We start from the raw sequence: 57547 nt of genomic DNA on the forward strand, positions 1-57547 counted from the left end.
GGCGTGAGTAAACAGGTGGGTTTGCCGTTCCTTGAATGGGACAGCTCATCGTTCGAGGCCTTCAGCGGGCAGACCTGCCTTGTGCTGAATACCTCGGTGGTCAACGAGAAGACCCTTCAACTGATGCGTGACAGCGCGGGCGACAAGGTGCAGTCGGCCATTGCCAAATACCGGATCTAGGTCACTAGATAACCGCGCACCCCGGTAAAGATAATTTGCGCGGCCAGGGCACACACGAACAACCCCATCAACCGGCTGACAATCTGCAAGCCCTGGTCGCCGAGAATTCGTTCGATCCGATTGGACAGGTACAGCACCACGCCCACGGTAAGGCTGGCCAGGGCGATGCTGAGGATGGCGGTGAGCTTGTCGTCCCAGTGGGGCTGGCTTACCCCCATCACCAGCAGCGCGCCGATGGTGCCGGGGCCGACCGTCAGCGGGATGGTCAGCGGTACGATGGTCACGTCCTGCTGCACGTTATCGGTTTGCACCGCCGACTTGCCCTGGGCCATGCCCAGGGCTGAGATAAACAGCACGCTGCCGGCACCGATGCGGAAGGCATCCACGGTGATACCGAACACACTGAAAATCACCCGGCCGAACAGGTACAGCAGCACGCTCGACACCAGCGTCGCCAACGCGACTTTCCACGCCAGGCGCCGCCGCTCCTTGCTGGAATAACCACGGGTCAGGCTGATAAAGCAGGACAGCACAAAGAACGGGCTATAGAGCACCAGCATCTTCAGGTAAACGCTGAATAACACATGGAGCATGAGGGGCGGCTCGCGGGTGGTGGAAGTGTGGAGGAGTCTATCAGTCGCCAGAGATCAAATGTGGGAGGGGGCTTGCTCCCGATTGCGGTATACCAGCCAGATATTACTCACTTACCCACCGCGACTTAAGCCCAACCTATCAATCGTTCATACTCGGCCGACTTTCAAGAAAAACAGTCACCGCTGTGTAGTCACTGCCATTGGCATGTCGATACAGCGTACGGCTGTGATAGTCCGATACATCTCCCGCCACCGAGACAGTGATTGTTTGGCCTTGCACCTCAACCTTTGCCGACGCGTCACGCGTAATTAGGAATGGACTGGCACCTTCCAAAGCAGACAATATTTCTCGATCAGCCCCCAAGGTGCGGTAGACGTAGTATCGGTAGGTGAACGGAACAGTTGCCCCTCCACGATCATCCTTCACGCCGTAGACCGAAGCATCACTGCTCAGAGGCGTGCGGAGTACAACCTCTGTCAATTTCGGGCGACCTGGCGAAAGAAGCCAGCCGCCGCCGATATACACCAAGCACAGCGCCAGCAGGATCGTGGTAACAATAGAATAAAGCGACTTTTTAGTAGTTCCTGAATCTGGCATATCTGATTCCTTCCTTGATCCAATATTGGTCGACAGGATCGTCGCCGAATGGTGCATTCCCCCACCAACGACCAAATTCGTCTTTGTCCGTACCGGCGCTGTTTTGAGCAAGGCCCGCTGCGCGCAAAAGCACGTTCTCGCTAAAACCGCCAGCGATCCCTACCGCACCATAATGGAAGTTTCCAAAAGCTTCATATTCAATGGATATTTGCTTGTAATCCCAAGGTCCGCGATTACGGACCTGAGTATAAAACCAAGAGTACATAAACGCTGAGCCAGCCTTTAGCACATTCTTTTTGTGGAACGCGGTGGCCATATTTTCATCGAGTGATACGCCGGGTGGCGGCATAGGGTTCGCCATTGCATGCTTCCTCTGCATTAGGGGTTTGCGCAGCGGAACCTAACACCAGAAGGTCAGAATGATGAGCGGAGCAAGGAACAAAAGAGAATTCGTACGAAGGAGTAGGACATGCCTCACGTCACTGCATAGTGATGAGATGTTTCCTACAGTTCTTTCAGGTTGCTGGTCGGAACGGGCATCAATAGTCTTCGCCAGCCGCTGCCAATTCAGCGGCCGGACGTGAGAAATCCGAACTACTCCATTGGCGCAAAAGCGCCCACCATATACAGTGCAGGCGCTTTTCTATGCCCGCTGTTATGGCGGCTGTGCGCGGGCACGCTTCGGCGTGGCCGAGTTCCTGGAGACTTGGTTTTCTCACTCCGCGTACAGTTGCCACCCACAGTTCGTGAGAAAAACTTGGTGGTAGCCCTTAATTCTCCAGGAGCTACATCATGATCAAAGACAGTCCAAACCCTCCTTCAGATTCAAACCTGCTCTTCATCCTCCGTCCTGACCTCGACAACGAAACCCTGCTGGTCAACGCCTCTCAGGATCTAGAATCCATCAATGCCATCGCGACCCACCTAGCCTTTGAAGTCGATGGTCCACAGCGCAGTGTGGTGTTAGGGCTTTGTCGAATGGTCGAGGGAGTGCAGTTACTGATAGATCGAATGGTTGATGGATGCGGCGAGGCTCGAGCACAGTAGTAGCGGCGTGCTTTAGGGCCTCATCGCGGCATAGGTATCTACACAACCAGCCAACGGTAACCACGATGCGAAGCGAGCCGCTCTTGATCTTGCTTTTGATCTAGGCGCCCCGTTAAACCACGCTGGCCGGAATTCGATAGTGATTTGGGGGGTAAACCGGCAGGGATGCCGGTTTAGCCGCCCCGCGCCATGGATGGCGCGTGGCGGCGGCCCCCAAATCACTGTCGGATTACGGGCACACCGAGCCTAGGCGAGGTGCCGAGTGGTGGGGCAAGAGCGTTTTGCTTACTTTTGCGCTTTTCAAAAGTGAGCCGCCGTAAGGGCGGAACCCATAGCAGCCGTTACCGCAGCAACGGATATGTACTCGCCCTGATCCAACATCCTGGTCGGCTGTCAGGCCGCCATCGGGGGCAAGTCGAATCGTCGCACCGCCCCTCCCACATTTGGATCGCGCGGCATCAGTCAGATAGCTATTGGCCGGCAGGCCGCCACGGGAGCACGCGCCCTCGCCACAGGTTCAAGGCCACGCCAAAAGCTGTGTAGATACCTATGGCCATCGGGGGCAAGCCCCCTCCCACATTTGGATCGCGCGGCATCAGTCAGATAGCTATAGGTCGGCAGGCCGCCACGGGAGCAAGCTCCCACGCCACAGGTTCAGGGCCACGCCAAAGTTGTGTAGATACCTATGGCCATCGTGGGCAAGCCCCCCCTCCCACATTTGATTGCGTTTCAAGTCAGGAGGGCGCGTGCTCTGGTCGCTGTTGGCGCTGCGCCACCCAGAATTCCACCAGCTCGCGCAACTGCGACAGCTCCACCGGCTTGGCCATATGCCCATCCATCCCGGCCTGGCGCGCACGTTCCTTGTGTTCCGAAAGAATGTGCGCAGTCAGCGCCACCACCGGCGTGCGTACGCGTTGGTGGCTGACTTCCCACGCGCGCAGTTGCTGGGTGGCGGAGAAACCATCGAGGATCGGCATTTCACAGTCCATCAACACCAGGTCATAACGCTGGGCTTTCATCGCCTCCAGCGCTTCTTCGCCGTTGCTGGCAGTGTCCGGGTTGAGGTTGAGCTTGCCGAGCATGCCGCGGATCACTTTGGTGGAGATGCTGTTGTCTTCGGCCACCAGGATGCGGAAGTCGCTGGGCACCGTAATCACTGCCGGGGCGGCTGGAGCGGGGCGAGGGTGGGTCACGCCTTTGCTGCGTTGGGCCAGTTCGTCGGCCAGGGTGGTCTTGAGCGTATAGCCGGCCACCGGTTTGGCCAGGATGCGTTTGATCCCGCAGTTGCGCGCGATGATCTTGCTCGGCGCGTTGCTGATGCCCGTGAGCATGATCAGCAGGATATCGTGGTTCAGGCTCGGGTCTTCCTTGATCTTCGCCGCCAGTTGCATGCCGGTCATGCCGGGCATGTTCTGGTCCAGGAGCACCACGTCGAAGTAATCGCGCAGGTGCGCCTTGGTACGCAGCAGGGCCAGGGCCTCCTTGCCGGAAGCCACGGCGCTGACGTTCAGGCCCCAGGCCGAGCATTGCTGCAACAGCACCTTGCGGCAGGTGTCGTTGTCGTCCACCACCAGGACGCGTGCGTCCTTGAGCGGGCCATCGAGATCGGAGGTCGGGTGCTCGAGGCGTTCCGGGTCCAGCGGCAGGGTCAGCCACAGCGTGCTGCCTTGGTGACTGCCGCTCTTGATACCGAACTCGCCGTTCATCAACAGGATCAACTGGCGTGCGATAACCAGGCCCAGGTGGCCGCTCAAGCGTGTCGCCGAGAGGAAGTTCTTGCTGTGCAGTTCGCTGTGCAGCAGGGCGTCGCGTTCGGCGGCTTCCATCGGTACGCCGCTGTCTTGTACCGCAATGCGCAGGCGCGGCTTGGTGCTGCGTTCGTCGAGGGCCACGACGATCAGCACTTCGCCCTCGTCGGTTTTGTGCAGGGCGTTTTCCAGCAGGCTCAGCAACGCCTGGCGCAGGCGTGTCGGATCACCGCTGATCACGCGCGGTACCTGGGGCTGGATGAAGCTGATCAGCTCGACATTCTGCTGCTCGGCCTTGGCGCGGAAGATGCTCAGGCAGTCGTCGATCAGCGCGTTGAGGTCGAACTGCACATCATCGAGTTCGATCTGCCCCGACTCAAGCTTGGAGATGTCGAGGATTTCGTTGATCAGCGTGAGTAACTCGTTGCCGGCGCTGTGGATGGTCTGCACATAGTCGCGTTGTTTCACCGACAACGGCGTGCCCAGCAGCAACTCGGTCATACCCAGCACGCCGTTCATGGGCGTGCGGATTTCGTGGCTGATCTTCGCCAGGAATTCGGCCTTGGCGGCAATTTCGGCGTTGCTGGCGGCCAGGTCGCGGCTGAGGCTGAAACGGGTTTCGACAATGGCGCGCTGGCGCTCGCCGAGGGCCAGGCTCATCAACAGGCCGCTGAGGCAGATAAACGTGAGCAGGGTCACGATCAGGCCTTGCGGCGCCACCAGCGTGAGGCCGAGCAGGGCGGGCAGAATGATCAGCGTACCGATGTTGAACACCACCATGCCGGCCACGAACAGGCGCGCCGGGCGATAGCCTCTTTGCCAGTGATAGGCCGAGACAAACAGCATGCTCAGGCCGGCCAGCGCGACCAGGGCGTAGGTGATGATGTTCAGTGGCAGGGTGTTGACGAACAACAGCAGCAGGCCACACAGCACGATCAACAAGATGTCGGCCATCAACAGTTTGTTCAGCGGGTGTGGGCCCAGGGGCATGAAGAAACGATAGGCAAACATCAGCCCGCACGGCGCGGTCAGCAGCAGCGCGAGGTAGGCGCCTGGGGTCTGGATCGCATGCCAGTTCGGCAGCCACGGCCCCACCACGTTGAGCAACAGCGCCAGGCTGAGCATCAACAGCACTTCGCAGGCCGCCAGCCACAGGCTGCTGCGCGAGCGGTGGTAGGCGAAGCGTGTGAGGTTATGCAGGATCAGCATCAGCAGCACGCCGAACAACAGGCCATAGAGCAGCGTCTGGTTCTGGTTGGCGGCGGCCAGTACGGCGGGTTCCAGCGTGATGTAAGGGCGTAGCTCGTGCTCCGACACCAGGCGCAGGTACACCTCGAGCGGGCGCTGGCTCTGCGGCATCGGGAGCATGAAGTCACTGCTCGGCAGCGGGCGCTCGGCCTGGGGCTGGCGCGTGCCGGTGGTCTGTTGTTCCACCATGGTATCGCCATCCAGCACATACAGGCTCAGGTGCGACAGGTCCGGCGCGAACACCCGCAGCACTTGTTCATGCTTGCCGGGTTGCAGCTTGAAGCGTACCCACAACGCACCGTCCGGCTGCGCGGCGGTAATCCGGTCCAGTTCGATGGGGCTGAATTGATTGGTGTAGCGGGCGGAGCGGATATCGCTCAGTTGCAGGTCGGCCTGTTCATCGAGCAATACTGCCCAACCACTGCCTTGCGCAGCGGCTTGAGCCGGGGCCAGGCAGAGCAAGGTCAGCAGGCTGACTGTAAAAGCTAAGGCGATCCTGAGCCAGCGCAAGGCGAAGTCCCTTCGTAGGTGAATGCACGGGTTAACTATGCGCGGGGGGCATGAGTACGGCAAGGGCCAGAGGCCCTTACCTACCCGAACGGATAGCTACTCAGTTGCTCTCGCCACGTTCACGGGCAATGGCGCGGTAACCGATGTCGGTGCGATAGAAGCAGCCTTTCCAGTCGATTTTCGCGGCCAGTTTGTACGCCTGTTGCTGCGCGGTGTCGACACTGGCGCCCATGGCGGTGGCGCACAGCACGCGGCCACCGGCGGTGACGACCTGGCCGTCCTTCAGCGCAGTGCCAGCATGGAACACCTTGCCTTCCAGCGCTGCCGCTGCCTCCAGGCCCTCAATCACATCGCCCTTGGCGTAATCGGCAGGGTAACCGCCGGCCGCCAGCACGATACCGACGCTCGGGCGTGGGTCCCACTGGGCTTCGACCTTGTCCAGGGCCTGGGCCAGCGCGGCTTCCACCAGCAGCACCAGGCTCGACTGCAGGCGCAGCATCACCGGCTGGGTTTCCGGGTCGCCAAAGCGGCAGTTGAACTCGATGACTTTCGGGTTACCGGCTTTGTCGATCATCAGGCCGGCGTAGAGGAAGCCGGTGTAGACGTTGCCTTCGTCGGCCATGCCGCGCACGGTCGGCCAGATCACCAGGTCCATGACGCGCTGGTGCACGTCGGCGGTGACCACCGGCGCCGGGGAGTAAGCCCCCATGCCGCCGGTGTTCGGGCCGCTGTCGCCGTTGCCGACGCGCTTGTGGTCCTGGCTGGTGGCCATTGGCAGTACGTTCTTGCCGTCGACCATCACGATGAAGCTGGCTTCTTCGCCGTCGAGGAATTCTTCGATTACCACGCGCGAACCGGCGTCACCAAAGGCGTTGCCGGCGAGCATGTCGCGCACGGCATCCTCGGCTTCCTGCAGGGTCATGGCGACGATCACGCCTTTACCCGCAGCGAGGCCGTCGGCCTTGATCACGATCGGCGCGCCTTTTTCACGCAGGTAAGCCAGGGCCGGCTCGATCTCGGTGAAGTTCTGGTAGTCGGCAGTCGGGATCTTGTGGCGCGCCAGGAAATCCTTGGTGAACGCTTTCGAACCTTCCAATTGAGCGGCGCCGGCGGTCGGCCCGAAGCAATCCAGGCCACGGCTGCGGAACAGGTCGACGACGCCGGCCACCAGCGGCACTTCCGGGCCGACGATGGTCAGGGAGACATTGTTCTCGGCGAAATCTGCCAGTTGCTCAAGGGCCAGCACGTCGATAGCGACGTTCTCGCACTTGGCTTCAATGGCGGTACCGGCGTTACCCGGTGCAACGAAAACTTTCTGGACGCGTGGGTCCTGGGCAACTTTCCAGGCCAGGGCGTGTTCACGGCCACCGCTGCCAATGATCAAAACATTCATTTCAAAAACCTCGTTAGCATGATCGTTCCCACGCTCTGCGTGGGAATGCAACACGGGACGCTCCGCGTCCCAAAGCGTGACGCAGAGCGCCACAAGAGGCATTCCCACGCGGAGCGTGGGAACGATCGATCAGTGGCGGAAGTGGCGCATGCCGGTGAAGACCATGGCGATGCCAGCTTCGTCGGCAGCAGCGATGACTTCAGCGTCGCGCATCGAACCGCCCGGTTGGATCACGGCGGTCACACCGGCTTTCGCGGCATTGTCCAGACCATCACGGAACGGGAAGAACGCATCGGAAGCCATTACCGAACCGGCTACCTGCAAGCCGGCGTGTTCGGCCTTGATCGCAGCGATACGTGCCGAGTTCACGCGGCTCATCTGGCCGGCGCCGACACCGATGGTCTGGCGGTTCTTGGCGTAGACGATGGCGTTGGACTTAACGTACTTGGCGACTTTCCAGGCGAAGATCAGGTCGTTGATCTCCTGCTCGGTCGGCGCGCGTTTGGTCACGACTTTAAGGTCCTGGCTGCCGATCATGCCGATGTCGCGGCTCTGCACCAGCAAACCGCCATTGACGCGCTTGTAGTCCCAGGCTGCGGCGCGTTCAGCCGACCATTCGCCGCAGGCCAGCAGGCGCACGTTGGCCTTGGCGGCGACGATGGCGCGGGCTTCTTCACTGACGCTTGGCGCAATGATCACTTCGACGAACTGACGCTCGACGATGGCCTTGGCCGTCTCGGCATCCAGTTCACGGTTGAAGGCAATGATGCCGCCGAATGCCGATTCGGTGTCGGTGGTGTAGGCCAGTTCGTACGCCTGGCGGATCCCGCCTTCAGCGTCCGGGCTCACGGCCACGCCGCACGGGTTGGCGTGCTTGACGATCACGCAGGCTGGCTTGACGAAGCTCTTCACGCACTCCAGCGCGGCGTCAGTGTCGGCCACGTTGTTGTAGGACAGTTCCTTGCCTTGCAACTGGGTCGCGGTGGCGATGCCCACTTCGGCCGGCTTGGCTTCCACGTAGAACGCCGCGCTCTGGTGCGGGTTCTCGCCGTAGCGCATTTCCTGGGCCTTGATGAACTGGCTGTTGAAGGTGCGTGGGAACTGGCTGCGGCCTTCGGTGCTCAGGACGTCGGCGGCCTGGTTCACAGTGCCCATGTAGTTGGCGATCATGCCGTCGTAGGCGGCGGTGTGTTCGAACGCCTTGAGCATCAGGTCAAACCGCTGGGCGTAGGTCAGGCCACCGGCTTTGAGGCTGTCGAGCACTTGGGTGTAGTCGCTGGCGTTGACCACGATGGCCACGTCTTTGTGGTTCTTGGCGGCCGAGCGAACCATGGTCGGGCCGCCGATATCGATGTTTTCGATGGCGGTCGGCAGGTCGCAGCCTGGCTTGTTGATGGTGGCTTCGAACGGGTAGAGGTTAACCGCCACCAGGTCGATCGGCTTGATGCCGTGCTCGTTCATGATGGCGTCGTCGATACCGCGACGGCCAAGGATGCCGCCGTGGATTTTCGGGTGCAGGGTCTTGACCCGACCGTCCATCATTTCCGCGAAACCGGTGTAGTCCGCGACTTCTACTGCGGCCACGCCGTTGTCCTGCAGCAGTTTGAAGGTCCCGCCCGTGGAGAGGATTTCCACGCCAAGGGCTTCCAGCTCCCGGGCAAATTCGAGGATCCCGGTCTTGTCGGAAACACTGATCAAGGCGCGGCGGATCGGCAGGCGGGTAGTCTGGTCGGTCATCTCAATTTCCATCAAAAGCAAAGGAGTCAGCAAAAAAGGCGACCGTTTTTACGCGGGCGCCTTTCTGGTTTGATTGAATGCTTACAGCAAATCGTATTGCTTGAGCTTTTTGCGCAACGTGCCCCGGTTGAGGCCCAGCAGCTCACTGGCTTTGGTCTGGTTGCCCTTGACGTAGTTCATCACGCTTTCGAGCAGGGGCGCCTCGACTTCGGAGAGCACCAGGTTGTACACGTCCGTGACGGAAGCGCCCTCGAGGTGGGCGAAATAATTGTGCAGCGCCTTCTCGACACTCCCGCGAAGGGTCTGGCCTTCTTCGCTCGGCGTGTTGAGGTGCTGTTTCAAATTGACGTTGTCGCTCACGGGTGCTGTTCCACTCACTAAAGTCTCGGTCATCATCGTCATGCGGCCACCCCTTCTCCATCCCCTGTTCCCAGGCTCTTGTCACGTTCGGCGAAGAACTCACGAACGGTGGCGACCTGTGCCTGCGTTTCATCCAAACGGTTGAACTGAGCGCGAAATTCCCTGGCGCCCGGCAAGGTGGCGAGGTACCAGCCGACATGCTTGCGAGCAATGCGTACGCCCATCACATCCCCATAGAAGGCGTGCAGGGCGGCCAGATGCTCTAGCAGAATACGTTCCACCTCGGTCAGTCCCGGTGCCGGCAACACGTTGCCGGTACGCAGGAAATGCTCGATCTCACGGAAAATCCATGGCCGCCCCTGGGCGGCCCGGCCGATCAACACGCCGTCGGCACCGGTTGCGTGCAGAACGCGCCGGGCTTTCTCGGCTGAATCGATATCGCCATTGGCAAACACCGGCATCGACACCGCCTGCTTGATCGCGGCAATGGTGTCGTACTCGGCTTCCCCGGTGTAAAGGTCGGCGCGGGTGCGGCCATGCACCGCCAGCGCTGCAATACCTGCCTGTTCGGCGATCTTCGCCACCGTCAGGCCATTCTTGTTGTCCCGGTCCCAGCCGGTCCGAATCTTCAGGGTCACCGGCACATCGACTGCGGCGACAACGGCCTGCAGGATCTCGGCAACCAACTGCTCATCTTTCAACAGGGCGGAACCTGCGGCCTTGTTGCAGACCTTCTTGGCCGGGCAGCCCATGTTGATATCAATGATCTGCGCGCCCAGCTCCACATTGGCCCGGGCCGCCTCCGCCAGCATCTGCGCATCACCCCCGGCGATCTGCACCGAGCGTGGCTCGGGATCACCTTCGTGGATCATGCGCATCCGCGACTTGCGGGTGTTCCACAAACTCATGTCGCTGGTGACCATTTCAGAGACTACTAGACCCGCGCCCAAACGTTTGCAGAGCTGACGAAAGGGCTGGTCCGTGACGCCCGCCATTGGGGCGAGGATCAAGCCGTTGTGCAATGTATATGGGCCGATGCGTACCGCCGACATAGGACTTCCCTGTTGTGGGGCCGGATCATTAGAGTTCGAAAAAGGGTTGGCATGATACCCGCTCTCGATGACTGGATAAAGGCTGAATTGGATAAAATCTGAACAGTTATTTTTTTATCGCCAGCGGTTTGGTTGACGTCGGCGCAGTCAATAAACCGCCGTCAAACCTCGGTTCTGGCGCAGCTTCACTCGGGCGAATGGAAGCTCAGGCTGTAGTTCACCGCTTTGCTGCCGGGGTCAAGGATGTCCAGGGAGATGTGGATCGGTGTCTGCGACGGCATTTCACTGACCCCGGCCAACTCGCCGCTGAGGTACTCGGCGGGCTTGAAGCGCCGACTGGCGATCAGGCCGCCGTTCAAGTCGGCAAAGCGCAGCTCCAGCTGCGGAAAGGGCTGGGAGAAGGTCGCGCGGTTGTAGATGATCGCATCCACCACCAGCGCCCCGGCGAACTCCGGATGGCTGCGCACCACCAGGTTGCTGCTCTTGATGTGGGCGATGTCGACCCGTGATGGCACGGTGCAGCCCAATTTCGGGCACAGTTGCTGGAACCACGGACGGTAGGCGTCCTGGCGGGCCAGTTCGTCGAATTGGTAGGCGATGTACTGGCCCGCCAGGCCCGCGGCGGCGAGCAGTACCAGCACGATCCAGGTCAGGCGGCGGCCCAGGCCTGACGGACGCTTCTGCGCATACAGGTGCAGCGGGTCGTCTTCCAGGTCCTGGAACACCTCGTCGACATTGGCCTCGGCACGCGCGCGCTTGCGCCGGGCGTGGGGGCGGTCGTCGGTGGCTTGCGCCGCTGGCGTCAGGGGCGTGAAGGGTGGGTCGGGATCGTCGTCCGGGGTCGAGCGCAGTGGCGGTTCGTCGTCGTCGAGATCGTCGCGGTGAAACGACAGGGACGGCTCGGTGCGCTCGCTCGGCTCCGGCTCGGCTTCGGCGGGCAGGACGCGCTCTTGCGGCGGCTCGCTGAACAGGCTGGCGGCCCACTTTTCTTCCTCGGCCTTGACTGTATTGCGGCTGGCGCTGAGGGCATCTTCCTTGTGCCGACGCTCGGCACCGGGCTGGCGGCGGTCCGCGCCGACGGGCTGGGTGTGCTGAATTTCACGGCGCTCGAGCTTGGCCAGCTCCTCGTCCAGGTCCAGGTTGTCCAGGTCCAGCTCTTGGGCTGTCCACTGTTTCTGGCTGATTGCGCGCGGCGGCTCAGGCGTGGGTTCATCAGCGCCGGACTGTTCAGGTTGCGCTGCCGGCACCGAGGCTCGCTGCTCCAGCAACTGACGCGCGGCGTTGAACACCTGCAGGCAGGAGCCGCAGCGCACCACGCCACGGGCCACGCTCAATTGAGCGTGGTTGACGCGAAAGCGTGCTTGGCAATGCGGGCACTGGGTGACGAAACTGTCGCTCATGCGGCCATCCGATTCAGACAAGCGCTCATTCTAGCGCCGACGACCGCTGATGCGTACCCAGCCGTCACGGTTGGCGATGGGGTCCAGCTCGAAATCCCTGGCGTAGGCGGCGGCGACCTCTTCACCTTGCTCGGCAAGAATGCCCGACAGTGCCAGGCGCCCGCCAGGCTTGACCAGGCTCGACAACTGCGGCGCCAGCGACACCAACGGCCCGGCGAGGATGTTGGCGACCAGCACATCGGCCTGTTCCTGGGGCAGGTCCTCAGGCAGATAGAGTGGGAATTGGCCTTCAGGAATGTGGTTGCGCCCGGCGTTATCGCGGGAAGCTTCCAGGGCCTGCACGTCGATATCGGTGCCCACGGCCTGCTTGGCGCCCAGCAGCAGCGCGGCAATGGCCAGGATCCCCGAGCCGCAGCCGAAGTCGAGCACGTTGCAGTCGGTCAGGTCCTGGCCGTCCAGCCATTCCAGGCACAGCGCGGTGGTGGGGTGAGTGCCGGTGCCGAACGCCAGGCCCGGGTCCAGCAGCAGGTTGACCGCATCCGGCTCGGGGGCGGCGTGCCAGCTGGGTACGATCCACAGGTGCTGGCCGAAACGCATGGGCTGGAAATTGTCCATCCAGCTGCGTTCCCAATCCTGGTCTTCGATCACTTCGCTGTGATGCTCCGGCAGCGGGGTGCCGGTGAGCAACTCCAGATGGGCCAGCACGCTGGCGGCCTCGGTACCGTCTTCGAACAGGGCCAGCAAGTGGGTGTGGGACCACAGCGGGGTGGTGTTGAGTTCCGGTTCGAAGATCGGTTGGTCTTCAGCGTCCATGAAGGTCACCGACACAGCGCCGACTTCGAGGAAAGCGTCTTCGTAGGTTTCGGCTTGTTCTGGGCTGATGGCGAGACGGACTTGCAGCCAAGGCATGGCGGGCACCTTTGAAAAAATGAGTGTGCAGCGGGATGGGGCTGCGAAAGCGCGCAAGTTTACGCGAGCGGCGTGCAGAAGACGACATTACTGACTGCATGCAGGCCAACTGTGGGAGGGGGCTTGCTCCCGATAGCGGTGTTTCAGTTGGCTTATTCATGACTGACACTCCGCTATCGGGAGCAAGCCCCCTCCCACATTTGAACTGTGTACATGCTGGAAATCGGAGTTCCAGAAACAACAAAGCCGCCCGAAGGCGGCTATGTTGGGTGGAGCACTTACTGGTTGGCCAGCTTGTGTTCCAGGTAGTGAATGTTCACACCACCTTCGCAGAAGCCTTCATCACGCACCAGGTCCCGATGCAGCGGGATGTTGGTCTTGATGCCGTCGACCACGATTTCGTCCAGGGCGTTGCGCATGCGGGCCATGGCCTCATCGCGAGTCGCGCCCCAGGTGATCAGCTTGCCGATCAGCGAGTCGTAGTTGGACGGAACCTTGTAGCCGCTGTACAGGTGCGAATCCACACGTACGCCGTTGCCGCCGGGCGCGTGGAAGTGCTTGACCAGGCCAGGGCTCGGCATAAAGGTTTGCGGGTCTTCGGCGTTGATCCGGCACTCCAGGGAGTGGCCGTGGATTTTCACGTCGTCCTGGGTGAAGGACAGCACGTTGCCGGCGGCGATGCTGAGCATCTCCTTGACGATGTCGATACCGGTGACCATCTCCGACACCGGGTGCTCTACCTGCACGCGAGTGTTCATCTCGATGAAATAGAAACGGCCGTTCTCGTAGAGGAACTCGAAAGTACCGGCGCCACGGTAGTTGATGTCGATGCACGCCTTGACGCAGCGCGCCAAGACTTCCTGGCGGGCTTTCTCGTCCAGGCCCGGTGCCGGGGCTTCTTCCAATACCTTCTGGTGACGACGCTGCAGCGAGCAATCGCGGTCGCCCAGGTGGATGGCGTGGCCCTGGCCGTCGGACAGTACCTGCACTTCCACGTGACGTGGGTTGGTCAGGTACTTCTCCAGGTAGACCATCGGGTTGCCAAACCAGGCAGCCGCTTCGGAGCGGGTCTGCTTGGCAGCTTCGATCAGTTCTTCTTCCTTGTGCACCACGCGCATGCCGCGACCACCACCGCCACCGGCGGCCTTGATGATCACCGGGTAGCCGACTTCGCGACCAATGCGCAGGGCGGTTTCCTCGTCCTCAGGCAGCGGGCCGTCGGAGCCGGGAACGGTAGGCACGCCGGCCGCGATCATGGCGTCCTTGGCCGAGACCTTGTCGCCCATCAGGCGAATGGTTTCGGCTTTCGGGCCGATGAAGGCAAACCCGGATTTTTCCACCTGTTCGGCGAAATCGGCGTTTTCCGCGAGGAAGCCGTAGCCTGGGTGAATGCCATCGGCGCCGGTCACTTCGGCGGCAGCGATGATGTTCGAGACTTTCAGGTACGAGTTGGTCGCCAGGGGCGGGCCGATGCAGATGCTCTCGTCCGCCAGTTTCACGTGCATCAATTCGGTATCGGCCGTCGAGTAAACAGCGACGGTCTTGATGCCCTCTTCCTTACAGGCGCGCAGGATACGCAGCGCGATCTCGCCGCGGTTGGCGATCAGGACTTTTTGCAGTTTCTTCGCAGGTTTCAACATCGAAGGCGCTCCGCGGTTCAAACGATGGTGAACAGCGGCTGGTCGTACTCAACCGGCTGACCGTTTTCTACCAGGATGGATTCGATGGTGCCGGCTTTTTCGGCCGTGATGTGGTTCATCATCTTCATCGCTTCAACGATGCAGATGGTGTCGCCCACTTTCACGGTCTTGCCCACTTCAACGAAGGCTGGCGAGGTCGGTGCCGGGGTGCGGTAGAAAGTACCGACCATTGGCGACTTGACCACGAAACCGTTCAGCTCAGGGGCTGCTGGCGCCGCAGGCGCGGCGGCGGCTGGAGCGGCGGCAGGTGCGGCAGCGGCCGGAGCCGGTGCTTGCATCTGTGGCGCGTAGAACTGTTGAGCCGGGGTCTTGCTGTGACGGCTGATCCGTACGGACTCTTCGCCTTCCTTGATTTCCAGCTCGTCGATACCGGATTCTTCCAGCAGTTCGATCAGTTTCTTAACTTTACGGATATCCATGAATCATCAACTCCCAAGGGGCGGTCAGGGGCGTTTAGCCTGTTCTTCAACGTGTTCCAGGGCGGCCTCCAGGGCCAGTCGGTAACCGCTGGCGCCAAGGCCGCAGATCACTCCTACCGCTACATCGGAGAAGTAAGAGTGATGGCGGAAAGCTTCGCGTTTGTGCACGTTCGATAAATGCACTTCGATGAATGGGATGCTCACCGCCAGCAGCGCGTCACGTAATGCAACGCTTGTGTGCGTAAAAGCGGCGGGATTGATCAGAATGAAATCCACGCCTTCGCCACGCGCGGCATGGATGCGATCAATCAATTCATACTCGGCATTGCTTTGCAGGTAGAGCAAATGGTGGCCGGCGACACGGGCCCGCTGTTCCAGATCGAGGTTGATCTGATCCAGGGTCACTGCCCCGTAGACGCCCGGTTCGCGGGTGCCGAGCAGGTTCAGGTTGGGTCCGTGAAGAACCAGTAAGGTCGCCATCGGCTGTTCCTTGTTATTGGTGGGGTACGGCAGAACCCGGCGACTATGCCGCAAAGCCTTTGTGACTGTCCAGTTCTATGCAGTAGCCAGCACGATTAGCGAGGATTGCGCGAAATTTGTGACTGTGGCTCAGGATCTGGTCATTGGCAATGCAATCGAGAACATGTGGGAGATCAATGTGGGAGGGGGCTTGCCCCCGATAGCAGTGTGTCAGTCTCGACATCTGTAACTGAGCTACCGCAATCGGGAGCAAGCCCCCTCCCACATTTGATCTTCATGGGGCGCAGGATTGGGTCAGACCCGAAAGGCTTTTACAGCCGTATTGAGCTGCCCGCCCAGCACCAGCAGATGCTCGCCCTGGCTGCGTCCCTGGCCGATACGCCGCAGGTTGTCTTCACCCAGTTGGTGAATTCTTTCGCTGTTGTCGCGAATCTCACTCACGGCCCCGCTTTGCTGCGCCGTTACGTCAGCGATGCGCACGGCGGTCGCGGAGATGGTCTGGATCGCCCCGACGATTTCATCCAGCGCGCCATCGGCGGCCTGGGCTTGCTCGGCGGTGGCTTCGGCGTGTTCGACCTGTGCCCGCATGCCTTGTACCGATTGGTGCGCGGCGGTTTGCAGGCCGGCGATCAGGCTCTGGATTTCGGCGGTGGCGCCGGCGGTGCGTTGGGCCAGGGAGCGCACTTCATCGGCGACCACGGCAAAGCCCCGCCCGGCCTCACCGGCGCGCGCCGCTTCGATCGCCGCGTTGAGCGCCAGCAGGTTGGTCTGCTCGGCGATCGAGCGGATCACCGTGAGTACGCCGCCGATGGTCGCGGACTCTGCGGCGAGTTTCTCGATCATTTGCGCATTTTGCTGCACTTCACCCACCAGGGCATGCAACCCGGCCAGGCTCAGGCCGATCACCCGCTGGCCTTGTTCCACGGCGACGCCGGCACTGCGACTCGCGCCCGCAGCCTGGCTGGCATCACCCGCCACTTGCTGGATGGTCGCCTCCAGTTCGCCCAGAGAGTCACGAATCTGCGCGGTGTCACCGGCCTGGCGTTCGGCGCCGTCGTGCAAACCGCTGCTCAGTTCGGCCAGGGTGCGGCTGCTGCCGGCGACTTCTTCGGCATTGCCGCGGATCGTGCCGACGAGGTCCACCAGATAAGCGCGCAGGCGATTCAGCGAGGCTTCGATGTCGCGCAGCTCGCGATTGGTCCTGCCCAAGGCTATCGGCTGGCTGAAGTTGCCTTCGGCCCAGGTGGAAAGCGCTGGGGCGAGGTGGGTCAGCACTCGCGCCAGGCGGCGTTGCAGGGTATCGATCAACAGTGCGATCAGCAGGATCAGGCCAATCATCAGCCCCTGCATCAGGCGCACTTCGCCCTGGATGTTGGCGTGCTGCGCGCGCACCACCGGCTCCAGGCCGGCGATGGCTTGTCGCACGCGGGTGATCTTGATGTGTGTGGCGGCGGCGAGGTCGGTGCGTTGCTGGATCTGTTCGCGGGTGCGCTTGAGTTCGGCGGGGTAGCGGGTCAACAGGCTGTTGAGTTCACGCTTGAGGTCGACGCCGGTGTCCTGGGCTTCGGTTTTTTCAGCGTTTTCCAGGCCCATCAACGCGGAAAAATCGTCGCTGCTGGATTCGGCGCTGGCCTTCACCCCGAGCAAAGGCAGCTGGGCCAACAGGTCGGCCTGGGTACGAATGTTGGCGATTTCACGCTCTACATCATCGGCCAATTCGGCGCGACCGCTGCTCACCAGTTTGTCCCGGGCCAGGGACAGCTTGCCCAGGTGTTGCGAGGCGGCCAGCAGTGGCGGCAGATAGCGCGCCGCGTCAGGGGCATTCACGGCGCTGGCGTACTGGCTCAGTTGCTCCAGGTTCGCCCCCAGCTCGCGTTCGGCCTGCAATAACAGCGCTTGCGGGTCACCGGCCAGTTTACCGGCGGCGAGCAGGTCGGTTTTGCTGAAGGTGTCTAGCTCCGTGAGGCTGGGTCGCAGGTTCTGCGCCAACTCGGGCGGCAATGAATCGAGCTGCTGCAGCAGGCTTTCCAGGCTCTGGCCGGCGCTGCTCAAGCGCAGGGCATCGCCGCTGGCCAGGTAGTCGTCGATATTGCGTGCGGCCTGATTCTCGAAGGCCTGGGACAGCCCCAGATAGCGCTCCATCAACAGGTACGGGCGCTCCAGTGCTCGTTGCGACCACCACAGCGTCGCTCCGAGTGCCAGGCACACGGCCACCAACAAAAGGGTATTGAGATTGGTCAGCAGCTTCAGGCGCATGCGTGGTTTCAACCGACAGCAAAAGATAAGTGCCTGAAGTTATTGCGTTTACATTACAAAGTTATGACCGAATCAGTGGATTCCGGTGAAAAGATGGCACTTTGCTTTGATGTGCGAGCAGCTTGCACGCGGTTACGTCCGGCATGCTTGGCGCGGTACAGCGCCTCATCGGCCTGGGCGGCCATCGTCAGGCTGTCGGAACCGTCGCACAATTCCACCAGTCCGGCGCTGAAGGTGCACCATAAATCCTGGGGTTGGGCCGGGTAGTGGATTTCCGCAAAACGCCCACGAATCTCGTCCAACACATTGCAGGCCGATTCGAGGTCGGTGTCGGGCATCACAATGGCGAATTCCTCACCGCCATAACGGCCGATATAGTCGCTCTTGCGCAAACGCTGCTTGAGAAACAACGCCAGGCTTTTGATCACGCGGTCGCCCATGGGGTGACCGTGGCTGTCATTGACCCGCTTGAAGTGGTCGATATCGAGCATGGCAAAGCTCAGCGGCTTGTTCTCGCGGCGGGCGCGGAAGCTGCAGTCTTCGAGCAGTTGCAGGATATGCGTGTGGTTGTACAGCCCGGTCAGGCTGTCGCGCACCATCCGCGCTTTCAAATTGCGCGCACGCGCCGCGCGGTTGCGCACGGTGGTGATCAGGTGGCGCGGCTTGATCGGCTTGGTCAGGAAGTCGTCACCGCCTTCGCTCATCGCATCCAGCTGTTTGTCCAGGTCGTCTTCGGCCGACAGGTAGATGATCGGTACGCTGACATAGCGGTCGTTGTGACGAATCACCTTGGCCAGCTCGGTGCCGGTGCAGGCGGGCATGTACATGTCGAGGATGATCAGGTCGGGCTGGAAGTCGGCCAGTTCGGCCATGGCCCGGATCGGCTCGATCAACGTGCGGGTGACGATGCCGGCGCTGTTGAGCAGGCGCTCGGTATGCAACGCCTGGGCGCGGGAGTCGTCAATGATCAGCACTTTATACGGCTCATATTGAGCCACGCAGGTCAGCACTTCGATCTTTTCCAGCAGGCTCGAGGCCTCCAGCGTGCCGGTCAGGAATTCTTCGCCGCCGGCGCGCACGGCGGCCAGGCGGGTCGGGGTGTCGGTTTCATGCAGGCTGAAAAACAGCAGCGGCAGCTTTTGCTCCAGGCCTTCCTGGGCTTCGGCAGCCAGTTTCAGGCCCAGGCCGGTGCCGCAGAAATCCACGTCCATCACGATGGCCGACGGCAGGCGCTCGGCCATGGCGGCGCGAAAGGCTGCGACGCTGTCCAGGGACTGGGCGCTCATGCCGAAGAATTCCAACTGCTTGGCCAGGCGCTCGGCGCGGTTGTGGTCGGCCAGCATCACGTAGATCGGCTTGCGCATCGGCGGCAGCAGGGTTTGTTCCAGCTGATCGCCCTGGCGCAGCCCGGTGCGCGACAAGCGCTGCATCAAGCGATTGAGCTCTGTGATCAATTGGCTGCTCAGGCGCCCGCGGTTTTCATCCACCGCTTTGAGGGACTCGCCAATGTGCTGGGCCAGTTGGCGGTGTTCGGGCTGTTCGAAGCGCTCGGCAAAGCGCTGCAGGCGCAGATTGGCTTCATTGAGCTCGGAGAAATCCGCGTTGGACCATTCGCTACGCTGCAGGCGCTGCCAGATCTCAAGAATTTGACGTGCCTGATGAATTACCCGCTGGGCAAAGTGCTGCTTGAGACGCTCGCGGCTGGGGTCTTCTGACTCGGTCATATCCTGACTACTGTGCGGGTGCATGCTGAGGTCGACTGATGGCTCTATGCTAGCACCTCTTTTCTGCTGCATGAGTGTCATACGTCAATTAAGTACGTGTCGGCGGTATTCATTTTTTGACCTCGTGGTCGCGCTGTGTAAAAAGCGTGCATCCTTTATAGTTCAACCTTCGGTATGCGCCAATTTGGTTTAAAAGCCCGTACTGATGGGCACGATGGGGTAGGGTTGTGGTCGGAATGTTTGACCGCACCCGGACAATTGATGTGCATGAACTCAAGTGATTGAAAGGATATCGCCATGCTGGACTGGAAAAACCGCGAAGGCAGTGCCAAAGGCCCCGCCCCTGAGCCCAAGTCGGCCAACCGCAGCTACGTTCGCAACCTGCTGATGAGCCGCGCCTTGCTCAGCGTGATCTGCTTGTACTTGCTGGTCACCGGTGGCCTGGGTTGGTATTGGAGTCAGGAACCCGCGTTGTTCCCGGTCCAGCAAAACGCCCAGCTGGCGGCCGAGAAGGAAGGCAAGCAGATGGTGATCGGCTATACCACCGTCGAGACCCTGAAAAGTGTGGTCGGCACCTTGCTGAACAAGCCAGGTGGCTACATTTCCAACGACCGTTTCCCGCCAGGCCTGTGGATGGACAACATGCCCAGTTGGGAGTACGGCGTGCTGGTGCAGGTGCGTGACCTGACCCGTGCCCTGCGCAAAGACTTCGCCCGTTCGCAGTCGCAGTCGGCTGAAGACGCTGACCTGGCCAAGGCCGAGCCACGTTTCAACTTCGACAACAAGAGCTGGGTGCTGCCGTCCAGCGAGTCGGAATACCAGGAAGGCATCAACTCCCTGAACCGCTACGAAGCACGCCTGTCCGACCCGAACCAGAAGGGCGCGCTGTTCTATTCGCGCGCCGACAACCTGAACAACTGGCTGGGTGATGTCGCCACCCGCCTGGGTTCGCTGTCGCAGCGCCTGTCGGCCAGCGTGGGCCGGGTCAAGCTGAACACCGCGCTGAAAACCGAAGCGCTGGCGCCCGGTGAAGTACCGCAGGTCGATGAGGAAGTGGTGGAAACCCCCTGGATGCAGATCGACAACGTGTTCTACGAGGCCCGTGGCCAGGCGTGGGCACTGTCCCACCTGCTGCGCGCCATCGAAGTCGATTTTGCCGACGTGCTGGCCAAGAAAAACGCCACCGTCAGCGTGCGCCAGATCATTCGTGAGCTGGAGGCCTCGCAGGAACCGGTGTGGAGTCCGATGATTCTCAATGGCAGTGGTTTCGGGGTTCTGGCGAACCATTCGCTGGTGATGGCCAACTACATTTCCCGGGCCAACGCTGCAGTGATCGACTTGCGTCAGCTCCTCAACCAGGGTTGATGATGGACGCTACTCATAGGGAGGCTGCCCACCGCGTGGCCTCCGATGCTGAACTGATCTGTTGGGTCGACGAGCAGGACAACCTGCTCGGCCACCTGGTCAGGTCCGACCTTCGCCGGCGCGGCTTGATCGGCCGTTGCACCTTCATATTCCTGTTCAATACCAAGGGTGAGTTGTGCGTGCATCGGCGCACCCTGAGCAAAGCGCTGTATCCAGGTTTCTGGGACACGGCTGCGGGCGGGATGGTCGCGGCAGGGGAGACCTATGCCGATTCGGCGGCCCGTGAGCTTGCAGAAGAACTCGGCGTCAGCGGCGTGGAATTGACCGAACATGACCATTTCTATTTCGAAGACGGCGACAGCAGGCTTTGGTGCACCTCCTACTCTGCGGTATGGGACGGGCCACTGTGCCTGCAGCCCGAAGAAGTCATGGAAGCGCGCTTCCTGCCGATTGAAACGGTGTTGAGCGAGGCGAAACACAAGTCTTACTGCCCGGACGCTCAAGAGGGCCTGCGGCGCTATCTGGCGTTGCGTCGCTAAAGTTGCATGAAATGGCGCCATTTGGCCCTTAGCAACTTGGCTTTTTGCCGTTACACTGCGCCACTTTTCATCCCCTAGAGGATTGCCGGTGGCCAAGAAAGCCGCATCCTTCGCCGCCCTCGGTGGCCTGGTATTTTCCACCGACGCAGGTCGACACTGCCCGGACTGTCGTCAGCCCGTGGATTCGTGCACCTGCAAGAACACCCTGATTCCCGAAGGCGACGGCATTGCCCGCGTACGCCGCGAGAGCAAAGGCCGAGGCGGCAAGACGGTGACCACCATCACCGGCGTGCCGCTGGCCGAAGACGCGCTCAAGGAGCTTGCCACCGCGCTGAAAAAGCGCTGCGGCACCGGTGGCGCGTTGAAAGACGGGGTCATTGAAATCCAGGGCGATCACGTCGAACTGCTGTTGGCCGAGTTGATCAAGCTCGGTTACAAGGCCAAGAAGTCCGGCGGCTGAAAGCCTCTTCCCAACCTGTGTCTAAACTCTGTCCTGCAAGCGAGGTCTACCTCCCTCACAGGCAAATCGTCATTTTCATTCTTTAGACTGCGCCAGCCTCCGCTTGAGGTGGCGCCTTCGCCTTCATTTATAGGGGACTTCGATGTCCGTACGACGCACACGCAAAGACGATGGCAGCCAATGGACAGTTGCGGACAGCCGCAGCGTTTATGGGATTCGCCATTGGGGGGCCGGTTATTTCGCGATCAATGAAGCCGGTCGCGTAGAAGTCCGTCCGAACGGTCCGAACAGCACGCCCGTCGATTTGTACGAGCAAGTCGACGCGCTGCGCAAAAGCGGCCTGTCGTTGCCGCTGCTGGTGCGCTTCCCCGATATCCTGCAAGACCGTGTCCGCCAGCTCACCGGTGCCTTCGATTCGAACATCGAACGCCTGGAATACCAGAGCCAATACACCGCGCTGTACCCGATCAAGGTGAACCAGCAGGAAGCGGTGATCGAGAACATCATCGCCACCCAGAACGTCTCCATCGGCCTGGAAGCCGGCTCCAAGCCTGAGCTGCTGGCCGTATTGGCCCTGGCGCCGAAGGGCGGCACCATCGTCTGCAACGGTTACAAGGACCGAGAGTTCATCCGCCTCGCGCTGATGGGCCAGAAGCTCGGCCACAACGTGTTTATCGTGATCGAGAAAGAATCCGAAGTGGGGCTGGTAATCGAAGAGGCTGCCAGCCTCAAGGTCAAGCCACAGGTCGGCTTGCGTGTGCGCCTGTCGTCGCTGGCTTCGAGCAAGTGGGCTGACACCGGCGGTGAAAAGTCCAAGTTCGGGTTGTCGGCGGCGCAACTGCTGTCGGTGGTCGAGCGTTTCCGCGCGGCGGGCCTGGACCAGGGCATCCGCCTGCTGCACTTCCACATGGGCTCGCAGATCGCCAACCTGGCCGACTACCAGCACGGGTTCAAGGAAGCCATTCGTTACTACGGCGAACTGCGCAACCTCGGCCTGCCGGTGGACCACATCGACGTAGGCGGTGGCCTGGGCGTGGACTACGACGGTACCCACTCGCGTAACGCCAGCTCGATCAACTACGACATGGACGACTACGCCGGCGTGGTGGTGGGCATGCTCAAGGAATTCTGCGACGCGCAGAGCCTGCCGCACCCGCACATCTTCTCCGAAAGCGGCCGTTCCCTGACCGCCCACCACGCCATGCTGGTGGTGCAGGTGACCGACGTCGAGAAACACAACGACGAAATCCCGACCATCGAAAACAAGGAAAGCCTGCCGGAAACCGTGCAATGGCTGGTGGACCTGCTCGGACCGACCGATATCGAGATGGTCACCGAAACCTACTGGCGCGCCACCCACTACATGAGCGACGTGGCCACCCAGTATGCCGACGGCAAACTGACCCTGGCCGAGAAAGCCCTGGCCGAACAGTGCTACTTCGCCGTGTGCCGCCGCCTGCACAACTCGCTCAAGGCGCGCCAGCGCTCGCACCGCCAGGTGCTGGACGAACTCAACGACAAGTTGGCCGACAAGTACATCTGCAACTTCTCGGTGTTCCAGAGCCTGCCGGACACCTGGGCCATCGGCCAGGTACTGCCGATCCTGCCGCTGCATCGCCTCGACGAAGAACCGCTGCGCCGCGCCGTGCTGCAAGACCTGACCTGCGACTCCGACGGCAAGATCAAGCAGTACGTTGACGAGCAGAGCATCGAGACCAGCCTGCCGGTACATGCCCTGAACGAGGGCGAAGACTACCTGCTGGGTATTTTCCTGGTGGGGGCTTACCAGGAAATCCTTGGTGACATGCACAACCTGTTCGGCGACACCGACTCGGTGAACATCTACCAGCGTGAAGACGGTTCGGTGTACAGCGCCGGTATCGAGACCCACGACACCATCGAAGACATGCTGCGCTATGTGCACTTGTCGCCGGAAGAGTTGATGACGCATTACCGTGACAAATGCGCGAGCGCGAAGATCAGTGCTTCGGAGCGCACCCAGTTCCTCGATGCGCTGCGTCTGGGGCTGACGCGTTCGTCGTATCTTTCTTCCTGATACCGATCCAGCCTTCAACAGGGGCAGCAGCTAACCCTGCAGCCCCTTTTTTGCTACTGAACGATCAGGCAAAACTGTTGCTTGCAGGTGCCAGTTTTGCTTGTGAGTGTCACAAATTTCAGCTTGGCAGTACCGTCGGCAGGCGTTACAGAAACCGGATATTGACTCACGTTCCGTTCGAGAATGCCCTTAGTCTCCAAGGTTTCCTTATGACCCTTCTGCACCACCAATACACTGAATGGGCTGTTGTTACGCACCTCGACGGTTTGCGGCGAGAGGAGCGCAGGTGGTGCGTCCGGCGCTTGCACCGCTGGAACCACGACTTGCCCATCGGGTATGGATTCCATAGGTAGCGGATCAGAGGTGTCAGCTGCATGGGCGTTTTGCAGCACAGCGACCAGTAGCATGGGCGCAATAAAAGGCAATGTCCGGTTTTTCATGTTCTGTCTTCCCTAGGGCGGTATAGGTCGATTTAACGTCCGACAGGGAAGCTTGTCACCTGTAAGAACTAACAGGTATGGAGGTCAGCGTGGCGTATCGTTCAGCCACCGATTGTGTTTATTCAACCGCCAGGCAATAGCCCAGAGCGTCAGACTGCGCACCGCCATAAAGAGTAGGAAAGTTATCCACAGTCCGTGATTGCCGAGCCCCTGCAACATCCAGGCAAACGGCAGCACGATCAACACCGTCAGCAACATCCCATTGCGCATTTCCCGCGCCCGCGTTGCGCCGATAAACAGTCCATCCAGTAAATAACTCCACACCGTAATCAACGGCAATACCGCGAGGTAGGGCAGGTAGATATCGGCGGTTTCGCGCACGCTGGGGATATCCGTCTGCATGGCGATAAACACATGGCCGCCGAAGGTAAAGAGCAATGCGAAGCCCAGGCTGGCGATCAATGACCAGCCACAGGCCACCACCAATGAACGTCTCAACGCCTGGCGATCATGCGCACCGATGGCGTGGCCGCACAGGGCTTCCACCGCGTGGGCCAGACCGTCCAAGGCGTGAGCGGTCAGCAGCAGGCCGTTGAGCAACAGCGCATTAGCCGCCACGGTGGCATCGCCCAGGCGCGCGCCTTGCACCGTGATCATGAAGAACACCGATTGCAACGCCAGGCTGCGGATAAAGATGTCGCGGTTGACCGCCAGCAGCGGGCGCCAGCTTTCCCACAGTTTCAATGCGCCCCAGGCGATATGCCCAGGGTAGGCGCGCAGGGCTTTTTGCGTGAGGGCCAGGCCGAGCAGGGCGCCGGTCCACTCGGCGATCACCGAGGCGCGGGCCGAACCGACCACGCCCCAGTCCAGGCCGAGCACGAACCACAGGTTCAGCGCGATATTGACCAGGTTGGTGGTCAGCAGAATCGCCAGCGGCGCACGGGCGTTCTGGGTGCCGAGGAACCAGCCGACCAGCGCATAACTGGCCAGTGCCGCAGGCAGACCAAACAGGCGCGTATGGAAGAATTCACGGGTCAGTTGGTTCAGTTCGGCGGAGGGTTGCATCCACTCCAGGGCCAGATGACTGAGCGGGATACCCACGGTGCCGAGCAACATCGCCAACCCCAGCGCCAGCAACAGGCCCTGCAGCAATATCTGCCGCAAGGCCGCACCGTCATTACGCCCGGCGGCCTGGGCGGCAAAACCGGTGGAGCCCATGCGCAGGAAACCCATGGCCCAGGCGAGGAAGGTATACAAGCTGGCCCCGACGGCCACGGCGCCCAGTTGGTGAGCGTGGGGCAGGTGGCCGATGACCATGCTGTCGACCAGGGCTACCAGCGGCACGGAGATATTCGACAGGATCATCGGCGCGGCCAGGGCCCAGACACGGCGATGGGTGGGGCGGTGGCGCCAGTCGGTGAGCAGGGTGGTCATGAAGGCTCCTTCGAGGGTGGCGCATTGTAACCGTCCACCCGCCACACCGCAGAACCAATGTGGGAGGCCCCACTACCTCTTCGACGTAGCGCTGTCGCGCAGCAAACTGGGGGCGCCTACAAATATTCTTGGCGCTGAGGTGATCGTTCCCGCGCTCTGCGTGGGAATGCCTCCTGGGACGCTCCGCGTCCCGCCAAGCGCTGCAAGTTTCGGCGATTGCGCACAGGTGACGCGGAGCGTCACGGGCTGCAATCCCACGCAGGAGCGTGGGAACGATCTTTGAATGTGAAATTTCAGTTTTTAACTGAAAAATTAATCCTTTAAAATCAGCGAGTTATTTTAAGTTTGATAAGAGGGGGCTTGCTCCTGATGGCCATAGGTATCTACACAACTTTGTAGCCGCCACGGTAACCACGATGCGAAGCGAGCCGCTCTTGCTTGTGATCTTGCTTTTGATCCAAGCGCCCCGTTAAACCACGCTGGCCGGAATTCGACAGTGATTTGGGGGGTAAACCGGCAGGGATGCCGGTTTAGCCGCCCCGCGCCATGGATGGCGCGGGGCGGCGGCCCCCCAAATCGCTGTCGGATTACGGGCACACCGAGCCTAGGCGAGGTGCCGAGTGGTGGGGCAAGAGCCCTTTGGTTACTTTGGGGCTCTTTTCCAAAGTGACCCGCCGTCAGGGCGGAACCATAAGCCGCCGTTACCGCAGCAACGGATATGTACTCGCTCTGATCCAACATCATGGTCGGCTGTCAGGCCGCCATCGGGAGCAAGCCCCCTCCCACATTTTGATCTGCATTGTTTGTGGGATTTGGTTTAGCCCGAATGACGCCGAGAACCAACCCACCCTCCGTCGGTCAATGTGACCGGCGCCACAGCGGCTTGCCCGGCGCTGATATATAGTTCACCCCCGGTTTCCTCTGACGACGAGTGCCCCATGCTTAACAAAGGATTGTTCCTGGCCTGCGCGCTGGCCCTGCTGAGCGCCTGCGATTCTTCCGATAAACCGTCTGCACCCTCCGCCCCGGCGGCGAGCGTTGCGCCCAAGCCGGCCAAGGCGGCAGTGGATGTGGCGGCGTTGAAGCAGCGCTACGCCGGGCGCGAGTTGAGCGTGGTGGACGTGTCCGAGGTGCAGTTGGATGGGGCCAGCACCTTGTCGGTGAGTTTCTCCATTCCCCTGGACCCGGATCAGAAGTTCGCCGACAAAGTCCATCTGGTGGACAGCAAGTCAGGCAAGGTCGATGGCGCCTGGGAACTCTCCGACAACCTGATGGAATTGCGCCTGCGTCACCTGGAGCCGCAGCGCAAGCTGGTGCTCACGGTGGACCCCGGTGTCAGAGCGGTGAATAACAACCTGCTGCCCGCCGAGTACAGCGCCCGCCTGGAAACCCGTGACCTGCAAGCTACCGTCGGCTTCGCCAGCCGCGGCACGTTGCTGCCCACGCGCCTGGCCGAAGGCTTGCCGGTGATCGCGCTGAACGTCGACAAGATCGACGTCGAATTCTTCCGCATCAAGCCCGAGTCACTGCCGTCGTTCCTGGCGCAGTGGGGGCGCAATACCAGCCTGCAAAGTTACGAGTCCCGCGAATTGCTGCCGATGGCCGACCTGGTCTACGGCGGGCGTTTCGACTTGAACCCGGCGCGCAATACCCGCGAAACCCTGTTGCTGCCGATCGCCGGCCTCAAGCAATTGCAGCAGCCCGGAGTGTACCTGGCGGTGATGCGTGCCTCAGGCACCTACAACTATTCGCAACCGGCCACGTTGTTCACCTTGAGCGATATCGGCCTGTCGGTGCACCGCTACGCCAATCGCCTGGATGTGTTTACCCAGGCGCTGGAAGGTGGCAAGGCGCTGAACGGCGTCGAGCTGGAAATTCTCGATGCCGAAGGCCGTGTGCTCGGCCAGGGCAAGACCGAAGACGGTGGCCACGCCGAGTTGCCGCTGCCGAAAAAAGCCCAGGTGCTGCTGGCCAAACAAGGCGAACAGACCAGCTTATTGCGCCTCGACAGCGCGGCGCTGGACCTGGCCGAGTTCGATATCGCTGGCCAGCCGTCCCATCCGCTGCAGTTTTTTGTGTTCGGTCCGCGTGATTTGTACCGTCCCGGTGAAACCGTGCTGCTCAACGCGCTGTTGCGTGACAAGGACGGCAACGTCGTCAAGCCGCAACCGGTAAGCGTCGAAGTGCGCCGACCGGATGAGCAGGTCAGCCGCAAGTTCGTGTGGGACGCCGACGCTTCCGGCCTCTATCAATACGCGCTGCAACTGGCCGGCGAAGCGCCGACCGGGCGGTGGCAGTTGGTATTCGACTTGGGCGATGGCAAGCCGCAGCTGTATGAATTCCTCGTCGAAGACTTCCTGCCCGAGCGCCTGGCGCTGGAACTCAAGGGCAGCGACACCGCGCTGAGCCCGGCGGATGACCCGGTCATCCAGGTCAACGGCCGTTATCTGTACGGCGCGCCGGCCTCGGGCAACCGGGTCAGCGGGCAGGTTTATGTGCGCCCGCTGCGTGAGGCGGTCAAAGCCCTGCCGGGCTTCCAGTTCGGTTCGGTCACCGAAGAAGAGCTGAGCCAGGATTTCGAACTGGACGAGAGCACGCTCGACGCCAAGGGCCAGGAAGAACTGACCCTGGAAAGCAAATGGGCCGAGGCCAAGTCGCCGCTGCAACTGATCGTGCAAGCCAGCCTGCAGGAGTCGGGCGGGCGGCCGATCACCCGGCGCCTGGTACAGCCGATCTGGCCGGCCGAGCAATTGCCGGGCCTGCGCGGGCTGTTTGACGGCACTGAAACCAACGGCGACCGCCCGGCGGAATTTGAAGTGCTGGTGGCCAACCAGGACGGGCAGAAACTCGCCGCGCAGAACCTCAAGGTGCGTCTGGTGCGTGAGCGCCGCGACTACTACTGGAACTACTCCGACAATGATGGCTGGAGCTATCACTACAACGAGAAATTCCTCAACCTCGACGAACAGACCCTCGACATCAAGGCCGGCGATACCGCCAAGGTCAGCTTCCAGGTGGAGTGGGGCCCTTACCGCGTCGAGGTCGAAGACCCGCAGACCGGCTTGATCAGCAGCCTGCGCTTCTGGGCCGGCTACCAGGCCCAGGACAACACTGAAGGCGGCGCCGTGCGCCCCGACCAGGTCAAGCTGGCGCTGGATAAACCCGCCTATGGCGATGGCGACACCGCCAATGTCACCGTCACCCCGCCGGCTGCCGGCAAAGGCTACCTGCTGGTGGAGTCTGCCGAAGGGCCGTTGTGGTGGCAGGAAATCGACGTGCCGGCCGAAGGCAAAAGCTTCGCCGTGAAGCTCGACCCGAAATGGTCGCGGCATGATTTGTACGTGAGCGCACTGGTAATCCGTCCAGGCGAGCGCAAAGCCAATATCACCCCCAAACGCGCGGTGGGCCTGCTGCACCTGCCGTTGGATCGTACCCAGCGCAAGCTGGGCCTCACGCTGACCGCTCCGGAAAAAATGCGCCCCAAACAGCCGCTGACGGTGAAGATCGCCGCCAGGAATGCCGACGGCAGTGTGCCCAAGCAGGTGCATGTGCTGGTGGCCGCGGTGGACGTGGGCATTCTCAATATCACCGAATACCCCACACCCGATCCGTACGCCAGCCTGTTCGGCCGCAAGGCCTACGGCGTGGACCAGTTCGACATCTACGGCCAGTTAATCGAAGCCGGGCAGGGCCGCCTGGCCAGCCTGGCGTTCGGTGGCGATGCGGCACTGGCCAAGGGCGGCAAGCGCCCGGACACCAGCGTGACCATCGTCGCCCTGCAAAGCGCGCCGGTCACCCTCAACGAAAAGGGCGAGGGTGAAGTCAGCGTCAATATTCCGGACTTCAACGGCGAACTGCGCCTGATGGCCCAGGCCTGGAGCGATGATCGCTATGGCATGGCCGAAGCCAAGACGGTCATCGCCGCGCCGCTGATTGCCGAGCTGTCCGCGCCGCGCTTCCTGGCCGGCGGTGACCAGACCACCCTGGCGCTGGACCTGTCCAACTTGTCGGGCAAGGCGCAGAAACTCGAGGTGCAACTGACCGCCGAAGGGCAACTTGAACTGGCCGGTAACGGCGCGCAAACCGTCGAGCTGAAACAAGGCCAGCGCACCACCCTGCGTATCCCGGTAAAAGCCTGGGGCGGCCTGGGGCAGGGCAAAGTGAAGGTCACGGTCAATGGCCTGGACCTGCCCGGTGAAACCCTGCCGCCGTTCAGCCGTGAATGGACTCTGGGCGTGCGCCCTGCTTACCCGGCGTTGCTCAAGCATTACCGCGCCGTGCTCAAGGACCAGCCGTGGAGCTTGCCGGCAGGCACCCTGGAGCAGTTCGACAGCTCGGGACGCGAGGCGTTGTTGAGCCTGTCCAGCCGGCCGCCGTTGAACCTCGGCGCGCAGATCAGTGCGCTCAAGGCTTACCCCTACGGCTGCCTGGAACAAACCGCCAGCGGTCTGTACCCCTCGCTCTATGCCGACGACGCGCTGCTTAAACGCCTGAGTATCAAGGGCGAGCCGGATGCCGAGCGTAAACGCAAGATCGAGCTGGGCATCGAACGCCTGTTGGGCATGCAGCGCTACAACGGCAGCTTCGGTTTGTGGGGCGCTGACGGCGAGGAAGAATATTGGCTGACCGCCTACGTCACCGACTTCCTGCTGCGCGCGCGCGACCAGGGCTTTGCCGTACCGGCCGAGGCGCTGAAGAAAGCCAGTGAGCGTCTGCTGCGCTACGTGCAGGAACGCAACCTGATCGAAGTCGACTACAGCGACAACGCCGACCACACCCGTTTCGCCGTGCAGGCCTACGCCGGCATGGTCCTGGCGCGCAGTCAGCAGGCGCCGCTGGGGGCCTTGCGCAGCATCTTCGAACGCCGCAGCGATGCGCGTTCCGGCTTGCCGCTGGTGCAGCTGGCCATCGCCCTGCAGAAAATGGGCGACCAGCCGCGTGCGGACCAGGCGTTGCTCGCGGGCCTGGCGGCGCAGCGCAGCGCCAAGGAATGGTTGGCCGACTACGGCAGCCCATTGCGCGACCAGGCGATGATCCTGGCCTTGCTGGAAGAAAATGACCTGGCCAAGGGCAAGCGCGAGGAACGTTTGTTTACCCTGGCGGACCAGTTGGCGGCCAGCCCGTATCTGTCGACCCAGGAGCGTAATTCACTGTTCCTCGCTGGGCGCCTTGGGCTTGCCCAGCCAGAGGCGAGCTGGCAGGTGTCGCTGACCGGCAGTGGCGCGGTGCGCGAACTGAACAATCAGCAATCGACGCTGCAACTGGATGACAAGCTGCTGTCCAGCGACTTGACCCTGAGCAACCAGGGCGAAACGCCGGTGTACCAGCAACTGACCCTTTCCGGTTATCCACAAGTGCCACCGGCAGCGGGCGGCGAGAATCTGAGCATCCGTCGCGAATACCTGGGCATGAACGGTCAGCCGCTGAACCTGCACAGCCTCAACAGCGGTGATTTAGTGCTGGTGCACCTGGCGGTCAGCGCCAAGCAACGGGTGCCGGACGCCTTGGTGGTCGACCTGCTGCCGGCCGGCCTGGAACTGGAAAACCAGAACCTGGCGCAAAGCGCGGCCAGCCTGGAGAACGCCAGCAGCCAGGTGAAGGAATGGCGCGAATCGATGCAGAACGCCTCACTCAAGCATCAGGAGTTTCGTGATGACCGTTATGTGGCGGCCATGAACCTGGATGGCTATGGGACGACGCACTTGCTTTATCTGGCGCGGGCTGTAACGCCGGGCACCTACCGCGTGCCGCCGCCGCAGGTGGAGTCGATGTACCGGCCGAACTGGCAGGCGGTGGGCGAAACCCCGGCAGATATGGTGATCAAGGGCCGCTGATCGCTGAAGTTGAAATGGGGGCTATTGTGGGAGGGGGCTTGCTCCCGATAGCTGAGTGTCAGCCAATGATGTTTTGACTGATTCACCGCTATCGGGAGCAAGCCCCCTCCCACATGGGATTGGGGACATTCTTGGATCTAGTGCACAACCCAACTGAGCAGCCACAACCCCAGGATCAACCAGATAATCCCCATGATGATCGACGCGCGCATGAACGCCCGCACGGCCGAGTACAGCAGCAACAGCCCGACGATCAGGGTAAGGATGCTGATGATCGAGGTGTCCATGCCCAGGGTGCGTGACAAGCCATCGATAAAGTTGCCGCCGGCGTGGGTCAGGGCTCCGAACAAGCCGCTCAGACCGTCGACGATAAAGCGGATGACGGAGCCGAGCGCCTGGCCCAACCACTCGAAAAAGCTTTCTACCTGCATGTGCGTGTCCTGATAAGAAGGTGGGCGTAACTGTGCCTTTGGTCGTTGTAGCGACAGGCGAGTTCCCTACAAGCATAGAGGTTTGCCCGCTTGAATTTGCGTTTTGTTGCCCGCTGGACACTGCTGAGCCTGTTGTTGGCGATTGCCCTGCTATGGCTGGCCGACCGTATCTGGCCTTTGCCGTTGCCCCAGGACGACCTGGCGCGGGTGGTGTTGGCCGAGGATGGCACGCCGTTGTGGCGCTTTGCCGATGCCAATGGCGTGTGGCGCTATCCAGTGCAAACCAGCGAAGTCTCACCGTATTACCTGGACGCGTTGCTGACCTATGAGGACCGCTGGTTCTACCGCCACCCTGGCGTGAACCCGCTGGCGTTGGCGCGGGCGACCTGGCAAAACCTGACCGGTGCGCGGGTGGTGTCGGGCGGCAGTACGTTATCGATGCAGGTGGCGCGATTGCTCGATCCGCATTCGCGCACCTTCCTCGGCAAGTTGCGTCAGCTGTGGCGTACCGCGCAATTGGAGTGGCACCTGTCCAAGGAGCAGATCCTCAACCTGTACTTGAACCGCGCGCCGTTCGGCGGCACGTTGCAGGGCGTGGCGGCGGCCAGCTGGGCTTATCTGGGTAAATCCCCCGCGCAATTGACCCACGCCGAAGCGGCCCTGCTCGCGGTATTGCCCCAGGCACCGAGCCGCTTGCGTCCGGACCGTCACCCGCAGCGCGCCCAGCAGGCCCGCGATAAAGTGCTGCGCCGCCTCGCCGAGTTCCAGGTATGGCCGCAATCGGCGGTGGATGAGGCGCTGGAAGAACCGCTGCTGCTCGCGCCGCGCCTGGAACCGAGCCTGGCGCCGTTGCTCGCGCGGCGCCTGAACCGTCCCGACAGCCCGCCGTTGATCCGCACCACGGTGGATGCCACGTTGCAGCGCCGTCTGGAAGACCTGCTGTTGGGCTGGCGCGCGCGTTTGCCCGAACACACCTCCGCCGCGATCCTGGTGGTCGAGGAGGAGACCATGGCCGTGCGTGCCTACCTCGGCTCGGTGGATATCAATGACGCCAAGCGCTATGGGCATGTGGACATGATCAGCGCGCTGCGCTCGCCCGGTTCCACCTTGAAGCCGTTCCTCTATGGCATGGCCCTGGACGATGGCTTGATTCATTCCGAATCCCTGTTGCAGGACGTGCCGCGACGTTACGGCGATTATCGGCCGGGCAATTTCTCCATGGGCTTTACCGGGGCGGTGCCGGCGAGTACGGCGCTGTCCAGTTCGCTGAACCTGCCGGCGGTGCAATTGCTGGAAGCCTACGGGCCGAAACGCTTTGCCGCGCAGATGCGTATCGGCGGCATGCCGTTGGCGTTGCCGGCATTGGCCGAACCGAACCTGGCGCTGATCCTGGGCGGCGCGGGCAGCCGCCTGGAAGACCTGGTCAGCGGCTACAGTGCGTTCGCCCGCGACGGCAAGAGCGCCACCCTGCGCTTGCAGCCGGATGACGCGTTGAGGGAGCGGCCGTTACTGTCGCCGGGAGCGGCCTGGATCGTGCGGCGTATCCTCAGCGGCCAGGCGCGCCCTGACCGCGACCCACGGGCCGAACTGGTGCAACGCCCGACGCTGGCCTGGAAAACCGGCACCAGCTATGGCTTTCGCGAGGCCTGGGCGATTGGTGTCGGCCCGCGTTACCTGATCGGCGTCTGGATCGGTCGCCCAGACGGCACGCCGGTGCCGGGGCAGTTTGGCCTAGCGTCGGCGGCGCCATTGATGTTGCAGGTGCATGACGTGCTGGCCAACCGCGACAGCCAGCGCGGCATCAGCGCAGCCGTCAAGCCGGTGCCGGCCAATGTCGGCGTGGCGGCCATCTGTTGGCCGCTGGGCCAGCCGATGAGCCGCAGCGATCCCAATTGCCGGCGCCAGCGCTTTGCCTGGACGCTGGACAACACCACACCGCCGACCTTGCAGGCGCTGGACCAACCCCTGAGCGTGGGGTTGATGGAAAACCTTTGGGTCAACGCCAAGGGATTACGCGTGGATGCCCATTGCCCCGGCGCAGAAGCGACCAATATCGCCCTGTGGCCGGCGCCGCTGGAGCCTTGGTTGCCCAGGGCGGAGCGCCGCGAGGCGCGCATCCCGGCAGCCGACCCGGATTGCCCGCCGCCAGCCCTGGCCGCCGCTTCGCCGTTGTCCATTGTGGGCGTGCGCGAGGGCGATCAACTGCGTCTGCCCGCCAACAGTCAGCAGGCCTTGCGCCTGAAAATTTCCGCCTTGGGCGGGAGCGGGCGGCGGTGGTGGTTTCTTAATGGGGCGCCTTTGGGGGATAGTGCCAATCAGGATTTCATCAATGCCAGTTTCGAGCGATTGGGCCGTTATCAACTGAGTGTTCTGGATGAGGCGGGGCAGACCGCCAGGCTGGAGTTCAGTGTTGTTGATTAGGGCCTCATCGTGAGCAAGCCCCCTCCCACAATTTTGATCTGTGAATACATTCGAAATGTGGGAGGGGGCTTGCCCCCGATAGCGTCCTCAAGCCCACCACCGCTATTCACTTGCCTTCAATCTCCATCCCCCTGAAGCTATACCCATTCAGGAGCCCCCAATGAACCTCGAACACCTCACCGAACGCCTGCACCGCATCCGCGATACCAACGACTGGAAGCAGTTCCACAGTCCGAAAAACCTGGCCATGGCCGCCAGTGTGGAAATGGCCGAACTGGTGGAGATCTTCCAATGGCTGAGCGAAGACCAGTCGCGCCAATTGCCCGCCGATAAGCTGGCTCACGCCGGCCAGGAAGTCGGTGACATCGTGCTGTACTTGCTGTTGCTGTGCAGTGAGCTGGGCCTGGACATGAACGAGGTGGTGCGCGCCAAACTGGCCGACAGCGAACGGCGGTTTGCCCATGAGTGATCGGCATTTTGACCAATTGGCCACGCGCTTCGCCGAAAAAATCTATGGCGGCGCCAAGGGCGCGATTCGCCTGGCGGTGCTGCAGGCCGATCTCACCGAGGCCTTGCCGGACCGCCCGTTGCGCGTACTGGATATCGGCGCGGGGTTGGGGCATATGTCGCTGTGGTTGGCCGAACGCGGCCATCAGGTAACCCTGGCCGAACCCGCCGAGCCCATGCTCGAAGGCGCACGCCAGCGTTTCGCCGAAGCAGGGCAGAGCGCCACGTTCATCCACGCGCCCTGGCAAGACTTGCTCGGCCAACTCACCGAGCCCTACGACCTGGTGCTGTGCCATGCGGTGCTCGAATGGCTGGCCGAACCCCACGCGATCCTGCCGGTGCTGCACCAATTGACGCTGCCCGGCGGCTGGCTGTCCCTGGCGTTCTATAACCGCGACGCGCTGATCTACCGCAACCTGCTCAAGGGCCACTTTCGCAAGATGCGCAAGAACGATATGGCCGGCGAAAAGCAGAGCCTCACACCGCAGCAGCCGCTGGACCCGCGGGAATTGGCGGCGCAACTCGAAGGGCTGTGGCAGGTCGAAAGCCAAAGTGGCGTGCGCGTGTTCCACGACTATATGCCGGTGGAATTCCAGGCGCGCGCCGATCTGCAGGATTTGCTCGAGATGGAGCTCGCTCACCGTCGTCACCCAAGCTTTGCCGGACTTGGGCGTTATTTGCACTGGGTGTGCCGTCCGGTTTAAGCGGCCCAGTCTGCGGAGGTCGAAATGCGTCGTCTCGGTTTGCTCCTGTTGTCTCTCGGCTTAGGCGCCTGTTCCAGCCCTAATCCTTATGTGGCCGCTTCGGCGCCGATGCCACCGGCCCCGGCGCAAGCGGCCACGACCTTCGATGCCAGTGCCTACCCGGCGCCGGTGCGCGACTATGGTGCCTACCGCAATTGGGCCTGGCGTAACGGCCAGTTGCCGGCCGGCACCGCGTGGGCGGATTCGGCCCAGGTGGCCGAAGCGGTCAGCGGCGCACTGGACCAGCGCGGCCTGCGTCCGTTGCATGACAATCGCGCGCCCGACCTGTTGGTCAGCGCCGATGTGCGCCTGGAGAAACGCCTGCGGCAAGTCCAGGATGACTATGGCTACGGCTATGGCGGCTACAACCGTTATGGCAATGGCTACGGCATGTACAACTCGGTGCCGATGGTGCGTACCTATGAAGTGCAGGTCGTGGTGGTGCGGGTCAACCTGTTTGACGCCCGCAGCGGCCAGCCGGTGTGGAGCGCCAGTGCGGAAACGAGCAGCCAGGGCAGCCTCAGCGAGCGTGCGGATGCGCTGCGCCAGGCGGTACAAAAGGCAATGGCGGCGTATCCTCCGCGTTAACCGCTATTCTGATTTAAAGCCTGGACCGAACGTTGGAGAGCCATCATGTTTCGTCGTATCGCTACGCTTGCCGTTGTGCTGCTGCTGGGCGGTTGCCAGAGCAACCAGGTCAACCACGATTTTGACGCCAGCCGCGACTTTGCCGCCTACCGTCACTGGGCCTGGAAGGAGCCGGCGCTGCAATACCGCCCGGATGACCCGCGCATCAAGAGCGACCTCACCGAGCAACGTATCCGCCAGGCCGTGGGCGAGCAGCTTGACCAGCGCGGCCTGCGCCCAGCGGCGCCCGGCACCAAGGCTGACCTGAATGTGCAGGCCTACCTGATCGTCGAAGACCGCCAGCAGCAGGTCTCCACCAACTACGGCGGTGCCTGGGGCGGGCCATGGAACGGCTATTGGGGCGCGCCGATGTACAACGAAACGCGCAACATCACTTACAAAGTGGCGACCCTGCAGATCGACCTGCTCGACGGCAAGGACGGCAAGCTGGTGTGGCGTGGCAGTGACGAGCAAATCATGGCCAGCTCGCCGAACCCCCAGGACCGCAGCGCGGCCATTCGCAACACCGTGAGCAAAATCCTCGCTAACTACCCGCCGCGCTGATCCTGCCCTTTAGAAGCGCTGCGCCGGCAGCGCGTCTACACTCATCGATACCCTAAGGAGAGTAAGCGCACGGCAACTCGCCGGCACAGGAGTGCTCGATGTCTCCCCGACTTCATGGCAAGCAACGCGGCGCCATCGGCTTGATGGCGGTCGGTGTGTTGGCAGTGGTGTTGGCGTTCACGTTGCTGGCGGTCGACAGCGGACGGCTTTACCTGGAAAAGCGCAGGCTGCAAGGGGTAGCGGACACGGCAGCGCTGGAAGCTGTCAGCCGCGACGGCACTTGCGCGGCCGGCCTGAGCGCAGCGGCGTATGCGGCGCAAAGCGTGGCCCGTAATCAATTCGTGGTGGGTAACGGCAATACCTTGGTCACCCGTTGTGGCGCCGTGACCACCGGCGCGTCCGGCCAGCGCGTGTTCGCGGCCAACCCCGCAGTGTCGGCGGCGATCGAAGTGGTGGTCAGCAAAACCGTCACCACCAGTGTTGCCGGCGGCGTGTGGTCGTTGTTTTCCGGTACCCCGGTCAGTCTCAATACCCAATTGACCGCGAAGGCCGTGGCGGCGAAGCCCACGCCACCGATGGCCCAGTTGAGCATCAAAAGCACCCTGACCAGCGTCGATACCGCCAGCGCCGGCGCGTTGAACGCGGTGTTCAGCGGGTTGCTCGGCGGCGCGGTCAATGTGTCGGTGCTGGGCTGGAATGGCTTGCTTAACAGCGACATCAATATGCTCAGCTACCTCGACCAGTTGGCCCTCGACCTGCACGTGACCGCCGGTGACTACGCCCAGTTGCTCAACACCACGGTGACCGCCTCACAATTGCTCCAAGCCGCCATCAGCGTGCTGGGTAACAACCCGTTGACGGCGAGTGCCGCGACCGCGCTGGGCATTATCAAGGTCGCGGCGACCAACCCGGTGCCGCTGACCGTCGGCACAATCCTGCAGGTGCAGACCGGCACCACCGCCGCTGCGCTGAACGCCAACCTGCAGGTGTTCCAACTGGTGCAGGGCGTGGTGCAGCTGGCCGGCAGCCAGAGCGGGGCGGCGGCGACCTTGCCCATCAATGTGTTAGGGCTGGCCAATGTCACCACGCAAATCAAGGTGATCGAGCCGCCGCAGCTGTCGGCCATCGGCAATCCGATGCTCGCGGCGGCCAACCCCTTGGGCCCGAACAGGATTTTTGTGCGCACTGCGCAACTGCGCACGCAGGTAACGGTGAGTTTGCCGGTGCTCAACAGCGTGGCCGGCTTGACCACGGCGGTGAATGACCTGGTGGGGCCGCTGACGCCGGTGCTCAACGGCCTGCTGAGCCTGAACCTGGTAACCACGATCAACTCGGCGTTTTGCCTGCTGGGGGCCGGTTGCCAACAACTGGACATCATTGCGGTGCCGGGTAACGTGCCGCTCAAGATCGTGCTGGATGCCGGCGGCGCCAGCACTTATGTCACCGGCTACACCTGCCCGACGGGCAGCGCGGGCACCAAGAGCCTGACCGCCCACACCATCAGCTCGATTGTGTCTTTGAACGTTGGCAACATCAGCAACGCATTTTCGTCCACCCAGCCGATGAGCGTGGCGCCGCTGCCGCTGGTCGATATCGGCATCAAGACCTGCCACAAGATCCTTGGCATCGGCAGTTGTGACCCGCGTGTGGCGTTTGCTGGCGGCGGCATCGCGATCAACGTGCAAAGCACTATGACGGGGAGCAACAGTGAGCAGAACCTGGTGTTTTCCAGCACCACGCCGTTCGCCACGCCGCCTGATGTGGGGCTTGCGCCCAGTTATCAATCGGCTGTGCCGGCTGCAAATTTGGTGAGTGGCCTTTCCGCCGCGCTCAATGGCGTCGGGATCACGGCTTATCGACCCGTGGGGAGCAACCCTTTGGGAAGCGTGATCTCAGGCACAGCGTCGTTGCTCAGCAGCGTCACCGCCCTCGTGACGCCCGTGTTGAATAACGCCCTGGGCCCATTGCTCAACCCTATCCTCAACAACCTGTTGAACAGCCTGGGCATCAGCCTGGCAAGCGTGACCGTGGGCGCCAACCTGAGCTGCGGCCAGGCCGGCGAAGCCTACCTGGTGATTTAAACGTCGCTGGCCCTGGGCAGTTCCACGCAAAACCGCGCGCCGTGCTCGCCGTTGCTGACGCTGAGGCGTCCGCCCATGTTTTCGACGATGCCGTAGCTCACCGACAAGCCCAGCCCGGTGCCCACGCCAATCGGCTTGGTGGTGAAGAACGGCTCGAAGATGCGTTCCAGCAAGCGCGGGTCAATGCCTCCGCCGTTATCTTCGACCCAGATGCGTACGTGGCGGCTGTCGTGTTCGGTGTGCACGGCGATCCATGGACGCAGGTCCGGGTGCTTTTGCTTCAGGCTCAACAGCGCATCGCGGGCATTGACCATCAGGTTGATCAGCACTTGTTCCAGCTGGTCGGCGTAACCTGTGACCTGCACCGAACTGTCCGCCTGGGTCAGTTTGACCTCCACGCCTTTGCCGCGCAGGCCTTCGCTAAGCAGCGACAGGGTGCCTTCCACCGCCTGCGCCGGGTCGAAGGGTTGCTGCTCGACTTCCGAGCGGCGGCCGAACACGCGCATATGGTCCACCACCCGCGCCGCGCGTTGCACCTGCGCGTCAATGCGCTGGAGCTTTTCCGTCAGGTAGTCGACCTGCACGTCACCATTGCTCAGGCGCTTGAGCACGTTGACGACGGCCATGCGCATCACGTTCAGCGGCTGGTTGATCTCATGGGCCAGGCCGGTGGCCATTTCGCCGAGGGTGGCCATTTTCGCGCTTTGCGTCAGCTGCTGCTGGGAGCGTCGCACTTCGGTGTTGTCGCGGCCCACGGCCTGCACTTCGACCAGATCGCCGTGCTCATCGAACACGCCACGGTCCGACCACACCCACCAGGCATGCTCGCGCCCCGGCAGTTGCAGGCTGATTTCCGCCGTGCTCACGGGAAATTCCGGGGTCAGTTGCTGGATGCGCAGCACAAAGGCTGCGCGTTGCTCGGCCGACAACCAGTGCCCCAGGTTCAGTCCCGGCAATTGCTCGGCTCGGCATTCCAGGTAGTTGGCCAGGGGCGTGTTGCCGAAGGTCAGGGTCAGGTCCGGGCGGTAGCGGCAGATCATTGCCGGGGAGTCTTCCACCAGAATGCGGTAGCGCTCTTCGCTGGCCTTGACCTGTTGCGCGGCCAACGTGGCTTCGGTGACGTCCAGCCACAGGCCGACCGCCTCCACTGGCAGGCCGAGGTCGTCGCGCAGCAACTTGGCCTCGTCGAGCAGCCAGTGGTAATCGCCCTGTTTATCCTGGACCCGATAGCGGCTGCGCACGCTGCCTTCGCGCAACAGTTGGCGCGTGCGCTGGAAATACAGGTCACGGTCTTGCGGGTGGACCCATTGCACCAGGCTGTCGTGGCTGCATTCGGCGAGGGTGCGGCCCAGCAGCGGCAGCAGGCTGTCGCTGAAAAACACCGGCTGCAAGGCGCCGTTCACGTAGCGCTGTACGTAGATCACCGCCGGCGAACTGGCGATCAGGTTATCCAGGCGCGCATGGGCGGCGTCGGCTTGCAGTTGCTGGTTCTTGATGTCGCTGATGTCGAGCATGAAGCCGATCCAGCGGCGCTGCTCACCCGCGCCCAGCACCTGGCCCTGCACGCGGTACCAGGTGGGTGGTTGGTCGCTGTCGCCACGGTTGAGGCGTACGCTGGCGAGCAAGGGTTTGCCAAGGGCTTGCAGGTCGCGCAGGCGGCTGTGCAATTCCTCGCGATCAGCGGGGTGGATGAGGTTTAGCCAGGTGTCCAGGGCTTGCCGGGTCGGGCCGTCTTCGGGGCCGAGGTTGCGCAGCAATTGCGGCGCCAGCTGTATCTCGTCGCTGGCGGGCAGCAACTCCCACCAGCCGGTGCCCAGCAAACCCTGCAGGGCTTCCTGGCGCTCCAGTTGCAGATGATGGCGGTGTTCGCGCAGGCGGCTGAGCAGCGGGGCGGCGAGGGCGGCGGCGAGGTTCAGCCAGTCACGCTCGCGGGTGTCGGGTTCACCGCTGTAGGCCCCGCACAGCAACCACGCGGCGACGCCCTGGCTATCGCGGTAGGGCACGAGGAACCCATCGGCATTGCCAAACACGCTGTGCAAGCGTGGGTGTTCACCGCGCCCGTAAAGTGCCTGCAGGCTCAATGGGGTGGTGCCGTTGAGGCTGTCCAGGCAGGTCCCGAGGCGCTGGCCGGGGTGCCAGAACAGCGGCGCGTCATGCTGGGCGTATTGGCTGTAGATCATCCAGCCCTGGTCCTCCTGGTCGAGCAGCGCCAGGGCGATACAGGGGATTTTCCAGCGCTGCGCCACACTGCACAGTTGCTCGTTGAACACATCGGGCAGTCGGCTGAGGCTGCACACGCGCAGTTGCTCGCTGACCTGGCTGGCCAATTGCTGATTCTGTTCGCGCTGCTCGGCCAGTTGCCGCCCGTCAAGCAAATCGCCGATATCCACCGCATGCAGGCGCCAGCCCTGGTCGTCAGGCTCAAGGGTGCCACGGGTGTGCAGGACCTGCCCGGCGCTGCCCCGGAAATCCAGGTCAAGGCTATGGCGCTGCCAGTCAGCGGGAACGCCCTCCACCGCCAGGGCGCTATGGGCCCACAGCAAGGCGTGCAACGGCGTCCCTGCGGCAAAGGGCGCCAGGTGTGAGCGCAGTGTGCCGCTGATATCGAGCACTCGACCTTGGGCATCCAACAGCACCTGCAAACCGGCCGAGGGCGCTGCCGCAGGCGCGATCGCCAGCGCGCCGCCCCGGCCGAGCAGGCGCCCGAACAGTTTGTCCCCGGAGGTCAAAACTGCAGGCTCGACTGGGCCTGCAGCGTCACCGGCAACTGCGGCACGCTGCCAATGCCGGGCAACACAATGAACGGCATCACCGCCTGCAGATTGGCTGAGGGGTAGTTGATCTGCACCTTCAGCAGACCACCCACGAAGGTGGTGCTGACCTGCGTCGCCGCGTTGAAGTTATAGGCGTTGGGGATCCAGCGCAGGCGTTCGCTGATCGCGCTCCTGGCGGTGCTTTGTACCGCAGCGCTGTAGCCCGGCATCGCCGGGTCCAGCCCCACGCTCAGGCGCACGGCCTCGGCGGTGGCCTGGTTGAACGACTGCAATAACAGCAGCGGCAGGCTGTAGCTGACCATGCCGTAGAACACGGCGAAGAACATCACGAGCACCGCGACGAACTCAATCGCGGCCGTGCCTTTCTGTTTGTTGGGGAGGCTAGTTTTCATCACCGCGTCTACCCTGACGGCTACTACTTGATATCAGCATAGAATCAATCGGCGAAAAGGGATGTTTTTTAGGTGATCCAGGGTGCGGTGGTGCTGTTGTGGTTGGGGCTTTGCGCGGTGCAGGACACGCGGCAGCGCTTGCTCGCCAATCGCCTGACGCTGGGTGTTGCGGCGTTGGCGGGGATCTACCTGTTCTGGACCGGCAGCACCTGGCTCGGTGCCTCCGTCGGCCAAGGTCTGTGGGCGTTTATTCTGGCGCTGCTGTTGACCTTGCCGGGGTACGCCTTGGGCCGTCTTGGCGCTGGGGATGTGAAGCTGCTCGCGGCCTTGGCCCTGGCGTCGGATGCCGAGTATTTGTTGGGCTCGTTTATCGGCGCAGCCGTGGCGAGCGGGCTGTGGCTGTTGCTGGCGCCACGGCTCTGGCCGCTTATAAGTCAACGGCTTGCGGCTTGCCTTGGGCACCTTGCACCCGCACCGTCAAAAAAACTGCCATTTGCGCCGTTTTTGCTGGTGGGATTTGCGCTTGTCTGGTTTTGGATCCATTGAGCGTCGGAAGGGATTAACGCTATGTACATAGTTGGAAAGTACGTCTACGTTTAATGAAGCGTTGTATAGGAATATTCGTGGTTAAGGATGGGTCAATCTTTTGGCTGCCAGGCATGGAGTAGCGTGTGGACAAGCTTAATTCTGCGGTAAAAGTGCTTGTGGTCGACGATCAGCCGTTGATCGTGGAAGAGCTTTGCGAATTTCTTGAAAGCAGCGGGTTGCGTTGTGTGCCGTGTGAGTCCAGCCAGCAAGCCTTGACACGTTTCAGCGAAGACACCGAGATCGGCCTGGTGCTGTGTGACCTGCATATGCCGGAGATGGATGGCATCGAACTGGTCCAGGCCCTGCAAAAAGTGGCCGGCCGGCAACGGGTCTTCGAGGCGATCATGCTGACCGGGCGCGCCGACAAACAGGACGTGATCAAGGCCCTGCGCGCCGGGATCGCGGATTACTATCAGAAGCCGATCAATCTGGACGAGTTGCTGGAAGGTTTGCAGCGCCAGCTAGCCGCGTTGCAAGAGCGCAAGAACGACCTGCAACTGGGGAACCTGAACCAGAAGCTGCAATTTCTATCCGAGTCGATCAACGACCTGTACCAGGACCTCGATAAAGTGCGCCGCAATCCCAAGGGTGAAGAGGCCACGACGGAAGAAACCGGGCCGGTGGAAATTCCGGCGATCTTCAACCAGCTGTCACCGCGTCAGCTGGATGTAGCCAGGCTGGTTGGCAAAGGGCAGACCAACTATCAGATTGCCTGCGAGCTGGGCATCACGGAGAACACCGTCAAGCTGTATGTGTCGCAGGTGCTGCGGCTGACCCATATGCATAACCGTACACAGTTGGCGTTGGCGTTATCGCCGAGTAATTCGACGCTGCGCCAGCGGGTGACGGCTCACTGATTGATCGTTCCCACGCTCTGCGTGGGAATGCCTCTTGCGACGCTCCGCGTCGCGCCCACCGCGGTAATGCGCACAGCTGACGCAGAGCGTCACGGGCTACATTCCCACGCGGAGCGTGGGAACGATCATCCCACTCGGAGCGTGGGAACGATCACCAACGATCACCGCTCAGTTGTCCCCTTGGGTTTTGCCGCCGATCTTCTGCTCGAAAAACTCCGGAATCTCATGCTTGAAGCTGTCCACCCAACGCTGTGCGGCCACGTCGCGTTCGGTGGCGGAGGCTGACTGCGGTGTCGCTGACGCGGCTTTCCCGTTGACCTGCAACGCCAGCCAGGTCTCCGTGGCGGCCTGCTGTGGCGAGGAGGGGCCGGGCTCGATGGCCATGACACCGAGCGGCAAGGCCAGCGCGGCCAGGCTTGCGAGATAGGGCAGTTTCATCATCAATTCCTCGGGTTGCTGTTGGCGTCGTTGACTCTGGCGATCTGGTCCTTGGCTTTGGCGGCGGTCGCGCTTGAAGCCTTGAGTTTTTCGGCGCGGGCCTGGGCTTCGGTGACTTGTTCGGGCCCCAGGCCCATTTGGCTGACCACCTGCGCGGCCTGCTTCCAGTTGTCTTGATAGATCAGCAGCGTCACCAGGTTGATCGCTGCCAGTGGGTCGCTTTGCTTGAGTTCCATGGCGGTCATGAATTCAAACTGCGCGTCGTCCAGGCGCAGTTGGTTGAGGTACACCACGCCCAGGTCATTGCGGATTTTCTCGTCGGTGGGCGCCAGCCGCGCCGCGCGCTGCAAGTGGGCCATGGCCTGGGCGTTGTCGCCTTTGGCCGAAGCCAGTTGCCCCAGGCCGTGTTCGCCTTCGGCAGCCATGCAGGTGCCGAGCAGGCTGCGGTACAGCGGCTCTGCCTCGCTGCGCCCGAGCAAACGATAGGCCTTGGCCTGGCGCAGACGAACCTGGGGCAGACCGGCCGGCAAACTCTGCAGGTTGGCCAGGCTGGCGTGCAGTTTGCCGTCGTTGGCCATTTCATCGGCCAGGCTCAACGACAACTCGTGTTCGGCGCCAGGCTTGGGGCAACTGCCGGGGGCGGTCAGGGCGGCCCATGGGGTTTGGCCATTGGTGGCGCACCCTCCCAGCAGCAACAGGCTCAAAGCGGCTATCAAGGCTTTCATCGGGCGCTCCTCATAGGTTACTCAACGCCCGGGTGATACCGATGAAGGCCGGCCCCCCGAGCACGATCAGCAAGGCGGGAAACAAAAACACCATCATCACCACCGACATTTTCGCCGACATCTTCGACACGAATTCCTGGATGCGTGTCAGGCGTCGGTCGTCGAGCAATTGCTTGAGCGCCAGCAATGACTTCATCGCACCGCCGCCCTGCTGGATCAGTTGCTGGAGGATGATGCAGGTGTCGGTGAACTCATCCACGGCCAGCAGCCTCGCGGTCGTGCCCAGTTCCTCACTGAGCTCCAGCCCGGAGTCGACCCGGTGCAGAACCAGCCGCAGTTCATGGGTCAGGGTCGGCAGCAGGTGTTGCGCTTCGATGCTCAACACGCGCAATGCTTGTTCGACCGCCATGCCCGATTCGAACAGGATCCGCAGTAACGGAATAAAGGTCGAGACTTCCTGGGAGATCCGCAGCTGACGCGCCTTGGCCACGCTGGCCAGGATGCGCTTGGGCAACAGGTAGCCGACTCCCAGCGCGATCAGGGGCAGCAGCCACGGCGAGCCACTTTTGGGAAACAGCAACGGCTGAGCGATCAGGGCCACGACCAACAGCAGCACCGGCGTGCCGATCTGGAAGGCGGCGAACATCGAGCGCTGGCTGGCGGTGCGCCAACCGATGCGGTTGAGCAGCGTCTGGGTTTCGTTGTCGAGGCTGACCGAACGTTGCGCGAGGGGGCTGTTGCCCAGCTGGCGCATCATCGCCCCGAGACGGTGTTCGCGGCCCAACTGGCCCTGCAGGCGTTGCGCAACCAAACGCCGACCACGCCGATGTTTGACCAGATTGGCCAGGACCAGCGCCAGGGCGGCCAGCAATAACACGGCGCTGATCAGCAGCGAAATAGCCATCTCATACGCTCCGCAACATGCGCCACAGGGCGAAGCAGCCGAGCACCTGCATACCCAGGGCCACGAACAACAGCATGCGGCCGGTGCCGTCGTTCCACATGGTCATCAGGTAGGCTGGGTTGACCGCCAGGAAATAGCCCACCATGGAAATGGGCAGCGCGGTGAGCACGTAGGCGGTCACCCGGGTTTCGCCGGTCAGGGCGCGTAACTGGCGCGCGGCTTGCTCGCGCTCGCGGATCATCTTGATCAGGTTTTCCAACAGCTCGCTGGCATTGCCGCCATAGCGGTGGTTGACCTTCAAACCCAGGGCGAACAGCCGCAGTTCGTCGCGTTCGTAGAATTCGGCAAAGTCGTAGGCGGACTCCGGCAGGCTGACCCCCAGTTGCACGTTGCGCTGGATCCTGCCCATGGCGTTTTTCAGCGGGTCTTCGGCCACGTCGATCCCGCCCAGCACCGCATCGGCCAGGGTGCGTCCGGCCTTGAGGCTGCGCACGGTGTGGTCGAGCAATTGCGGCAGCTGTTCGATCATCCGCGTGATGCGGCGTTGATAACGCCAGGCGATGTACAGGCGCAGCAGCACGGGCGGCAACACCAGCATCACCAGCAGGCCGACCCAGCTGGCGACGATCAACCCGAGCACCGCGCCCAGGCCCCACACCGTCAGCCACAGCCCCAGACTGTCGCTGGGTTTGCCCAGGCCTGCGCGCAGGAACATGCGTTCCACGCGATTCCACGAGTCGTTTTCTTCGGCGAGCTGCGGCTGGCCTTCGGCGAGGCGGCCCAGCACGCGTTCGGTCTGGGCACGGCGCAAGCCATGCTGGAACGAGCGGATCGACAGGCCGATCAGGATCAGGCAGAGGAGTAGCAGGATGGCCCCGGTCATGCTTGATTCCCCCTCAAGGCTATACCGGTTCGCGGCGCAGTTTGTCGCCGGCCGGGTGGAGCGCTTCACGCACGAAGCCGAAGCCGGTGCGCCGGTCATGGCGAAACAGGGTGTTGGTCACGTACACGTCTTCGCGGATGCCCACCACCTCGACCACTTCGCTGACGCAACGACGTCCGTCCGGCAGGCGGGTCAGTTGGACCACCACATCCAGCGCCGCGCAGATCATTTGCCGCAGGGTCTTTTCTGCGATCATGCGGCCGGTCAGGCCCACCAGGGTTTCCAGGCGCAATAGGGCATCGGCGGCATTGTTGGCGTGCACGGTACTCATGGAGCCGTCATGGCCGGTGTTCATGGCGGTCAGTACATCAAGCACTTCCACCCCGCGAATCTCGCCGAGAATGATGCGGTCGGGGCGCATCCGCAGGGCGTTGCGGATCAGGTCGCTGGCCTTGACCTCGCCGTGCCCTTCGGCATTCGGCGGGCGGGTTTCCAGGCGCACCACATGGGGATGGCCCAATTGCAATTCGGCCACGTCTTCGATGGTGACCAGGCGTTCATGGGGGTTGATCAACTGGCTGAGAATATTCAGCAGTGTGGTTTTACCGGTGCCGGTCCCGCCGCTGATGAGGATATTGCAGCGCTTGCCTACCGCCTCCTGGAAGAAGTCGAAGATGTTCTGGTCGATGGTCTGCATGGCCACCAGGTCGCTGCTTTTGAGCATGTCCTTGCGAAACTTTCGGATCGACAGGCAGGGGCCGTCCAGGGCAATCGGCGGAATGATTGCATTGACCCGGCTGCCATCGGGCAAGCGCGCATCGACCATCGGCGACGACTCATCCAGGCGCCGTCCCAGCGGCGCGAGAATGCGCTGCATGACGCGCTCCACATGGTGGGCGTCGATAAAGCGCAAATCGCTTTGATGCAGCAGACCGTCACGTTCGATAAACACCCGGTGCGGGCCATTGACCAGGATTTCGGTGACGGACGCATCGCGCAGTAACACTTCCAGCGGGCCGAAGCCAGTCAGTTCGTCGACGATTTCTTCGGCCAGGCGCTCCATCTCGTAGCGTGAAATCGCCAGGTGCATGCGGTTGATGTACTCGGCCACTTTGTCGATGACAAATTGCGCCAGGGACTGGCGCGAGCCTTCCAGCAGGTTCAGCCCCGATTCTTCGATGGCATCGATGATGTAGCGATGCAGCACCAGCTTCAAACCGTCGTGATCGGTGTTGCCAGCCACGCCGCGCGCGGGTGCGCCGAAGAGTTTTTCACTGCTCATTTAGCGGCTCCCAGCAAACGCTCCAGCCAACGGCTGGGCGGTTTTGCGGTGGGGTCCTGCGAGCGTTTCGCCAGGCGCTCGCCGAGGGTTTTGAGCCCTTGCGTCAGGGCTTCGCGCGGCGCCAGCGCAAACAGGGTTTGCCCTTGGTTCTTGGCGTTCAGCCGTAGCTCCGCGCTCAGTGGCAACACCGCAATCACTTCCAGGCCGAAGCTTTTGCCCAGCGCTTCGGCGTCAGGCGCGCAGCCTTTGAGGTAGCCATCGATCAAGAGCTTGGCGTGTTCGAGCTTCATGCCTTTTTCGCGCCAATGGCTCAGCACGGCCAGGTTGCGTCGGCAGTCCAGCACGTTCTGGTCGGTGCACCACAGCAGCTTGTCGCAATGGCTGACAAAGGTGCGCAGGGCGTCGCTGTCCGGCTGGCCGACCAGGTTTACCACAATGTGCTGGAAGTGCTGGCGCAGTGCGCTGAGCAACATGTACAGCTCGGCGGCGCTGGTGTGCTCCAGCAGATCATCGTTGGGCGCGTAGGCGAGAATACGCAGGCCGTCTTCGGCGGAGGTAAAGGCGCTGTTGATCAGGGTCGCGTCCAGCCGCCTCAGGTGGCGCAGGGCATCGCCGAAGTTGAACGAGCTTTCCAGGCCCAGCAGCGCCAGGCTGTCACCGCGTGGCAGGCCGAGGTCGAGTAACAGCGTCTGCTGGCCGCTCTTTTGCACCACCAGCGCCAGATGGCTGGTGAGCAGCGCGCCGTCGGAAGTGCCCTGGGTGCCGTACAGCACCGAGAGGCCGCCCAGATGGGTGTGAGTGGTGACCGCAGGCAGGCGCTTGCTCAGGCGGCGCACCAGCCCGGCGACTTCGCTGGAGCGCGAACCGTAGGCGACGAAGTCCCGCGCCCCGGCACGCATCGCATTGAGCACCAACTGGTTGTCCATACCATCGCCGAGGGCGACGATCGCCAGCATCGGCTTGGCTTCCAGTGCGCCTTCGATCAGCGCGCTCTGGGCCACCAGGTGCTCGCGGTTGAGGCCGATGAACACCAGGTTGGCGAAGGTTACATCGACCAGGGCCAGCAGCTCATCGAGGGTGCCGCTGCCGGCGCTGACCACTTGGCCGAGGGGCGCCAACGCGCCCTGCAACCATTCCAGGTCGGTGGTATTACGGGTGATTGCCAGGAAGGTCTGGCTCAGGTGATCGCTCATTGGGACAACCCGTTGAGGCGGTCAAAATTACCGTTTTCGAGGAAGAACAGGCGATACCAGTTCGGATCGTAGTTGCGCATTTTCTCACCGGGCAGCGCCGGCAGTCGGGCATTGGCCGCCAGCGGTTGCACCAGGTGCGGCGTGACGATCATCAGCAGTTCCTTGTCCTCGCGCTGGACCGACGAGTCGCGAAAGAACGCCCCTAGGATCGGGATGTCACCCAGGCCTGGGAACTTGGCGATGCTGGTGGTGGTGTTGCTGCTGATCAGGCCGCTGATCACAAAGCTTTCGCCATCGGCCAGGGACACGCTGGTATCGGTGCGGCGAATGGTCAGGGCCGGCACGCGGATGTTTTCGATGACCACCGCGTTGGTGTAATCCAGTTCGCTGACCTCCGGCGCCACCTTGAGGGAAATGCGATTGCGGTCGATCACGGTCGGGGTGAGGGTCAAGCGAATGCCGAATTCCTTGTATTCGATCGAGATGGTATCGCTGCCGCTGCTCGGCACCGGCACCGGTATTTCGCCGCCGGCGAGGAAGGTTGCGCTTTGCCCGCTCATGGCCACCAGGCTCGGCCGCGCGAGGGTGTAGGCAAAGCCGCTGCTTTCCAGGGCGTTGATCATCGCCGAGACGCGGCCGCCGCCAAAACCGATGTTGAAGTTGTCGGTGTTCACCGGCAGCTTGAACGTGCCGGGCGTGGGGGACAGCAAGTTGGGGCTGCCGAGGAAGAAGTTATTGCCGATGCCCAGGATCTTGGTGCTGGCCTCCTTGAGTTTGGTGCGGCTGACTTCAACGAAGCGGATATCGGTCTGTACCTGGCTGGGCAGCAAAGGATCATCGGCGGGCGACAGCGAAAGACTGGTCAAGGCGGTATTGGCCTTGCCCTTGACGAACACCATGCTCTGGCGCGGGGTGGTCGAGCAGGCGGTCCACACCATCAGGCTGGTGGTGCCGGGGCCGACGCCGGTCAGCAGGAAACCCCGGTCGCCATTGAGATGAACGTCGGCTATTTTCGGATCGCCAATGGCCAGGCGTGTTATGGCCACCGGCGATTGCAGTTCCTGTTGCAGGCCCTCGCCTACCGACAACGCGGCGGGCAGTTGAGCCAGGTTGGCGCAATTGCTCGCAGCGGCCATGGCCAGCCCGATGGACAGGTGCGACAGCAGCAACGCACAGGTAATTCTCAGCGTGAACACCGGTATGAAACGTCGGTTCATGCACAGCATCCTTGTTCAGTCGGGGGTTTGTTGAGTTGCTTGATTGCCGCGTATCACCTCGACGCCTGCACGGCGCGGGGCGCTGCTCTGGGCCACTTTCCTGGGGGCTTGGGCGAACGCCAGTTGGGTGAACTGATAGAGGTCGCGGTTGGCGTTCTGCAGGTTGCCCGGCGCGTCGTCTGCGCCGGCCCAGTAGCGGCTCAGCAGGCGTTCGTCGGCGCTGCGCACGGCCAGGCGCAAGGTGCCGGCCTGGGTGGCGAGCATCAGCCGGCTCAGCAATTGTTCGGGCACGGCCAGCACCACCGTGCGCGAGGGCGCATGGCGCTGAGCTTTTTCTTCGGCGGTCAGCGCGGGAAGGGAGGCGGGGGTGCCGTCGTTGGTCAGGCCCATCTGGTCGCCGACGCTGAGCAGGCGCACGGCGGGGATCACCACCTGGGCCGATTGTTCAAGGTTGGCGGCGTCCTGGCGCAGGTACAGCAGTACGTCCACATAGTCGCCAGGGCTCAACTGGCCGGCGGCGCCAATCACTTCATCGACGGCGACGGCCAGGGCGCGCTCATCTGCGCGGATCATCCGCGCCAGCGGCCCGCCAGGTGTGAAGCTTTCCTCGTTCAGCCAGGTGCCCGCGCCGAGCGCCCGCCACGGGGTACGGCCAACCGCCTGGTCGATACGGCTCATGCTGCCCGCCGGAGCCGTGCGCAGTTTTTCGAGGCTCAGGTCAGCGGCAGTCAGGGCGACGAAGGGGGGCACATCGTGGGCCAGCACGACCACCGATTGACGGGTCGAGTCTTCCACCACAGCGACGGCTTTTTCGACGGGAGCAGCCTGTGGCGGTGGTGGCGGCGCCGGAGCGGGCTCACGGCTGAGGACCAACCCCCAGTAACCGGCAAACAACGCACCGACCAACAACACAGCGGCCAGTACCATGCTTAGACGCGTGTTCATGACGGCTCTCCTTTTCCCGTTGCACCACCGCCCGTCGGTCCAACGGGCTACTTGCGCAACCCGGCTGAACGGTGACTAACTATTTCGCTATTTGACGGTAGTTGAGCTAGGACAAAATGCCATTACTGACAGAAAGTTTTCTTCAGGGAGCAGGACGTGTCCTTTAAAAACACACATTTACGGCGTCAGAAGAGCAACTACTACTTTAGGACTAATCAGTTCTTACAGTTGTGAGGCTGGGCTTTGTTGGCAATGCTTTGGGTGGCACATCGCAATCACTGTGCGGTATCGGGATACGGCGCTTGGTCGCCTGAGGAGAAGTGTTATGGTCCTTGCTCTGCTGATGAAGCTTCACGTTCAACTGCAATTGTTATTTCACCGTAAAGACGGCGCGACAGCCATCGAGTACCTCATACTGGTGGCGATTGTGGCGCTGGTGGTACTCGCCGCCGGAACGACGCTGGGGCCTCAGATCACGGCCTTCTTTACCAGGATCGGTACTGCCATTTCCCCATGAGTTGCCGTTGTTGATTGATCAGGTCGTGCTCATGAATGCTGCTGTCTCTCCTCGCCAACAAATCCTGTTGGTGGACGACGAAGAAGATGCCCTCGTTGAACTGGCGGAGTCGCTGGAGAACGAGGGCTTCGTTTGCTTTACCGCCACCTCCGTGATGTTCGCGCTGCAGGAACTCACCCTGCATCCCGATATTGCCTTGGTCATCACCGACCTGCGCATGCCTGAGGAAAGCGGTATCTCCTTGATCAAGCGTCTGCGCGAACACACCTCCCGTTCGCACCTGCCCGTGATCGTCATGTCGGGGCATGCGGAAATGGATGACGTCAGCGACATGCTGCGCCTGCAGGTGCTGGACCTGTTTCGCAAGCCCATCTACCTCGCGCGGCTGCTCGATACGTTGAACAGTTTGTTTCCCAAAACAATTCGCCAGCTGTAGGAGCGAGCTTGCTCGCGAAGAACGTTAACGATGACGTGGGCCTCCTGGTTCCCCGTGTCGCCTTGGCGTTCTTCGCGAGCAAGCTCGCTCCTACAGAGATGGGCGTTTACAGCTGATAACTGAAACTCAACGTATAGCGCGGCCGCCGGTTGAAGCTGTCCAGGGCGATGTCCGACATCGGCTTGGCGGCTTCCAGGGCGATGTTGTAGTACTTGTTATCGCCAAAGCGCAGACCCACCGCCGCCGAGGACATGTCGCTGGCCTTGACCGGCAGTTCGTTGAACCAGGCCTTGGCGCGGTCCAGTACCACGTAGGGTTGCAACACCTTCACCCAATCGCCGGCCCGGTTGAAGTTGTAGTTGACCTCATACGCCACGCCCCAGCCCTTGTCGCCCGAGCCTTGGTCATCGGGGTAGCCACGGCCGAAGTTCTGCCCGCCAAACGTGGCGCGCTCGCTGTCGGGCAGGGTGTTGTTGCTCCAGTAGAGCGCACTCGAAAGCACGCCTTGCCAGTTGTCGAAGAACTTGTTGCTTTGCACGCCGGACAGGCGCAGGCGAAAGAAATCGAGATCGGGCTTTGCCACGTCCAGGTCGCTGCGGGCCTTGGCGCCCAGACCGTCGATACCTTGATACAAGCCGCCGCTGAGGATGCGTAACTGCCTGGCGTCGGCCTTGCGCCAGTCACCCTCGAAGGCCAGGGCGCGCAGGTTGGATTCGATATCGAAGCGCAGCGGGTAGCCCACCAGTTTATAGCGGGTGGTCTGGTCCACCGCGTACAGGCGCGTGCCCAGGGTGAGCGACTCGGTGGGTGAGGCAATGAAGGGGTGGCTCAGGCCGATGGAGTAGCGATCGATCGACTGGTGTGGCTTGAGTTCGAAGCCGCCGTCCAATTGCACGCTGCTGCTGGGGTCGGCGCGATAACGCTCGGCGGCCAGGGCCAGTTGGGTGCCCTCGGTATTGATGAACTGGTTGTAGTCCACGCGGTAGTAGTGCTCTTTGTCCTCGCCGGGCGGAAACAACCCGCTGAGGCTGAGCTGTTCGCCCATTGAGGTTTGAGCATTACTGGTTGCGCTGAGCAAGGCCTGGGTGCCGCCGCGGCTTTTCTGCACCAGGTTCATGCTGGTGGTGAAGGGTTTGCGGCTGGCCTGGATCTGCATGTGCGTGGCGCCATCGGTGGTGCCCGGCGGCGGCACTTGTGCCTGTACGGTGAGGCCGGGGATGCGGCTCATCAGCGTGGTGTAGCGTTCGAAGGTCTCGCGCGTGAGTGGGCGTTCGGCCAGGAGTTTTTGCGCGAGTTTGTCGACGTAGGCCGACACCGAACCGATGTCGCCGGTTTGTTGATAATCCTTGATGTAGCCTTCTACCAGCACCACGCGGACCAAGCCGTTTTCGAAGGTCTGCTGCGGCAGGAACGCGTATGACAACAGGTAGCCGTCCTGCTGGTAGCGACGGGTGATGCCACGGGTGGCCTCGATCAGTTGCGCGAGGTTGGTCTCATGGCCAATCAACGGCGCGTAGACCTGGGCCGTCTCGGTGAGCGGGTACACCGTGCCGCCTTCGATCTGCAGCTTGCGAATGGTGACCTTGGTGTCCATCAACAACGGCTGGCCCGCAGTGGGCGGCGTTTCCGGCACCTGGGTTTGCGGCGTGGCCGGTCGATAGGCGTCGGCGGGCAGGTTGGGGACCGGCAGGGTGCGAACGGTGTCGTTGCTGTTGAGGAAGCTGGGAAGGGTCTCGGCTTGGGCATAAGCGCTGAGGGTAAGCAATAACAACGGGGTCAACACGCGCATAGGACACTCCATGGTCAACTGCAGCGTTTCGGGCCTGCCGGGCTCTGGGGGCGCGGTTCGGGAGGCGCTGGGTATCTATATCCAGCAGTGGCCCCTAAAAAAGACGAGAGACTTAGTCAGGGTCTCTCGTCTCAACCAAGCGTAGGCGCTGTAGGGGAGGCCGTCTAATCGGCCAGGTGCATTTCTATTGGCCGGTCAGGCCGTTCAGCAAGCCGCCCAGGCCTCCCGTTGTTGTGGTGCCACCAGTGGTGGGTGCGGTGCCTGTGGCGGGGGCTGTGGCGCCAATATTCAGACCGCCGAGCAGGCCACCGCCGGTACCGCCGGTGCCGCCTGTGACCAGCCCACCGACCGAGCTTACGGTATTGCCGACGGCGGTTACCGTGGTGCCCAGGGTCGTGGTGACCGGGTTGGCGTTGGCGGTGGTGAGGTTAGTGCCCAGGCTGCTGACGGCGCCGCCGACTTGGGTCACCAGGCCGTTGACTGGAGTGCCGACGCCGGTGGTGGTGCCGATGTTTTGCGTCAGTGCGGTGACGCCCGATGTCACTGGGTTCAGCGCAGCGCCTACGTTGGCTGCAACCGTTGCGACCGGTGCAGTGGCGGCCGTGTTGGCGACACCCGTGCCACCGAGCACGGTACCCACGGAGGCAACGGTGTTGCCTAATGCGCCGCCGGTCACCCCGGCTGCACTGACCGTGCCGTTGGTGTTGCCGACGTTCAGGCCGGTCCCGACGTTGTTCACCAGGCCGCCGACCAGTTCCGGTATGCCGGGTGCTGCGGCGCCGCCGGTTGGCGCGACATAGCCGCCGGACTTGTCGAGTGTGCCGCCTACGCCTGTCAGCACGCTGCCGACGATCGAGGTCACAGGGTTGCCTGCGCCACCAGTGCTGGCGACTTGGGTGCCAAGGCCGGTGACGGTGGCGCCCAATTTATCCACCAGGCCGTTGACGGGCGTGCCCAGGCCGGTTGCGTTGCCGAGGTTGCCGGTGGTGTTTTCCACCAGCGACACCACCGGCACCAGCACTTTGCCGCCCAGGGTGCCGGTCAGGGAACCCAATGGGCCGGTGGTGCTGGCCGTGCTGAGGGTATCGCCGAGCATGGTCACCGTGGTGCCAACTTTATCGACAACGCCACCGACTGCACCGCCCACGCCGCCGGTCAAGCCGCCGACGACGGGAACCCCGCCGAGGGTGGTCGACAGCGATCTGCCGGTGGTCGACAGGCCGCCGCCCAGGTCGGCGACGCCAGTGCCGACACCCGCGACCGTGATGCCCAGGGAGTTGCTGTTGGTGCCCAGGGAGCCCAGGCCCGCCGTCACGCCAGTGCCGATGCTGGTCACGGCGGTGCCGGCCGAAGTGACCAGGCCGCCAGCGGTTGTGCCGACGATTGGGACACCGTTCAAGGTCGAACCGAGGTCACCCACCGCTGCGCCTACATTGCCCACGGTGGTACCGAGGGTGCCGGCGATCTGGCCAGTGACGAGTGGGGTGGTTGTGGAACCGGTGCCGCCGCCAGTGCCACCTCCGGTACCGCCGCCGGTTCCGCCACCAGTGCCGCCACCAGTGCCGCCACCAGTGCCCCCGCCGGTTCCGCCACCAGTGCCCCCGCCAGTACCTCCACCGGTACCGCCGCCAGTGCCACCGCCAGTACCGCCACCGGTGCCATCGCCAGTACCGCCGCCAGTACCGCCACCAGTACCGCCACCAGTACCACCGCCAGTACCGCCACCGGTTCCACCGCCAGTGCCGTCGCCGCCGTCAGTGCCACCACCCGTGCCGCCACCAGCGCCTGCACCAGCATCCGGCGAAGAGGCCGCCACGTTGGATTTATGCCCGCCACCACCGCTGCTGCAGCCGCCGAGGCTCATGGCCAGAATCAACGCCAGCGCGGTACTTGCTTTCCAAAACACTACTTGAGTTTTCATGATTGAGTTCCTTGCACCTGGTACAACCTTGGTTGTTTCAAACGTTCGCTATTTCTTTGGCTAGCGATACGTTTGTCCGTGTGGTTATCACAGACCCGGGCCGGTTTTCTCGCAATCTCAACTTGGTATTAACGATTTATATACATAAGGTCTTGGTCGTCTTAAGCACTAATACGAACGTTATAAATTCAGATAATGCTGGCTGTCTGTTGCTTGTAAATCAAAGGGTTGAATGCAGTAGCGGACCCGGTAGGGTCCGCTATAACTTAAGGTGTATATATACAATTAATCAGTGTCTCTCAGGCAATCGGTCGCCACGTTCCGAGCATATGCTGGATATCTCCCGCGCCGTTCAACACCAACTCACCAGTTGAACCGGCGCCGCTGGTCATCAGAATCACTTCGCTGGGCAGGCGTACGGGTTTCTTGAATTCAACGGCGATTTCGACATTGGCCACCGGCAGTTGCTCGCCCATGGCCGCCAATGTGCGGGCCTTGTTCCACAACCCGTGGGCAATCGCCTGGGGAAAGCCGAATAGCTTGGCCGTCACTGCGCTGAGATGAATCGGATTGTAATCGCCGGACACGCGGGCATAACGGCGACCGATATCGGTAGGCGCTTTCCAGCGCATGAGCTCGGTGAGGGCCGCGTCAATTACCAACGTGCGTTCCTCGGCCTCGCCCTCAAGCTTTACGCCCCGGCATAGCATCGTGCTTTCAGCTTCCCAGAGCAGCCCGAGGGCATCCTCGACCACGGTCACCACATCGAAGGTCGCGCCTTTGGCATGGGGCTTGAGGTCGCACGCATACACCCCGACCGTCAGCTCACTCACACTGCCCAAGGGCCGATGCAGGCGAATGCGGTTGCTCAGGTGGATCAACCCCAGCAACGGAAACGGGAACGCCTGGTCGGTCAGCAGTTGCATCTGCAGGCCGAACGCGAGGATATGCGGATAGGTCGCCGGCAGCATCGGGCTGTCAGCAAAACCACAGACCTTGCGGTACGCCGCCACAGCCCTGGGGTCGACGCGAACCTGGCAGCGCAGGCCGTGCTCGGGCAGTGCGCTGCCGGTGATCTTGCGCTTGAGCGCCGCACGCCAGTACAGCGGCGGTAGATACGGCGTGCTGTCCAGTGTCTGCCATTGCATATTCACGCTCCCAGAAGACTTTGCCCACACACCCGCAGCGCCTGGCCGCTGACGGCGCCCGAACCCGGCTGGCTCAGCCAGGCCACGGCTTCGGCCACGTCCTGCGGCACACCGCCCTGGCCCAGAGAACTCATGCGTCGTCCGGCCTCACGCAGGGCAAACGGAATATGCGCGGTCATCTGGGTTTCGATAAAACCGGGAGCGACCGCGTTGATGCTGATCCCGCGCGTTTGCAACAGCGGTGCCCATGCCTGGGCCAAACCGATCAGCCCGGCCTTGCTCGCGGCATAGTTGGTCTGCCCGCGATTGCCGGCAATGCCGCTGATGGAAGCCAGCAGCACCACGCGGGCGTTGTCGCGCAGGGTGCCGCTGTCGAGCAGCGCCTTGGTCAGCAACTGCGGCGCATTGAGATTGACCGCCAGCACCGCGTCCCAGTATTCCGGGGTCATGTTGGCCAGAGTCTTGTCGCGGGTGATGCCGGCGTTGTGCACCAGGATATCGAGGCCGTCCGGCAGGTGTTCGATCAACTGGGCGGCGGCGTCTTCGGCGCAGATATCCAGCGTGAGGGTGCGCGCATTCAAGCGTGCGGCCAGGGCGTCGAGGTCGGCCTTGGCTTGGGGCACATCCAGCAGGATCACCTCGGCGCCATCGCGGGCCAGGGTCTCGGCGATGGAGGCGCCGA

Annotated in this window: 49 protein-coding genes (2 of these 49 only partly in view); 17 read left to right on the forward strand and 32 right to left on the reverse strand. The window is 62.3% G+C overall.

What is annotated here, in order from left to right:
• Positions 1 to 180 carry the final stretch of a hypothetical protein gene (locus tag C4J92_RS03270; RefSeq protein ID WP_124402941.1) on the forward strand. Its footprint begins 600 nt before the window's first position, so 180 of the gene's 780 nt are visible here — the last part of the coding sequence; its start codon lies beyond the left edge, outside the window; it ends in the stop codon at positions 178 to 180.
• Here C4J92_RS03270 and C4J92_RS03275 read toward each other — a convergent pair.
• The 3 genes from C4J92_RS03275 to C4J92_RS03285 form a co-directional block, all read right to left on the reverse strand.
• Positions 177 to 773 carry a MarC family protein gene (locus C4J92_RS03275; RefSeq protein ID WP_065883442.1) on the reverse strand — a complete coding sequence of 199 codons (597 nt, stop codon included), beginning with the start codon at positions 771 to 773 and terminating at the stop codon, positions 177 to 179. The genes C4J92_RS03270 and C4J92_RS03275 overlap by 4 nt on opposite strands.
• A 139-nt stretch (positions 774 to 912) precedes the next feature.
• Positions 913 to 1371 (reverse strand): hypothetical protein, encoded by a 459-nt coding sequence (locus C4J92_RS03280; protein WP_124402942.1) that lies wholly within the window; start codon positions 1369 to 1371, stop codon positions 913 to 915.
• A complete protein-coding gene (locus C4J92_RS03285; protein WP_372238158.1) occupies positions 1349 to 1732 on the reverse strand; it encodes a polymorphic toxin type 44 domain-containing protein in 384 nt (127 codons plus the stop codon). Before C4J92_RS03285 ends, C4J92_RS03280 begins: the two co-directional genes overlap by 23 nt.
• Positions 1733 to 2163: 431 nt before the next feature.
• On the opposite strand from C4J92_RS03285, the gene C4J92_RS03290 reads away from it, so the two are divergent.
• Positions 2164 to 2418 carry a DUF6124 family protein gene (locus C4J92_RS03290; protein ID WP_124402943.1) on the forward strand — a complete coding sequence of 85 codons (255 nt, stop codon included), beginning with the start codon at positions 2164 to 2166 and terminating at the stop codon, positions 2416 to 2418.
• A gap of 734 nt (positions 2419 to 3152) precedes the next feature.
• Here C4J92_RS03290 and C4J92_RS03295 read toward each other — a convergent pair.
• The 12 genes from C4J92_RS03295 to C4J92_RS03355 form a co-directional block, all read right to left on the reverse strand.
• A complete protein-coding gene (locus tag C4J92_RS03295; protein ID WP_124402944.1) occupies positions 3153 to 5924 on the reverse strand; it encodes a hybrid sensor histidine kinase/response regulator in 2772 nt (923 codons plus the stop codon).
• A 100-nt stretch (positions 5925 to 6024) separates the two neighbouring features.
• The gene (purD, locus tag C4J92_RS03300; protein WP_124402945.1) at positions 6025 to 7317 is read right to left on the reverse strand and encodes a phosphoribosylamine--glycine ligase; all 1293 of its coding nucleotides are present in this window, start codon (positions 7315 to 7317) and stop codon (positions 6025 to 6027) included.
• 129 nt (positions 7318 to 7446) lie between these two features.
• Positions 7447 to 9054, reverse strand: coding sequence for a bifunctional phosphoribosylaminoimidazolecarboxamide formyltransferase/IMP cyclohydrolase (gene purH, locus C4J92_RS03305; RefSeq protein WP_124402946.1), 1608 nt, complete (start codon positions 9052 to 9054; stop codon positions 7447 to 7449).
• Between the two features lie 81 nt (positions 9055 to 9135).
• Positions 9136 to 9456, reverse strand: coding sequence for a DNA-binding transcriptional regulator Fis (gene fis, locus C4J92_RS03310; RefSeq protein WP_003221275.1), 321 nt, complete (start codon positions 9454 to 9456; stop codon positions 9136 to 9138).
• Positions 9453 to 10466, reverse strand: coding sequence for a tRNA dihydrouridine synthase DusB (dusB, locus tag C4J92_RS03315; RefSeq protein WP_124402947.1), 1014 nt, complete (start codon positions 10464 to 10466; stop codon positions 9453 to 9455). The genes fis and dusB overlap by 4 nt, the downstream gene beginning before the upstream one ends.
• Positions 10467 to 10651: 185 nt before the next feature.
• The gene (locus C4J92_RS03325) at positions 10652 to 11866 is read right to left on the reverse strand and encodes a DUF3426 domain-containing protein (protein WP_124402948.1); all 1215 of its coding nucleotides are present in this window, start codon (positions 11864 to 11866) and stop codon (positions 10652 to 10654) included.
• A gap of 30 nt (positions 11867 to 11896) precedes the next feature.
• Positions 11897 to 12775, reverse strand: a complete 879-nt coding sequence (gene prmA / locus C4J92_RS03330) for a 50S ribosomal protein L11 methyltransferase (RefSeq protein ID WP_124402949.1) — start codon at positions 12773 to 12775, stop codon at positions 11897 to 11899.
• A gap of 278 nt (positions 12776 to 13053) precedes the next feature.
• A complete protein-coding gene (gene accC, locus C4J92_RS03335) occupies positions 13054 to 14415 on the reverse strand; it encodes an acetyl-CoA carboxylase biotin carboxylase subunit (protein ID WP_124365687.1) in 1362 nt (453 codons plus the stop codon).
• 17 nt (positions 14416 to 14432) lie between these two features.
• On the reverse strand, positions 14433 to 14894 hold the full coding sequence (gene accB, locus C4J92_RS03340; RefSeq protein WP_124402950.1) for an acetyl-CoA carboxylase biotin carboxyl carrier protein: 462 nt from the start codon (positions 14892 to 14894) through the stop codon (positions 14433 to 14435).
• Between the two features lie 24 nt (positions 14895 to 14918).
• The gene (gene aroQ, locus C4J92_RS03345; protein ID WP_065951442.1) at positions 14919 to 15374 is read right to left on the reverse strand and encodes a type II 3-dehydroquinate dehydratase; all 456 of its coding nucleotides are present in this window, start codon (positions 15372 to 15374) and stop codon (positions 14919 to 14921) included.
• A gap of 294 nt (positions 15375 to 15668) precedes the next feature.
• Entirely contained in the window at positions 15669 to 17630 is a 1962-nt protein-coding gene (locus tag C4J92_RS03350) for a methyl-accepting chemotaxis protein (RefSeq protein ID WP_124402951.1), read from the reverse strand.
• 53 nt (positions 17631 to 17683) lie between these two features.
• Positions 17684 to 19354 (reverse strand): PleD family two-component system response regulator, encoded by a 1671-nt coding sequence (locus tag C4J92_RS03355; protein ID WP_124402952.1) that lies wholly within the window; start codon positions 19352 to 19354, stop codon positions 17684 to 17686.
• Between the two features lie 297 nt (positions 19355 to 19651).
• Here C4J92_RS03355 and C4J92_RS03360 point away from each other — a divergent pair, with 297 nt between their 5' ends.
• The 4 genes from C4J92_RS03360 to speA all read left to right on the forward strand — a co-directional run bounded on the left by C4J92_RS03360 (position 19652) and on the right by speA (position 23774).
• A complete protein-coding gene (locus tag C4J92_RS03360) occupies positions 19652 to 20719 on the forward strand; it encodes a DUF2333 family protein (protein WP_124402953.1) in 1068 nt (355 codons plus the stop codon).
• 2 nt (positions 20720 to 20721) lie between these two features.
• Positions 20722 to 21258, forward strand: coding sequence for an NUDIX hydrolase (locus tag C4J92_RS03365; protein WP_124402954.1), 537 nt, complete (start codon positions 20722 to 20724; stop codon positions 21256 to 21258).
• An 88-nt stretch (positions 21259 to 21346) separates the two neighbouring features.
• Positions 21347 to 21718 carry a translation initiation factor Sui1 gene (locus tag C4J92_RS03370; protein ID WP_124361101.1) on the forward strand — a complete coding sequence of 124 codons (372 nt, stop codon included), beginning with the start codon at positions 21347 to 21349 and terminating at the stop codon, positions 21716 to 21718.
• Between the two features lie 142 nt (positions 21719 to 21860).
• Complete coding sequence (speA, locus tag C4J92_RS03375) at positions 21861 to 23774, forward strand: arginine decarboxylase (RefSeq protein ID WP_124361102.1); 1914 nt, start codon at positions 21861 to 21863, stop codon at positions 23772 to 23774.
• Between the two features lie 53 nt (positions 23775 to 23827).
• Here the strand turns inward: speA and C4J92_RS03380 are convergent, their stop codons facing one another.
• Together C4J92_RS03380 and C4J92_RS03385 are read right to left on the reverse strand one after the other, a co-directional pair.
• A complete protein-coding gene (locus C4J92_RS03380) occupies positions 23828 to 24214 on the reverse strand; it encodes a hypothetical protein (protein WP_124402955.1) in 387 nt (128 codons plus the stop codon).
• Between the two features lie 84 nt (positions 24215 to 24298).
• Positions 24299 to 25648, reverse strand: coding sequence for an MATE family efflux transporter (locus C4J92_RS03385; protein ID WP_124402956.1), 1350 nt, complete (start codon positions 25646 to 25648; stop codon positions 24299 to 24301).
• A gap of 938 nt (positions 25649 to 26586) precedes the next feature.
• On the opposite strand from C4J92_RS03385, the gene C4J92_RS03395 reads away from it, so the two are divergent.
• A complete protein-coding gene (locus C4J92_RS03395; RefSeq protein ID WP_124402957.1) occupies positions 26587 to 31482 on the forward strand; it encodes an alpha-2-macroglobulin in 4896 nt (1631 codons plus the stop codon).
• 137 nt (positions 31483 to 31619) lie between these two features.
• On the opposite strand, the gene C4J92_RS03400 is transcribed toward C4J92_RS03395, so the two are convergent.
• Positions 31620 to 31913, reverse strand: a complete 294-nt coding sequence (locus C4J92_RS03400) for a hypothetical protein (RefSeq protein ID WP_124365693.1) — start codon at positions 31911 to 31913, stop codon at positions 31620 to 31622.
• 90 nt (positions 31914 to 32003) lie between these two features.
• On the opposite strand from C4J92_RS03400, the gene pbpC reads away from it, so the two are divergent.
• The 6 genes from pbpC (at position 32004) to C4J92_RS03430 (ending at position 38856) form a co-directional block, all read left to right on the forward strand.
• Complete coding sequence (gene pbpC / locus C4J92_RS03405) at positions 32004 to 34334, forward strand: peptidoglycan glycosyltransferase PbpC (protein ID WP_124402958.1); 2331 nt, start codon at positions 32004 to 32006, stop codon at positions 34332 to 34334.
• Positions 34335 to 34494: 160 nt separating this feature from the next.
• On the forward strand, positions 34495 to 34803 hold the full coding sequence (locus tag C4J92_RS03410; RefSeq protein ID WP_048723087.1) for a MazG-like family protein: 309 nt from the start codon (positions 34495 to 34497) through the stop codon (positions 34801 to 34803).
• On the forward strand, positions 34796 to 35545 hold the full coding sequence (locus C4J92_RS03415; RefSeq protein ID WP_124402959.1) for a methyltransferase domain-containing protein: 750 nt from the start codon (positions 34796 to 34798) through the stop codon (positions 35543 to 35545). Before C4J92_RS03410 ends, C4J92_RS03415 begins: the two co-directional genes overlap by 8 nt.
• Positions 35546 to 35569: 24 nt before the next feature.
• Complete coding sequence (locus C4J92_RS03420; RefSeq protein ID WP_124402960.1) at positions 35570 to 36172, forward strand: DUF4136 domain-containing protein; 603 nt, start codon at positions 35570 to 35572, stop codon at positions 36170 to 36172.
• Between the two features lie 45 nt (positions 36173 to 36217).
• Positions 36218 to 36775, forward strand: coding sequence for a DUF4136 domain-containing protein (locus C4J92_RS03425; RefSeq protein WP_124369449.1), 558 nt, complete (start codon positions 36218 to 36220; stop codon positions 36773 to 36775).
• 98 nt (positions 36776 to 36873) lie between these two features.
• A complete protein-coding gene (locus C4J92_RS03430) occupies positions 36874 to 38856 on the forward strand; it encodes a pilus assembly protein TadG-related protein (RefSeq protein WP_124402961.1) in 1983 nt (660 codons plus the stop codon).
• Here the strand turns inward: C4J92_RS03430 and C4J92_RS03435 are convergent.
• Together C4J92_RS03435 and C4J92_RS03440 are read right to left on the reverse strand one after the other, a co-directional pair.
• Complete coding sequence (locus tag C4J92_RS03435; RefSeq protein ID WP_124402962.1) at positions 38853 to 41585, reverse strand: ATP-binding protein; 2733 nt, start codon at positions 41583 to 41585, stop codon at positions 38853 to 38855. The two genes, C4J92_RS03430 and C4J92_RS03435, sit on opposite strands and share 4 nt — an antisense overlap.
• Complete coding sequence (locus tag C4J92_RS03440; protein WP_124402963.1) at positions 41582 to 42022, reverse strand: TadE family protein; 441 nt, start codon at positions 42020 to 42022, stop codon at positions 41582 to 41584. Before C4J92_RS03440 ends, C4J92_RS03435 begins: the two co-directional genes overlap by 4 nt.
• A 72-nt stretch (positions 42023 to 42094) precedes the next feature.
• Here C4J92_RS03440 and C4J92_RS03445 point away from each other — a divergent pair, with 72 nt between their 5' ends.
• The gene (locus C4J92_RS03445) at positions 42095 to 42568 is read left to right on the forward strand and encodes a prepilin peptidase (RefSeq protein ID WP_124402964.1); all 474 of its coding nucleotides are present in this window, start codon (positions 42095 to 42097) and stop codon (positions 42566 to 42568) included.
• 125 nt (positions 42569 to 42693) lie between these two features.
• Complete coding sequence (locus C4J92_RS03450) at positions 42694 to 43467, forward strand: response regulator transcription factor (protein ID WP_124361114.1); 774 nt, start codon at positions 42694 to 42696, stop codon at positions 43465 to 43467.
• A 168-nt stretch (positions 43468 to 43635) separates the two neighbouring features.
• Here the strand turns inward: C4J92_RS03450 and C4J92_RS03455 are convergent, their stop codons facing one another.
• Genes C4J92_RS03455 through cpaB form a run of 8 tightly spaced genes read right to left on the reverse strand, consistent with a single transcriptional unit; the run spans position 43636 to position 51054 of the window.
• Positions 43636 to 43905, reverse strand: a complete 270-nt coding sequence (locus tag C4J92_RS03455) for a DUF3613 domain-containing protein (protein ID WP_124402965.1) — start codon at positions 43903 to 43905, stop codon at positions 43636 to 43638.
• 2 nt (positions 43906 to 43907) lie between these two features.
• Entirely contained in the window at positions 43908 to 44630 is a 723-nt protein-coding gene (locus tag C4J92_RS03460; protein ID WP_124402966.1) for a tetratricopeptide repeat protein, read from the reverse strand.
• A gap of 10 nt (positions 44631 to 44640) precedes the next feature.
• Positions 44641 to 45534 carry a type II secretion system F family protein gene (locus C4J92_RS03465; RefSeq protein ID WP_124402967.1) on the reverse strand — a complete coding sequence of 298 codons (894 nt, stop codon included), beginning with the start codon at positions 45532 to 45534 and terminating at the stop codon, positions 44641 to 44643.
• A 1-nt stretch (position 45535) separates the two neighbouring features.
• Complete coding sequence (locus C4J92_RS03470) at positions 45536 to 46417, reverse strand: type II secretion system F family protein (RefSeq protein ID WP_124402968.1); 882 nt, start codon at positions 46415 to 46417, stop codon at positions 45536 to 45538.
• A gap of 19 nt (positions 46418 to 46436) precedes the next feature.
• Entirely contained in the window at positions 46437 to 47699 is a 1263-nt protein-coding gene (locus tag C4J92_RS03475) for a CpaF family protein (RefSeq protein ID WP_124402969.1), read from the reverse strand.
• Positions 47696 to 48892: a pilus assembly protein gene (locus C4J92_RS03480; RefSeq protein ID WP_124402970.1), complete on the reverse strand. Its 1197-nt coding sequence runs from the start codon at positions 48890 to 48892 to the stop codon at positions 47696 to 47698. Before C4J92_RS03480 ends, C4J92_RS03475 begins: the two co-directional genes overlap by 4 nt.
• On the reverse strand, positions 48889 to 50109 hold the full coding sequence (locus C4J92_RS03485) for a type II and III secretion system protein family protein (RefSeq protein ID WP_124402971.1): 1221 nt from the start codon (positions 50107 to 50109) through the stop codon (positions 48889 to 48891). Before C4J92_RS03485 ends, C4J92_RS03480 begins: the two co-directional genes overlap by 4 nt.
• Positions 50110 to 50124: 15 nt before the next feature.
• Complete coding sequence (gene cpaB / locus C4J92_RS03490; protein ID WP_124402972.1) at positions 50125 to 51054, reverse strand: Flp pilus assembly protein CpaB; 930 nt, start codon at positions 51052 to 51054, stop codon at positions 50125 to 50127.
• 325 nt (positions 51055 to 51379) lie between these two features.
• Between cpaB and C4J92_RS03495 the strand changes: the two genes are divergently transcribed.
• Together C4J92_RS03495 and C4J92_RS03500 are read left to right on the forward strand one after the other, a co-directional pair.
• Complete coding sequence (locus C4J92_RS03495) at positions 51380 to 51571, forward strand: Flp family type IVb pilin (protein WP_124361123.1); 192 nt, start codon at positions 51380 to 51382, stop codon at positions 51569 to 51571.
• A 31-nt stretch (positions 51572 to 51602) separates the two neighbouring features.
• The gene (locus C4J92_RS03500) at positions 51603 to 52007 is read left to right on the forward strand and encodes a response regulator (RefSeq protein ID WP_124402973.1); all 405 of its coding nucleotides are present in this window, start codon (positions 51603 to 51605) and stop codon (positions 52005 to 52007) included.
• 106 nt (positions 52008 to 52113) lie between these two features.
• Here the strand turns inward: C4J92_RS03500 and C4J92_RS03505 are convergent, their stop codons facing one another.
• The 4 genes from C4J92_RS03505 to C4J92_RS03520 all read right to left on the reverse strand — a co-directional run.
• Entirely contained in the window at positions 52114 to 53796 is a 1683-nt protein-coding gene (locus C4J92_RS03505; protein WP_124402974.1) for a ShlB/FhaC/HecB family hemolysin secretion/activation protein, read from the reverse strand.
• 184 nt (positions 53797 to 53980) lie between these two features.
• The gene (locus C4J92_RS03510; protein ID WP_124402975.1) at positions 53981 to 55717 is read right to left on the reverse strand and encodes a collagen-like triple helix repeat-containing protein; all 1737 of its coding nucleotides are present in this window, start codon (positions 55715 to 55717) and stop codon (positions 53981 to 53983) included.
• Between the two features lie 299 nt (positions 55718 to 56016).
• On the reverse strand, positions 56017 to 56865 hold the full coding sequence (locus C4J92_RS03515) for a MaoC/PaaZ C-terminal domain-containing protein (protein WP_124402976.1): 849 nt from the start codon (positions 56863 to 56865) through the stop codon (positions 56017 to 56019).
• Positions 56866 to 56867: 2 nt separating this feature from the next.
• Positions 56868 to 57547 carry the 3' portion of a 3-oxoacyl-ACP reductase gene (locus tag C4J92_RS03520; protein WP_124402977.1) on the reverse strand. 673 nt of this gene lie beyond the right edge of the window, so the window shows 680 of its 1353 coding nt (coding positions 674-1353); the start codon falls outside the window, past its right edge; it ends in the stop codon at positions 56868 to 56870.

This window comes from Pseudomonas sp. R3-18-08, from assembly GCF_003852065.1.
Classification (GTDB): domain Bacteria; phylum Pseudomonadota; class Gammaproteobacteria; order Pseudomonadales; family Pseudomonadaceae; genus Aquipseudomonas.

What these genes read in the sequence shown, in the direction of transcription:
- C4J92_RS03275 (WP_065883442.1), bottom strand. Translation starts at nt 773, where the DNA reads ATGCTCCATGTGTTATTCAGCGTTTACCTGAAGATGCTGGTGCTCTAT.
- C4J92_RS03280 (WP_124402942.1), bottom strand. Translation starts at nt 1,371, where the DNA reads ATGCCAGATTCAGGAACTACTAAAAAGTCGCTTTATTCTATTGTTACC.
- C4J92_RS03285 (WP_372238158.1), bottom strand. Translation starts at nt 1,732, where the DNA reads ATGGCGAACCCTATGCCGCCACCCGGCGTATCACTCGATGAAAATATG.
- C4J92_RS03290 (WP_124402943.1), top strand. Translation starts at nt 2,164, where the DNA reads ATGATCAAAGACAGTCCAAACCCTCCTTCAGATTCAAACCTGCTCTTC.
- purD (WP_124402945.1), bottom strand. Translation starts at nt 7,317, where the DNA reads ATGAATGTTTTGATCATTGGCAGCGGTGGCCGTGAACACGCCCTGGCC.
- purH (WP_124402946.1), bottom strand. Translation starts at nt 9,054, where the DNA reads ATGACCGACCAGACTACCCGCCTGCCGATCCGCCGCGCCTTGATCAGT.
- fis (WP_003221275.1), bottom strand. Translation starts at nt 9,456, where the DNA reads ATGACGATGATGACCGAGACTTTAGTGAGTGGAACAGCACCCGTGAGC.
- dusB (WP_124402947.1), bottom strand. Translation starts at nt 10,466, where the DNA reads ATGTCGGCGGTACGCATCGGCCCATATACATTGCACAACGGCTTGATC.
- C4J92_RS03325 (WP_124402948.1), bottom strand. Translation starts at nt 11,866, where the DNA reads ATGAGCGACAGTTTCGTCACCCAGTGCCCGCATTGCCAAGCACGCTTT.
- prmA (WP_124402949.1), bottom strand. Translation starts at nt 12,775, where the DNA reads ATGCCTTGGCTGCAAGTCCGTCTCGCCATCAGCCCAGAACAAGCCGAA.
- accC (WP_124365687.1), bottom strand. Translation starts at nt 14,415, where the DNA reads ATGTTGAAACCTGCGAAGAAACTGCAAAAAGTCCTGATCGCCAACCGC.
- accB (WP_124402950.1), bottom strand. Translation starts at nt 14,894, where the DNA reads ATGGATATCCGTAAAGTTAAGAAACTGATCGAACTGCTGGAAGAATCC.
- aroQ (WP_065951442.1), bottom strand. Translation starts at nt 15,374, where the DNA reads ATGGCGACCTTACTGGTTCTTCACGGACCCAACCTGAACCTGCTCGGC.
- C4J92_RS03350 (WP_124402951.1), bottom strand. Translation starts at nt 17,630, where the DNA reads ATGCGCCTGAAGCTGCTGACCAATCTCAATACCCTTTTGTTGGTGGCC.
- C4J92_RS03355 (WP_124402952.1), bottom strand. Translation starts at nt 19,354, where the DNA reads ATGACCGAGTCAGAAGACCCCAGCCGCGAGCGTCTCAAGCAGCACTTT.
- C4J92_RS03360 (WP_124402953.1), top strand. Translation starts at nt 19,652, where the DNA reads ATGCTGGACTGGAAAAACCGCGAAGGCAGTGCCAAAGGCCCCGCCCCT.
- C4J92_RS03365 (WP_124402954.1), top strand. Translation starts at nt 20,722, where the DNA reads ATGGACGCTACTCATAGGGAGGCTGCCCACCGCGTGGCCTCCGATGCT.
- speA (WP_124361102.1), top strand. Translation starts at nt 21,861, where the DNA reads ATGTCCGTACGACGCACACGCAAAGACGATGGCAGCCAATGGACAGTT.
- C4J92_RS03380 (WP_124402955.1), bottom strand. Translation starts at nt 24,214, where the DNA reads ATGAAAAACCGGACATTGCCTTTTATTGCGCCCATGCTACTGGTCGCT.
- C4J92_RS03385 (WP_124402956.1), bottom strand. Translation starts at nt 25,648, where the DNA reads ATGACCACCCTGCTCACCGACTGGCGCCACCGCCCCACCCATCGCCGT.
- C4J92_RS03395 (WP_124402957.1), top strand. Translation starts at nt 26,587, where the DNA reads ATGCTTAACAAAGGATTGTTCCTGGCCTGCGCGCTGGCCCTGCTGAGC.
- C4J92_RS03400 (WP_124365693.1), bottom strand. Translation starts at nt 31,913, where the DNA reads ATGCAGGTAGAAAGCTTTTTCGAGTGGTTGGGCCAGGCGCTCGGCTCC.
- C4J92_RS03410 (WP_048723087.1), top strand. Translation starts at nt 34,495, where the DNA reads ATGAACCTCGAACACCTCACCGAACGCCTGCACCGCATCCGCGATACC.
- C4J92_RS03415 (WP_124402959.1), top strand. Translation starts at nt 34,796, where the DNA reads ATGAGTGATCGGCATTTTGACCAATTGGCCACGCGCTTCGCCGAAAAA.
- C4J92_RS03420 (WP_124402960.1), top strand. Translation starts at nt 35,570, where the DNA reads ATGCGTCGTCTCGGTTTGCTCCTGTTGTCTCTCGGCTTAGGCGCCTGT.
- C4J92_RS03425 (WP_124369449.1), top strand. Translation starts at nt 36,218, where the DNA reads ATGTTTCGTCGTATCGCTACGCTTGCCGTTGTGCTGCTGCTGGGCGGT.
- C4J92_RS03430 (WP_124402961.1), top strand. Translation starts at nt 36,874, where the DNA reads ATGTCTCCCCGACTTCATGGCAAGCAACGCGGCGCCATCGGCTTGATG.
- C4J92_RS03440 (WP_124402963.1), bottom strand. Translation starts at nt 42,022, where the DNA reads ATGAAAACTAGCCTCCCCAACAAACAGAAAGGCACGGCCGCGATTGAG.
- C4J92_RS03455 (WP_124402965.1), bottom strand. Translation starts at nt 43,905, where the DNA reads ATGAAACTGCCCTATCTCGCAAGCCTGGCCGCGCTGGCCTTGCCGCTC.
- C4J92_RS03460 (WP_124402966.1), bottom strand. Translation starts at nt 44,630, where the DNA reads ATGAAAGCCTTGATAGCCGCTTTGAGCCTGTTGCTGCTGGGAGGGTGC.
- C4J92_RS03465 (WP_124402967.1), bottom strand. Translation starts at nt 45,534, where the DNA reads ATGGCTATTTCGCTGCTGATCAGCGCCGTGTTATTGCTGGCCGCCCTG.
- C4J92_RS03470 (WP_124402968.1), bottom strand. Translation starts at nt 46,417, where the DNA reads ATGACCGGGGCCATCCTGCTACTCCTCTGCCTGATCCTGATCGGCCTG.
- C4J92_RS03475 (WP_124402969.1), bottom strand. Translation starts at nt 47,699, where the DNA reads ATGAGCAGTGAAAAACTCTTCGGCGCACCCGCGCGCGGCGTGGCTGGC.
- C4J92_RS03480 (WP_124402970.1), bottom strand. Translation starts at nt 48,892, where the DNA reads ATGAGCGATCACCTGAGCCAGACCTTCCTGGCAATCACCCGTAATACC.
- C4J92_RS03485 (WP_124402971.1), bottom strand. Translation starts at nt 50,109, where the DNA reads ATGAACCGACGTTTCATACCGGTGTTCACGCTGAGAATTACCTGTGCG.
- cpaB (WP_124402972.1), bottom strand. Translation starts at nt 51,054, where the DNA reads ATGAACACGCGTCTAAGCATGGTACTGGCCGCTGTGTTGTTGGTCGGT.
- C4J92_RS03495 (WP_124361123.1), top strand. Translation starts at nt 51,380, where the DNA reads ATGGTCCTTGCTCTGCTGATGAAGCTTCACGTTCAACTGCAATTGTTA.
- C4J92_RS03500 (WP_124402973.1), top strand. Translation starts at nt 51,603, where the DNA reads ATGAATGCTGCTGTCTCTCCTCGCCAACAAATCCTGTTGGTGGACGAC.
- C4J92_RS03505 (WP_124402974.1), bottom strand. Translation starts at nt 53,796, where the DNA reads ATGCGCGTGTTGACCCCGTTGTTATTGCTTACCCTCAGCGCTTATGCC.
- C4J92_RS03510 (WP_124402975.1), bottom strand. Translation starts at nt 55,717, where the DNA reads ATGAAAACTCAAGTAGTGTTTTGGAAAGCAAGTACCGCGCTGGCGTTG.
- C4J92_RS03515 (WP_124402976.1), bottom strand. Translation starts at nt 56,865, where the DNA reads ATGCAATGGCAGACACTGGACAGCACGCCGTATCTACCGCCGCTGTAC.